This is a genomic window from Chthoniobacterales bacterium (genome assembly GCA_018883245.1).
In the GTDB taxonomy this organism is placed as follows: domain Bacteria; phylum Verrucomicrobiota; class Verrucomicrobiia; order Chthoniobacterales; family JACTMZ01; genus JACTMZ01.
This window is the reverse complement of sequence record VEQL01000018.1, coordinates 1-51,572: the sequence shown is the minus strand read 5'-3', so window position 1 is coordinate 51,572 and position 51,572 is coordinate 1. Positions and strand designations below refer to the sequence as shown.

Annotated in this window: 51 protein-coding genes and 2 tRNA genes; 21 read left to right on the top strand and 32 right to left on the bottom strand. The window is 61.5% G+C overall.

All coding sequences use genetic code 11. The features are described 5' to 3' along the window. Together FGM15_07910 and FGM15_07905 are read right to left on the bottom strand one after the other, a co-directional pair. Positions 1–1,343, bottom strand: a 1,343-nt coding sequence (locus FGM15_07910; GenBank protein MBU3665784.1) for a cellulose biosynthesis cyclic di-GMP-binding regulatory protein BcsB, incomplete at its 3' end; no start/stop codon positions are given. A gap of 93 nt (positions 1,344–1,436) precedes the next feature. Further along, the gene (locus FGM15_07905) at positions 1,437–2,171 is read right to left on the bottom strand and encodes a formylglycine-generating enzyme family protein (GenBank protein MBU3665783.1); all 735 of its coding nucleotides are present in this window, start codon (positions 2,169–2,171) and stop codon (positions 1,437–1,439) included. Positions 2,172–2,317: 146 nt separating this feature from the next. Between FGM15_07905 and FGM15_07900 the strand changes: the two genes are divergently transcribed. After that, positions 2,318–4,084, top strand: a complete 1,767-nt coding sequence (locus tag FGM15_07900) for a hypothetical protein (GenBank protein ID MBU3665782.1) — start codon at positions 2,318–2,320, stop codon at positions 4,082–4,084. Positions 4,085–4,089: 5 nt separating this feature from the next. Here FGM15_07900 and FGM15_07895 read toward each other — a convergent pair whose 3' ends face one another. From FGM15_07895 to FGM15_07880, 4 genes are read right to left on the bottom strand one after another with little or no spacing between them, the layout of a single operon-like run. After that, entirely contained in the window at positions 4,090–5,631 is a 1,542-nt protein-coding gene (locus FGM15_07895; protein MBU3665781.1) for an aldehyde dehydrogenase family protein, read from the bottom strand. Next, on the bottom strand, positions 5,628–6,524 hold the full coding sequence (gene deoC, locus FGM15_07890; GenBank protein MBU3665780.1) for a deoxyribose-phosphate aldolase: 897 nt from the start codon (positions 6,522–6,524) through the stop codon (positions 5,628–5,630). Before deoC ends, FGM15_07895 begins: the two co-directional genes overlap by 4 nt. Positions 6,525–6,538: 14 nt before the next feature. Next, entirely contained in the window at positions 6,539–7,354 is an 816-nt protein-coding gene (locus FGM15_07885) for a hypothetical protein (protein MBU3665779.1), read from the bottom strand. Continuing rightward, positions 7,351–7,596: a glutaredoxin family protein gene (locus FGM15_07880; protein MBU3665778.1), complete on the bottom strand. Its 246-nt coding sequence runs from the start codon at positions 7,594–7,596 to the stop codon at positions 7,351–7,353. Before FGM15_07880 ends, FGM15_07885 begins: the two co-directional genes overlap by 4 nt. Positions 7,597–7,739: 143 nt before the next feature. Between FGM15_07880 and FGM15_07875 the strand changes: the two genes are divergently transcribed. After that, a tRNA-Glu gene (locus tag FGM15_07875) sits at positions 7,740–7,815 on the top strand. 64 nt (positions 7,816–7,879) lie between these two features. On the opposite strand, the gene FGM15_07870 is transcribed toward FGM15_07875, so the two are convergent. Further along, positions 7,880–9,037, bottom strand: coding sequence for a TIR domain-containing protein (locus FGM15_07870; protein ID MBU3665777.1), 1,158 nt, complete (start codon positions 9,035–9,037; stop codon positions 7,880–7,882). A 48-nt stretch (positions 9,038–9,085) separates the two neighbouring features. Continuing rightward, a complete protein-coding gene (locus FGM15_07865; protein ID MBU3665776.1) occupies positions 9,086–9,613 on the bottom strand; it encodes a hypothetical protein in 528 nt (175 codons plus the stop codon). A gap of 268 nt (positions 9,614–9,881) precedes the next feature. Between FGM15_07865 and FGM15_07860 the strand changes: the two genes are divergently transcribed. Together FGM15_07860 and FGM15_07855 are read left to right on the top strand one after the other, a co-directional pair. After that, entirely contained in the window at positions 9,882–10,136 is a 255-nt protein-coding gene (locus tag FGM15_07860; GenBank protein ID MBU3665775.1) for a hypothetical protein, read from the top strand. A 103-nt stretch (positions 10,137–10,239) separates the two neighbouring features. Further along, positions 10,240–10,935, top strand: a complete 696-nt coding sequence (locus tag FGM15_07855; GenBank protein MBU3665774.1) for a hypothetical protein — start codon at positions 10,240–10,242, stop codon at positions 10,933–10,935. A gap of 16 nt (positions 10,936–10,951) precedes the next feature. Here FGM15_07855 and FGM15_07850 read toward each other — a convergent pair whose 3' ends face one another. From FGM15_07850 to FGM15_07840, 3 genes are read right to left on the bottom strand one after another with little or no spacing between them, the layout of a single operon-like run. Then, complete coding sequence (locus FGM15_07850; GenBank protein ID MBU3665773.1) at positions 10,952–11,614, bottom strand: energy transducer TonB; 663 nt, start codon at positions 11,612–11,614, stop codon at positions 10,952–10,954. 2 nt (positions 11,615–11,616) lie between these two features. Continuing rightward, positions 11,617–12,042, bottom strand: a complete 426-nt coding sequence (locus FGM15_07845) for a biopolymer transporter ExbD (protein MBU3665772.1) — start codon at positions 12,040–12,042, stop codon at positions 11,617–11,619. Further along, positions 12,021–12,704, bottom strand: coding sequence for a MotA/TolQ/ExbB proton channel family protein (locus FGM15_07840; GenBank protein ID MBU3665771.1), 684 nt, complete (start codon positions 12,702–12,704; stop codon positions 12,021–12,023). The genes FGM15_07845 and FGM15_07840 overlap by 22 nt, the downstream gene beginning before the upstream one ends. Here FGM15_07840 and FGM15_07835 point away from each other — a divergent pair. After that, positions 12,483–14,984 (top strand): TonB-dependent receptor, encoded by a 2,502-nt coding sequence (locus FGM15_07835; protein ID MBU3665770.1) that lies wholly within the window; start codon positions 12,483–12,485, stop codon positions 14,982–14,984. The genes FGM15_07840 and FGM15_07835 overlap by 222 nt on opposite strands. Before the next feature lie 33 nt (positions 14,985–15,017). Here FGM15_07835 and FGM15_07830 read toward each other — a convergent pair whose 3' ends face one another. From FGM15_07830 to FGM15_07805, 6 genes are read right to left on the bottom strand one after another with little or no spacing between them, the layout of a single operon-like run. Beyond that, a complete protein-coding gene (locus FGM15_07830; protein MBU3665769.1) occupies positions 15,018–15,611 on the bottom strand; it encodes a sigma-70 family RNA polymerase sigma factor in 594 nt (197 codons plus the stop codon). A 20-nt stretch (positions 15,612–15,631) separates the two neighbouring features. Next, positions 15,632–16,204 (bottom strand): tRNA (guanine(46)-N(7))-methyltransferase TrmB, encoded by a 573-nt coding sequence (locus tag FGM15_07825; GenBank protein MBU3665768.1) that lies wholly within the window; start codon positions 16,202–16,204, stop codon positions 15,632–15,634. Positions 16,205–16,208: 4 nt separating this feature from the next. Continuing rightward, positions 16,209–17,462 (bottom strand): ATP-dependent Clp protease ATP-binding subunit ClpX, encoded by a 1,254-nt coding sequence (clpX, locus tag FGM15_07820; protein ID MBU3665767.1) that lies wholly within the window; start codon positions 17,460–17,462, stop codon positions 16,209–16,211. Positions 17,463–17,490: 28 nt separating this feature from the next. Continuing rightward, complete coding sequence (locus FGM15_07815; protein MBU3665766.1) at positions 17,491–18,141, bottom strand: ATP-dependent Clp protease proteolytic subunit; 651 nt, start codon at positions 18,139–18,141, stop codon at positions 17,491–17,493. A gap of 26 nt (positions 18,142–18,167) precedes the next feature. Further along, on the bottom strand, positions 18,168–19,481 hold the full coding sequence (tig, locus tag FGM15_07810; GenBank protein MBU3665765.1) for a trigger factor: 1,314 nt from the start codon (positions 19,479–19,481) through the stop codon (positions 18,168–18,170). Positions 19,482–19,536: 55 nt separating this feature from the next. Beyond that, positions 19,537–20,295, bottom strand: coding sequence for a DUF2817 domain-containing protein (locus tag FGM15_07805; protein MBU3665764.1), 759 nt, complete (start codon positions 20,293–20,295; stop codon positions 19,537–19,539). A 101-nt stretch (positions 20,296–20,396) separates the two neighbouring features. Between FGM15_07805 and FGM15_07800 the strand changes: the two genes are divergently transcribed. Then, positions 20,397–20,900: a peptidylprolyl isomerase gene (locus FGM15_07800; GenBank protein ID MBU3665763.1), complete on the top strand. Its 504-nt coding sequence runs from the start codon at positions 20,397–20,399 to the stop codon at positions 20,898–20,900. Positions 20,901–20,905: 5 nt separating this feature from the next. Here FGM15_07800 and FGM15_07795 read toward each other — a convergent pair whose 3' ends face one another. Further along, a complete protein-coding gene (locus FGM15_07795; protein ID MBU3665762.1) occupies positions 20,906–21,799 on the bottom strand; it encodes an MBL fold metallo-hydrolase in 894 nt (297 codons plus the stop codon). Between FGM15_07795 and FGM15_07790 the strand changes: the two genes are divergently transcribed. Then, positions 21,692–22,417 (top strand): 5-formyltetrahydrofolate cyclo-ligase, encoded by a 726-nt coding sequence (locus tag FGM15_07790; protein MBU3665761.1) that lies wholly within the window; start codon positions 21,692–21,694, stop codon positions 22,415–22,417. The two genes, FGM15_07795 and FGM15_07790, sit on opposite strands and share 108 nt — an antisense overlap. Here the strand turns inward: FGM15_07790 and FGM15_07785 are convergent. Beyond that, on the bottom strand, positions 22,401–22,829 hold the full coding sequence (locus tag FGM15_07785) for a hypothetical protein (protein ID MBU3665760.1): 429 nt from the start codon (positions 22,827–22,829) through the stop codon (positions 22,401–22,403). The two genes, FGM15_07790 and FGM15_07785, sit on opposite strands and share 17 nt — an antisense overlap. A gap of 78 nt (positions 22,830–22,907) precedes the next feature. Between FGM15_07785 and FGM15_07780 the strand changes: the two genes are divergently transcribed. From FGM15_07780 to queG, 10 genes are all read left to right on the top strand, one after another. Next, the gene (locus FGM15_07780) at positions 22,908–24,239 is read left to right on the top strand and encodes a CCA tRNA nucleotidyltransferase (protein ID MBU3665759.1); all 1,332 of its coding nucleotides are present in this window, start codon (positions 22,908–22,910) and stop codon (positions 24,237–24,239) included. Positions 24,240–24,247: 8 nt separating this feature from the next. Further along, positions 24,248–25,036 (top strand): uracil-DNA glycosylase, encoded by a 789-nt coding sequence (locus FGM15_07775; protein MBU3665758.1) that lies wholly within the window; start codon positions 24,248–24,250, stop codon positions 25,034–25,036. A gap of 1 nt (position 25,037) precedes the next feature. After that, the gene (locus FGM15_07770; protein ID MBU3665757.1) at positions 25,038–25,736 is read left to right on the top strand and encodes a 1-acyl-sn-glycerol-3-phosphate acyltransferase; all 699 of its coding nucleotides are present in this window, start codon (positions 25,038–25,040) and stop codon (positions 25,734–25,736) included. A gap of 3 nt (positions 25,737–25,739) precedes the next feature. Continuing rightward, the gene (locus FGM15_07765) at positions 25,740–26,699 is read left to right on the top strand and encodes a hypothetical protein (protein MBU3665756.1); all 960 of its coding nucleotides are present in this window, start codon (positions 25,740–25,742) and stop codon (positions 26,697–26,699) included. A gap of 46 nt (positions 26,700–26,745) precedes the next feature. Beyond that, positions 26,746–27,411, top strand: a complete 666-nt coding sequence (locus FGM15_07760; protein ID MBU3665755.1) for a hypothetical protein — start codon at positions 26,746–26,748, stop codon at positions 27,409–27,411. A 244-nt stretch (positions 27,412–27,655) separates the two neighbouring features. Further along, complete coding sequence (locus FGM15_07755) at positions 27,656–30,814, top strand: vitamin B12-dependent ribonucleotide reductase (protein ID MBU3665754.1); 3,159 nt, start codon at positions 27,656–27,658, stop codon at positions 30,812–30,814. A gap of 153 nt (positions 30,815–30,967) precedes the next feature. Then, positions 30,968–32,026 carry a hypothetical protein gene (locus FGM15_07750; protein MBU3665753.1) on the top strand — a complete coding sequence of 353 codons (1,059 nt, stop codon included), beginning with the start codon at positions 30,968–30,970 and terminating at the stop codon, positions 32,024–32,026. After that, positions 31,987–32,544, top strand: coding sequence for a type II secretion system protein (locus FGM15_07745; protein MBU3665752.1), 558 nt, complete (start codon positions 31,987–31,989; stop codon positions 32,542–32,544). Before FGM15_07750 ends, FGM15_07745 begins: the two co-directional genes overlap by 40 nt. A 98-nt stretch (positions 32,545–32,642) precedes the next feature. Then, a tRNA-Gln gene (locus tag FGM15_07740) sits at positions 32,643–32,716 on the top strand. 13 nt (positions 32,717–32,729) lie between these two features. Next, positions 32,730–33,770 (top strand): tRNA epoxyqueuosine(34) reductase QueG, encoded by a 1,041-nt coding sequence (queG, locus tag FGM15_07735; GenBank protein MBU3665751.1) that lies wholly within the window; start codon positions 32,730–32,732, stop codon positions 33,768–33,770. Here the strand turns inward: queG and FGM15_07730 are convergent. From FGM15_07730 to hisS, 3 genes are read right to left on the bottom strand one after another with little or no spacing between them, the layout of a single operon-like run. After that, on the bottom strand, positions 33,743–35,146 hold the full coding sequence (locus FGM15_07730) for a UTP--glucose-1-phosphate uridylyltransferase (protein MBU3665750.1): 1,404 nt from the start codon (positions 35,144–35,146) through the stop codon (positions 33,743–33,745). The genes queG and FGM15_07730 overlap by 28 nt on opposite strands. 7 nt (positions 35,147–35,153) lie before the next feature. Continuing rightward, complete coding sequence (gene aspS, locus FGM15_07725; GenBank protein ID MBU3665749.1) at positions 35,154–36,923, bottom strand: aspartate--tRNA ligase; 1,770 nt, start codon at positions 36,921–36,923, stop codon at positions 35,154–35,156. Continuing rightward, entirely contained in the window at positions 36,920–38,182 is a 1,263-nt protein-coding gene (gene hisS, locus FGM15_07720) for a histidine--tRNA ligase (GenBank protein ID MBU3665748.1), read from the bottom strand. The genes aspS and hisS overlap by 4 nt, the downstream gene beginning before the upstream one ends. Positions 38,183–38,360: 178 nt before the next feature. Between hisS and recF the strand changes: the two genes are divergently transcribed. Next, entirely contained in the window at positions 38,361–39,416 is a 1,056-nt protein-coding gene (gene recF, locus FGM15_07715; GenBank protein ID MBU3665747.1) for a DNA replication and repair protein RecF, read from the top strand. Between the two features lie 48 nt (positions 39,417–39,464). On the opposite strand, the gene FGM15_07710 is transcribed toward recF, so the two are convergent. After that, the gene (locus tag FGM15_07710) at positions 39,465–40,043 is read right to left on the bottom strand and encodes a hypothetical protein (GenBank protein MBU3665746.1); all 579 of its coding nucleotides are present in this window, start codon (positions 40,041–40,043) and stop codon (positions 39,465–39,467) included. A 326-nt stretch (positions 40,044–40,369) separates the two neighbouring features. Here FGM15_07710 and FGM15_07705 point away from each other — a divergent pair, with 326 nt between their 5' ends. Beyond that, positions 40,370–40,570 carry a hypothetical protein gene (locus tag FGM15_07705; GenBank protein MBU3665745.1) on the top strand — a complete coding sequence of 67 codons (201 nt, stop codon included), beginning with the start codon at positions 40,370–40,372 and terminating at the stop codon, positions 40,568–40,570. A gap of 212 nt (positions 40,571–40,782) precedes the next feature. Here the strand turns inward: FGM15_07705 and aguB are convergent, their stop codons facing one another. From aguB to FGM15_07675, 6 genes are read right to left on the bottom strand one after another with little or no spacing between them, the layout of a single operon-like run. Beyond that, on the bottom strand, positions 40,783–41,661 hold the full coding sequence (gene aguB, locus FGM15_07700) for an N-carbamoylputrescine amidase (GenBank protein MBU3665744.1): 879 nt from the start codon (positions 41,659–41,661) through the stop codon (positions 40,783–40,785). Positions 41,662–41,672: 11 nt separating this feature from the next. Beyond that, complete coding sequence (locus FGM15_07695) at positions 41,673–42,125, bottom strand: single-stranded DNA-binding protein (protein MBU3665743.1); 453 nt, start codon at positions 42,123–42,125, stop codon at positions 41,673–41,675. After that, on the bottom strand, positions 42,122–43,900 hold the full coding sequence (yidC, locus tag FGM15_07690; GenBank protein ID MBU3665742.1) for a membrane protein insertase YidC: 1,779 nt from the start codon (positions 43,898–43,900) through the stop codon (positions 42,122–42,124). Before yidC ends, FGM15_07695 begins: the two co-directional genes overlap by 4 nt. After that, complete coding sequence (gene yidD, locus FGM15_07685) at positions 43,900–44,163, bottom strand: membrane protein insertion efficiency factor YidD (GenBank protein MBU3665741.1); 264 nt, start codon at positions 44,161–44,163, stop codon at positions 43,900–43,902. Before yidD ends, yidC begins: the two co-directional genes overlap by 1 nt. Continuing rightward, positions 44,163–44,516, bottom strand: a complete 354-nt coding sequence (gene rnpA / locus FGM15_07680; protein ID MBU3665740.1) for a ribonuclease P protein component — start codon at positions 44,514–44,516, stop codon at positions 44,163–44,165. Before rnpA ends, yidD begins: the two co-directional genes overlap by 1 nt. Positions 44,517–44,545: 29 nt before the next feature. Continuing rightward, positions 44,546–44,719 carry a 50S ribosomal protein L34 gene (locus tag FGM15_07675; GenBank protein MBU3665739.1) on the bottom strand — a complete coding sequence of 58 codons (174 nt, stop codon included), beginning with the start codon at positions 44,717–44,719 and terminating at the stop codon, positions 44,546–44,548. Between the two features lie 60 nt (positions 44,720–44,779). On the opposite strand from FGM15_07675, the gene FGM15_07670 reads away from it, so the two are divergent. Then, entirely contained in the window at positions 44,780–45,256 is a 477-nt protein-coding gene (locus FGM15_07670; protein MBU3665738.1) for an NYN domain-containing protein, read from the top strand. A 7-nt stretch (positions 45,257–45,263) separates the two neighbouring features. Here FGM15_07670 and FGM15_07665 read toward each other — a convergent pair whose 3' ends face one another. Next, a complete protein-coding gene (locus FGM15_07665; GenBank protein MBU3665737.1) occupies positions 45,264–45,863 on the bottom strand; it encodes a methyltransferase domain-containing protein in 600 nt (199 codons plus the stop codon). Next, a complete protein-coding gene (locus tag FGM15_07660) occupies positions 45,860–46,315 on the bottom strand; it encodes a SufE family protein (protein ID MBU3665736.1) in 456 nt (151 codons plus the stop codon). Before FGM15_07660 ends, FGM15_07665 begins: the two co-directional genes overlap by 4 nt. A 652-nt stretch (positions 46,316–46,967) precedes the next feature. Here FGM15_07660 and FGM15_07655 point away from each other — a divergent pair. After that, entirely contained in the window at positions 46,968–47,336 is a 369-nt protein-coding gene (locus FGM15_07655) for a L,D-transpeptidase (protein MBU3665735.1), read from the top strand. A 4-nt stretch (positions 47,337–47,340) separates the two neighbouring features. Here the strand turns inward: FGM15_07655 and FGM15_07650 are convergent. Next, the coding region (locus FGM15_07650) for a tandem-95 repeat protein (GenBank protein ID MBU3665734.1) at positions 47,341–51,572 on the bottom strand (4,232 nt) is incomplete at its 5' end.

Genomic DNA, 51,572 nt, shown 5'->3' with positions numbered 1-51,572 from the left:
CGGATACCGACCGTGGACGGATCGCGTCCGGGCATTCCTGCGGGAATCGGCAGAACCCGCCGCGTCCTCTGCGCATTAGCCTCGGTCAGGGCGATGCTGCCGACCGAAAGATCGTTCACCACGACTTGGAAGGCGGAGGTTTTGTCCAGATTCTCTGCGTGGCTGAAGTCGAGGGTCAGCTTGCCGCCCTGCGCCGTTTGCCAACCCGGAGGCAACGGCCAAGCCCGCGACGTTTCGTTGCGAAACAAGCCGCGCAGCATGATCCCGCCGCCGGCCAGCGAATCGAAAGTGACCGGACCATCGACCGGACCGGCCAGCCTTTCCGTGACCGGCGAAACCACCGGCGCCTCTTTGACGATCCACGGATTTGCGGCCGCATCGCGCAAAGCAGGACCGCTGCCCAGGGCAAGGATCGCTTTTTCCAGTCCCGTATCATCCGCACCGCTTACCACGATCCATCGGCGCTGACCCCGTGCCGGTTCACCGGTGATGAATTCGCCGAGGAATCCCTCGCCGTTTTTGAGTCCGCGCAACGGAAGCCCGAATTCGACCGGAAGATCCGCGGCAGCCAAATCCTCGCGTTTGGCCACGATGAGACCATTGCTCCGGCCCGATATCGCGCTGAAATCTTTCAGCGAACCGACGCGGACCGATTCATCGTCCAGATAGAGCAACTGGCCCAATCGTGCCGCCGCGACAACCACACCGCGCCATGCGGCGTCGCCGCCTTTGTCCGCCACGAGCAGCGACACAGCGGGTTCGCTCTTTTCCGCGCCGAGCCGCATGAGCGCGGGCTCGCCGATCGCATCGGGAAAACGTTGCAACTCGGGAAAAAGCGCTTGGTTGGCGAAGGCCACGTCGAATCCCGTTCCCCCGGCGAGTTCAACCCACGATGCCGGATTATCGACATCGCGGCAGGGCGTGGCCGTGGTGACAAGAAGGCAGCGGACGGAAAGAGTGTTCCACCCTGGCTGCAGAGCATCGTTGTCGAGATCGATGGCCAGCGTTTGCTTTTCCGGTTGCTTCTCGCGGCCACTCACCGGACGCATGCTCGTCAGTTGCCTGCCGTTCAGGCTCACCGTCATGGTCGAAACGTCGGGCAAGAGCAGCGGCGAGGAACGAAAGACGAGTTTGAATTGCGAACCGGGCAGGTAGCGCACGTGCTCGGGCAGGCGAAAAGAAAACTGCCGCGCGGCGAGCACGCCTTCGAGCCGCGTGGATTGGCCTTCGAACAGCGGGACAAAAAATTTCCCGGGAGCCGGTGTAGTGTTTCCGCCGGTCGCGCCCGCGGTGGTGAGAAGTGCCGCAAAAATCGCGGCGAGGAAGAGGGTCGGAGATTTCACGGCGGCGACTATGGTCGCCGCGGCCGCCGCAGTTTATGGGGTAGATCCCTCGTGGGGGAATTACCCATGCGCACCGTCACGTGACGCGCCCCGTCAGCCGTTGCGCGCGAGACGGAATCCGATGACGCTGTAGCGGCTATCGGGCGGACGGCTCACCCGGTAAGTCACCGTGCCATTGGCCGCCCGGTGCCTCCAACTTCCCCCGCGGATGCGGTTGGCCGAAAGGCCGTCGTCGACATCCCAGCACCACTCCCAGACATTGCCGCTCATGTCGTGGATCCCCAACTCGTTGGCCGCTTTCGTCCCGACCGGCCGCGAACTTCCCTCGGCATTGGCATCATACCAACTCACCTCGTCGGCCGAATTGCTACCGCTGTAGGTGCTGCCGCGGCTGAGCGGACCGCCACGCGCGGCCCATTCCCACTCGGCCTCGGTCGGAAGCCGGTAGCCATCAGCCCCCTCGTTGCACGCCACGAGTTTGGATCCGTCCGGCCCGTATTCGCCTCGACGGAAGATTTTTCCCCCGATCGAGTAAACCGGAACGAGCATCTCGTGCTCGCTCTTGGCGTTGCACCACTTCACCGCGTCATACCAACTGACATGCGTCACCGGGTGCGGAATGCCCGGTGCTTGGCCTTGCGCGAGGGCATATCCCTTGCCGAGAGCCCACACGCGGACCCATTCGTATTCCTCCAGCATGACGGGAAACTTTCCGATTTCGAATCCTTGCACCTTCGTGTCGCGCAACTCCGAGTCCTGCGGCAATTCCCCGCCCGCAACGCTGACCATCACGGTCCCACTCGGCGGCGCATCCTGAGCCCGGCGCATCGCGTGACGACGATCGGACCTCCTTCGGCGATCCGTGCCCGGCTCCACCAACGCGGCGGAATTCCCTTGTTTCACACTTGGACGATAGGCCTCAGGGCCGCCTTGCACAGGTGGGTCATTCCCGTCCTTTGACCGATGCGGTGATTGTGAACACCACCCTGCGGAGCTACCCTCGCCCCGTGCTGCGCAAAATCCTCATCGGCCTGCTCGTTCTGGTCCTGCTCGGCATTGCCGGGGTGTTTGCTGCGCGGCAATTTCTTCCGGGCTTTGTCTCCCAATGGGTGGCTGGACCCGCTTTCAACCGGATGGTTTCCAAGGCCGTGTCGCACGCGCTCAAGGTCGAAGGGCAGTTCGGCCCGATGGCATTGGAACCCGGCCTCAGCGTGACCACGGAAGGATTCACGAGCAAGGGATGGCCCGGTCAGGCCATCGGTTCGCTCAACACGGGAAAGGCCCGCGGATGGTTCGATCCATGGGCCGTCTTCCGCGGCGAATGGCACGTCCCGCGCATCGACATCGAGAAGGCTGATTTCCGCGTGGTCACGCCCGACAACAAACTCAAGGCCCAAGACCCGGTCATTCCGCCCAAGCCCTGGTATGCGTTTTTCCTGCCGTCGCAGTTCACTTGCGGCTGGATCGAGTGCCCGGACATGAGCATCGAGCTGCCTGTGGGCGCACAAACGGTGCGCGGCGCCAATCTGCAGGTCGGCGCCATGATGATCGGCAAGAATTTCAAATACTTCGGTCGCAACGGCCGGTTGCAATATCGCGGCTATCCCGACATGGCCATCGACGCCCTCGAGGTCTACGTGACCCACGATTTCATCGACATCGGCAATATCTACCTGCGCGAACCGCAGAGCGCGCAGAGCAATTTGTTTGTTTCCGCCCGCCTCGGGCAGCATGCGGACAAAAGCATCCGCGCCAAGGCGGAGATCACCACGCTCGACCTGCGCCCGTTCCTTCCGTCCGACATCGCCCGCATCCTCAGCGGCAAGCTTTCCGGTAGCCTCAACTACGAGACGGACACCAGCGGCGGCAACGCCAAGGGCGGCGGATCGTTGCGGGTGGACGATGCCCTCATCGCAAACTGGGATTACCTCGACCGTTTGGCAGAGCACGCGAGGAATCCGTCGCTGCGCCGTTTGGTTTTCCGCCGCGTGGCCCTCGATTACGCGCTGGCCGGCGACGTTTTCAGCGTGAGCAATCTTAATGTGAACGGGCGCGAGCAGATCGATCTGACCGGCGGCGGAACATGGAATATGGCGACAGACACGGCCAGCGTTTCGCTCAATGCTTCGCGCATCCCCATCGACGCGTATCTGCCCGCCAAGATCGCGGAAGGACTGCGCGGCGAGTTGTCCGGTCGCGTGGATTGGTCATGGCGCGGCACCAACTTGCTCGCCGGACGCGGCGGCGGATCCTTGGAACTCACCGGCGCGGCGCTGAAGGATTTCGATTTCCAGAAATTTCTCTCACGATTCCTCAAAGATCCCCGCTACAACAACCTCAAGGTCACGCGCGCGAAGTTGGACTGGAAACAAACGCGGAACGAGGTGCTCATCGACAACATCGACGTGGCGGCGGGTGAGTTCGCCGGATTGCGGGGATCGGTCCGCGTGGATGCCAAGGGCCACCTTTCCGGCACGGTCTATGCCGGGCTTCCAGCCTCTTCCTTGCGCTGGCTGCCGGATGCAACGAAATCCGTTTTCGCCAAACAGGAAAACGGGATGCACTGGTGCACGGTGAAGATCTGGGGAACCGAGAAGAAGCCGGAGACCGATTTTACCGAGCAGGTCGCCAAGCAGTTGGACAAACATCCCTTGGCATGGGCGGCCCTGGCCATTCGCGGGCTCAGCTGGTGGCTCGGCGATGCGTTCCGGACAAAAGCCGCCAAGATGGACGAGGGCTGACCGGATCAGCCGATGTCCAAATAAGACAACAACCCCTGCTTGCCACCTTCGCGGCCGAAGCCACTTTCTTTGTAGCCGCCGAACGGACTGGCCGGATCAAACTTGTTGTAGGTCTCGGCCCAGACGACGCCGGCGCGAAGTTTCGTGGCGAGTTTGAAAACTTTGCTACCTTTGTCCGTCCACACGCCGGCACTCAATCCGTAAGGCGTGTTGTTGGCGCGCTCGAGAGCCTCTTCCGGAGTGCGGAAGGTCATCACGCTGAGCACGGGACCGAAAATTTCTTCCTGCGCGATGCGGTGCGAGTCGGTCACGCCGGTGAAGAAACTCGGCGCGTAGAAAAATCCTTTCGACGGAAGCTTGCAGGGCGGTTGGTAAAGTTCGGCCCCTTCTTTTTTGCCGCTCTCGACCAATTCACGGATCTTGCCGAGTTGCTCGCGGCTGTTGATCGCGCCGATGTCGGTGTTCTTGTCGAGCGGATCCCCCACCCGCAGCGAAGCGAGACGGTTGCGCAAGCGACGGATAACCGGTTCGACGATGCCCTCCTGCACAAAGAGACGCGAACCGGCGCAGCAGACGTGGCCTTGGTTGAAATAGATACCCTGGATGATTCCTTCGATCGCTTGGTCGATCGGAGCATCCTCGCAAATGATGTTGGCCGCCTTGCCGCCGAGTTCGAGGGTCAGCTTCTTGCGCGTGCCAGCGACCGACTTGGCGATGATCTTGCCGACTTCGGTCGAACCGGTGAAAGCCAGCTTGTCGATGTCCGGGTGATTGACGATGGCCGCACCGGCGTCGCCAAAGCCTGTGACGATATTGACCACACCTTCGGGCAGATCAGCCTCCGCGAGGATTTCGGCGAGGTGCATGGCCGTGACCGAGGTCGTCTCGGCCGGCTTGAGCACGCAGGTGTTGCCGCAAGCGAGCGCGGGCGCGAGTTTCCACGCGGCCATGAGCAGCGGGAAATTCCACGGGATGATCTGGCCGGCCACGCCGAGCGGTTGCGGTTTGCGTCCGGGAAAAGCGTAATCGAGCTTATCCGCCCACCCCGCGTGGTAGAAGAAGTGCGCGGCGACCAGCGGCAGATCGATGTTACGGCTTTCACGGATCGTTTTGCCGCCATCGAGCGACTCGATCACGGCGAGGTCGCGGATTTTTTCCTGCAAGAGGCGCGCGATGCGGAAAAGATATTTGCCGCGTTCGCGTCCGGGCATCTTGCCCCACGTTTTTTCGTAGGCGCGGCGGGCAGCCTTGACCGCCTTGTCCACGTCGGCTGCGGTGCCCTGCGCGATTTCGGCGTGCTGCTTTTCGGTGGCGGGATTGACCGACGGGAAATACTTGCCCGACGAGGGCTTCACGAATTTTCCGCCGATGAAAAGTTCGTAGCGCGGCTTGATCGCGATATCGTTGTGGACTTCGGGAGCCGGCGAATAATTCCATCGCCCGTTGAAGCGCAGATGACGGTCGCGCACCGGCACAACGGCAGCGCGGGTCTCCGGCGCGGCCGGTGCGGTGGCACGAGAGGCTAATTTTTTGGATTTCGTGGTCATGGCAGGGAAAAATAATCGCCGCTTTGGTAGCGTCCATCGACGCTCTTGGCGATTTGCAGGAGAATGTCGTTGGCCAGAGTGCTGGCGCCGAGGCGGAAAAGGTCGGGGGTGAGCCAGTCGTCGCCGAGCGTTTCATTGACCATGACAAGATATTGCAGCGCCTGCTTGGCCGTGCGGATACCACCCGCCGGCTTCATGCCGATGCGCACGCCCGTGGCGAAGAAGAACTCGCGGATGGCATCGAGCATCACCAGGGTGACAGGCAACGTGGCGGCAGGGCTCATCTTGCCCGTCGAGGTCTTGATAAAGTCCCCGCCCGCCTGCATGGCAATCATGCTCGCGGCGCGGACGTTGTCATAAGCGACCAACTCCCCCGTCTCGAGGATGACCTTGAGATGCACGCGACCGCAGAGCTGCTTCACCGCGGCGACTTCGTCGTGGACTTTGGCATATTCACCGCGCAGGAACGCCGCGCGATCGATGACCATGTCGATTTCATCGGCTCCCGCGTTGAGCGCAACGCGCGTATCCTCGAGTTTGGTTTTGAGCGAAGATTGGCCGCTCGGGAAATACGTGGCCACGGCGGCGACTTTCACCTTCGAATGGCGCAAGGAGACTTTGGCCGCCCGGACAAGGTTGGGATAGACGCACACCGCGGCAACAGGCCCGACGCCGTAGCGCGCGGGCGCGGGATGCATGGCCTTGTGGCACAGCGTCATCACTTTTCCCGGGGTATCGCGCCCCTCGAGCGTTGTGAGATCGAGCATGGAGAAGGCCATGAGCAGGCCTTGGAGCTTCGACGCGGCCTTGATGCTGCGCTTGGTGAAAGTCGCAGCCCGCTCTTCGACCATGACCTGATCCACGCCGCCGAAAAGGGAATGTCTTGGCGTCATGGGGAACAATGCGCTTAAGAAAAGCGGAACATATCCCTCAAAAACTGAACCCACAAGTAAAGCATGCCGCGCCACGAGTAGCGGCCGTGACCATCGTCCGCCGGCCGGAGAACACCTTCCCGCAGATTGTGCTGCATCTGGGCCTCCATGTCGCCCTCCACCGATGCCCGCACCGTGCCCGGGTCGAGCGGTGCAAGCGCCTCGGCCCGCACCCCCGCGTTTTGCAGGAACTCACCGTGACTCGCGACCATGGCCTCGAACGGCGCCTCCGCGGCCACACGATTGACGCGCACGGAAGGCGGGGTCATTAGGCTGGAAGAAAGCGGGCAATTCCACGTCACAAAAACCGAGCCGTCGGTCCCGCGCGACGTGATGCTGGAAAAATGGAATCCGAGCTGGTGTTGCTCGACCAACACCACCGAAGCCTCTGCACGCCTTTGCGGATCGGCGAACAGGCGCAGAAACTGGCGGTATCCGTCCATCTCCCATCCCAGGTCCGCCACATGCTCGAATCCGCAGCTTTCGATTTCATCTGTCAATTCGCCCAAAAGCGGGAACATTTCGCGGGATGGCGGAGGCACGTTCTGCAACTGCTTGCGCAGCGGCAGGCGCAGTTTCCGCACGCGCAAGAGGATTTCGACCCACGGCAGCAGAAGCCAAAGCAGCACCGCTGTCATACCGATCCACACGTTCCGGGTCGGAAGAAATCCGGCGGCAAAAGCCGTGAGACCGATGCAAAGCACGCCGATACGCCGCAGCACCGGATGCCCGTAGCTCAGAAACGCGGCCGTCAGCACCACCAGCCCGGCAAACAGCAGCAACCCGTTCATGGCTCGATGCCGTTGGCCTCGAGAAACGCCTCGAGTTGCCCGGTGTCGAAATCCGCCAGAACCTTGTCGCCGAATTCCAAAGTGGGCGCCAGCGATTGGCCGGAGATTTCACGCATGCGGGCGAAGCTTTCCGGATCGGCGAGAACATCGCGCACCTCATATTCGAATCCTTGCCGGTCGAGATACTCCAAAGCTTCGACGCACCACGGACAACCACCCTTCACATAAACAATCATGCTCATACGCCGGAGCTTGTATCGGTCAACAGACGCTGCCAAACAAGACCGCAAAAGAAAAACGAGGCACAGACCCCCGCCCGCAGCAGGTCTTTCCCGTTGCGGAACACATCCTGCACATCCATAATACAAGCTTGTCCAAAACCCACGGCGCGCTCGTCTAGAGGCCTAGGACACAGCCCTCTCAAGGCTGTTACACGGGTTCGAATCCCGTGCGCGCTGCCATTTTGCCACACCGAAGCCGATTGCCGGTGCATCGCGGCAAACCTGGAGACGAACCTCGAAAAAGCTAGAACCCCGAGGCGGGGAATTCCGCCGTGGGGACAATCCTTGAATTGTGCACGTAGCCCTGCTTGCCGTCGGAGGTGCGAACCCTCCACCAATTCGAGTCATCCGGGAAATAATCGAAAACCTCACCGATCACGATCCTGCCCACAATCGGCATTTCGGAGCCGTCGGGCTTTTTGGTCCCGGGGCCGCGTCTTATGTTGGTGTAGCCGTCCGGATCGGAAATCGTGCCGCGGAGGGGACGAGCGCCACCGCGGGCCGCATTGTTGTCAGCGGCGGCGGCGGGCGGTGCCGAAGCCGGTGAAACCTTTGCCGCTTGAGCGCTTCTCGCCGCTTCTTCCGCCTGCGACGCCCTTTCCAATGCGACTTGTTTTTCCGCCTCTGCGCGCTGCGCGATCTGGCGTAGTGATTCGGCCTCTTTCTCGGCCGCCTCGCGCTGGGCCTCGGCTTTTTCCTTCTCGGCCTGTTCCGCCTGCCTGCGCAAAGCGTCAAGTTCAGCGGACTTTTGCTCCGCTGCGGGAGCTGCCGTTTCGGCGGGCGTTTTGTTGGCAGCGCTGCGCGAGAAAAACCATGCAGTGCCAACGGCCGCGGCAACAACCGCACCCAGCGTCAACAAAACCGCGGCAAGACGCGACTTGGAACGATCAACCGGCGTGATGGGCTTTTGAACGACAACCGGCGCGGGAATTTCCGCGGGTGCACGACTGCCCATAATACCATGTATGCGGGACGCCAAGCGGTCCACAAAGGGCCCCAAGTCCCCGGGGAAGGCATCCATCCAATGCGTGTTGGCAAGATGGTAATCCCACTCGGTCGTCGGTTGGACATCTTCGATCCGGAACGGGATGACGGTCAGTCCGTTTCGCATGGCCAGGGTGAGTTCTTTGGAAACCTCTTTGGAGGCGAGCGAGTTGCTCGACCAGACGAGAACCATGGTGCGGCAACTCCCGAGCGCCCGGCCGATGGCCGAAGGCCAACTTTCCCCGGGATTGATATCGTCCGGTGCCTTCCAACATTTGAGCCCCGAGGCTTGCAGATGCTGTTTGATCGCCGACGCCGCTTGCCCGTCTTGCGTTGAATGGCTGATGAAAACGTCGAAAGGTTTTTCGGAGAGATCCACGCGGCTTGCCTCGGGTTTCAGTATTCCCAACGATCGCAACCGGTCAACAAAGACCTCCGTGCTTGGCCGGCCTGCCGGCGCCGCGCGCTATTTCTTTTTGGAGTTTTGCGCGTCGCTGCAAGCCGCGGCGGACCCGCGGCCCGACTGGGGAATGACCAAGACGGTCCCTTCTCCGCGGCAGCTTCCGGCGGTTTGCGACGTTGTGAACCCACTGCCGAAACGTGAAGTCGTTGCCGATCCGCCCGAACTGCTGCGACTGATGGTTCCGTTGCCGAAGCGCGACGTCGTTGTCGTGGCGCCGGATGAAGAGCGGCTGATCACCCCGCTTCCAAAGCGCGATGTCGTCACTGTCTCGCCGTTATTACCTCGCGTGATCGCGCCGTCTCCAAACTTGCTCGTGGTGAATGTCTGCCCATCCGATCCGCGCGTGACCCATCCACTGCCGAAGCGGCTCGTGGTGTAAACTTTGCCATCGGAGGATCGCGTGAGGTATCCGTCACCGAACTTGGTCGTGGTCGCGTTGCCCTTCAGCCCGGGGATGACGACAGGCGTGCAGGGCTTTTCTTGTGACCAACCGGTCTGGATCATCAGCAACAGGGCGCAGAGACCAAACATGCAGGCGGATTTCACAACTCTGATTGAGCCGGATTTCCGGGCTCATTTGCAAGACCGCCGGTGCCCTATGACGCACAAAAGCAGCCCGGCAGGGGGCTGTTAGGAGGGGACCGGTTCTTGCGGGCGGGCAGTTTAAGTGTTTGACTCCGTGACGAAAGTGAAAGATTAGCAGAGCAAACTCCGGGGAGAGAGCTTGTCACCTCCCCATCCGTCGGAAACGACGGAGCCTGCGGTGTGAATCGTCTCGCGGGCGGGTTCGACCAACCGTATGAAAACCAAAAACTCGATCGTTCCCCTCTACGCCAACAAGCACTATGGAGCGGACCACCACATGTGGGACAACAACGGGACTTGGTGGGCGCACTTCAGCCTGCAACGCGCGCGCGGCCGGGCCAAACGGGTCCGCATCTCGCTTTGCACGCACAACCGCAAGCTCGCGCGTGAAAGACGCGACCAAGTCTTGAAAGCTTCGCCCGAAAAATTGGCCAAGCTCCGCAAAAGCTGGCGCGCGGAAGCCGGCTGATCCCGCCGCGGGCGCAGCGCGACGCACGGCACAGGCGGGAACTGTGCACCTCCGGCCGGATGCGCTTGCCCTCGCTTGTTTTTCGCGGAAGATCCTTTCTCCCATGCACAGACTCTTTGCACTCGCCCTGCTCGCGGCTGTTATCGCGCCCGTCCATGCGGCCCGGGCGCAAGAATACATCGTGGTGAGCGGCGGCCCCTCGCTTTACCAATGGGAAAAGTTCAAGAGTCCGCCGCACGACCGCTGGTGGGGCAATTTCATCCGTCCGGCCGTCACACGCTTCCAGGAAATCAAAGCGCAGGACCCCGGCGCGCGAATGACATGGTTGGTTCACCGTCCGAGCTACGAGCGGCGCTTGCGGCAAAGCGAAGGACCACTCACGAAATGGATCGCCAACACCGCCTCGAAATACGGGGCAAAGTTGATCTGGTTCAACTCCCCCGAGACTGTCATCAACTACCTCAACGGTGGCCAGCCGCGCGATCGCGTCAAGATTGCCAGCCTCGATTGGTTCCTGCACTCGAACAAGGCATGCTTCATGTTCGACTACAGCAACGAGATCGACAGCGGATCGAAAGCTTGGCTGCACGAGAACGAACTCGGCCGCATCAACCGCGGCATCTTCGCCCGCAAAGCGAAGGTGAAAAGCTGGGGCTGCCACACGGGCGAAAGCATGTCCAAAAAATGGAAACGCGCCACCGGCGTTCCCATGATCGGCGCCATCGGCAAAACTGACTATTCGGTCATGTATCGCAACAACTGGCTGCCGGGCTTGTCCGGCGGCCGCTGGGCGCGGTGAGCGCCGTGTGTCGTCATCAGCGGAGGCTGAAGTTAACAGGAACTTCGACGGTGCATCCGACGGCGTTGCCACGCACCATGCGCGGGGTGAAACTCCAGCGCTTGACGGCAGCAAGAGCAGCTTGGTCGAGAACTCCGTAGCCGGAACTGCGCGCCAACGATACAACGCCGGCACGTCCCTGCGCTGTCACCGCAACGCGCACCATGCACAATCCCTGCCATCCGTTGCGACGCGCCATCTCGGGATAATTAGGCGGACGGTTGCCGCGGGCCGAAGGTCGTGCTTCGACCAACGCGGGAGCGGCAGCTTTCGGAGACGCGGCAGCCGCGCGCTCAACTTTTGGCGAAGCGGGCTTGGGCTGCACCCGGGGTTGAACACTCGGTGGCGGCACAATCTCCGGCTCGGGATTTCGCGTGATGACGGGCTCGGACTCGTCAACCGCGACAGCCGCGGGTGGGGACGCAGGTGCCGCGACGGGCTTCGGCGGAGCAGACGCCACTTCGACCAACTGCACAGCCATCAAGGAGGGTGTCGCCCCGACTTCTGCGGTATGGCGCTCCCAACGGGCATGCACCAAGAAAGCGGCGTGCGCGGCGACAGACACGGCTACAAAGACCCCAAACCAAGCCGCGCGGTCGTTCGGGCTTTCACGGGGAAAGGAAACTGCAAGCGTGGTCATCGCTATTTGCTCTCGTGCACGATGTTGAACCGCGTTGCGCCGGCCTGGCGTGCTTCGTCCATCAGCCCGACGAAAATCTCGTAAGGCATGGCGCGGTCACCGCGGAAGTTCACCGTGCGGTCTTCGCGTCCTGCGAGCAGCGAGCCGAGCGCGGCGGCGAAGTTGTCGCGCGGAACAGCATCCTGATTGATGTAGACCGCGCCGTTGGCATCGACGCTGACGAACACGGGCGCCGGCGGCGGATCTTCGGACGCGGCGGCTTTGGGTAGGGCCAGCGGAATGGTTGGTTGGAGAAAGCTCGAAGTGAGCATGAAAAAGATGAGCAGCAAAAAAACGACGTCGATGAGCGGCGCCATGTCGAGACCGGCGCTCGCGCGTTTGGGACGGACGAAAAAGGCCGGAGGGTTCATGAGCGGACCACATTCCATTCCTCTTCCTCGGCCGACACCTCCGCGCCCAGATCGCCTCCAGTGCGGCCCAGCGCTTCGTCCAGAGAAGTAACGACGAACTGCATGCGGCGCGCGATTTTGTCGGCCATTCCCTCGAAGCCGTGGTAGGCGGCCATGCACGGGATGGCAACAACCAGACCGAACACCGTGGTGAGCAGTGCCTCCCAGATGCCACCCGCCAAATCGGCGGGGCTGGCCGCCTGCTTGAGCCCTTCGATGGTGGCGAAAGCGGCAACCATGCCTGTGACCGTGCCAAGCAAGCCGAGCAAGGGTGCAAGATGACTGATCGCGGCAAGCACCCGCAGACGCTTCTCCACGCGCTCGAGTTGCAGCGATCCCTCGCACCGCATGATCTCGGTGCGGAGGGAGGGAGGGCGCTCCAAATTTTGCAGGTAGGACGCCGCCACGCGGGCCACAGGATGTTCGGACGAACGCGCCACGCGCAAAGCCGACTCCGCATCGCCGCGACGCAGATCATCAACCAGCCGATTTTCGAGCCGTCCAAGATTGGTGGAGCGCAGGCGCAGGAAAAAGACGGCACGATCCAGGATCACCGCCGCTCCGAGCACGGAGCAGAAAAGCAACGGCCACATGACAACTCCGCCGCGCAGAAAGATATCGTGAAAGGGAAGATTCTCCATAGCGAAGCCAGAAAAATGATCAGAGTCGCCCGACTTATCAAGAAATTATTGCAACTGTGTCTCAGTCTCATTAAAGGATGTCCTTTATCGATGAAAATCAGAAGCGCAACCACACTGTCACCCGCAGCCCTAATCCTTATTGCCCTAACCTCGGCCGCTGCCGCGCAAACACTATCCGTTCCCACGCAGGCACCCGGCGTTCAACGGCTCGAAACCGTGAACGTTATCGCTGCCCTGCAACCGCCCGCGACGGGTCCGTTCCTGCCCGATGTCGAGGGCGCCGAGATTTTTGCCGGCAAGAAAACGGACAACATTGATCCCAACCTTCTTCCGCAGATCAACAACAACAACTACCGCCAGGTGCTGGCCACCACCCCCGGCCTGGTGCTCGCCGAAGAATCTACCCCGCTCGTCAGCATCGGCTCCCGCGGCTTCGATCCGCACCGCATGCAATTCATGCAGGTTCTCAAAGACGGCGTTCCGATCCATGCCGACATGATCGGCTACCCCGAGGCCTACTACACCCCGCCGATCGATGCGGTTGACCGCATCGAACTCGTCCGCGGTGGCGCGGCGTTGCTCTACGGACCGCAACCCGGCGGCGCGATCAACTACGTGATGGAGAAACCGCCGACCGACACGCCGTTACGCATCCGCTCGCTCAACACCGTCGGCAGCTTCAACTACTACGCGAACTTCAGCGAAGTCGGTGGCACCGTCGGCAACCTCGGCTATTACGGCTACTACAATCATCGCCAGACGGACGGCTTCCGTGCGGCCAACAGCCAATTCAACCTCAACGCATGGAGCGGCACACTCAGCTGGGGCCAGGAGACGACCGCCCGCACTTACCTGATCGTGGATGCCTACGACGAAACCCACGGCGAACCCGGCGGCGTGACTCTCACCACCGGCAGCAACGCGGTCAATTGGAATAGCGATCCCTACGGCACCACGCGCTTTTATGACAAAATGCGCATCAGCCGCTACGCCGTGCAGCTCATCCACGAGAACGACTTGGGCGACACCACTTTCTTCAGCGCCCGTGCTTGGTGGAATTACTACCTCCGCTACAGCGCGCGCCAGCGCGGCGGGGGATTCGGCACCCTGCCCACTGGCCGGGACGCCAACTCGAACCAGATCGAAAACCAGCAATTCTACACCTTCGGCTTTGAGCCGCGGATCCGCCAAGACTGGGAATGGCTCGGCAACACCCACACCCTCACCGCCGGCATGCTGCTCTTTAACACCTTCTCCCCCCGCACCGACCAGCGCGGCGCCACCCCCGCAGCCACCAGCGGTGTGACCCGCAACCAGAGCAACCGCTACAACTGGTATTACTCCGTCTTCGCCGAAAACAGGTTTGTCGCAGGCAATCTCTCCATCATCCCCGCCGTGCGCCTCGAGAGCATCTGGCAGACGGTCGATGAATCAATCAACGTCGCCAAAACGGCCGCGGGCGAGGCGCTCACCAACCAGACGGATTACTCCTTCGTCCCGCTTTTCGGCCTCGGTGCGCAATACGACTTCACCCCCAAGATCAACGCCTACGCCAACATCTCGCAGGCCTACCGCCCCGCCATCTTCACGCAAGCGGTGCCCACCGCGCCGAATGTCTTCGTGCCGAACAATCTTCAACCCAGCTTCGTCTGGAACTACGAGACCGGCCTCCGCGGCAATCCCCGGCCTTGGCTCACCTGGGACACCAGCTTTTTCCTCATCGATTTCCAGAACCAGATCGGCACCCAAGTCATCGGTCCCGATACCTTCATCGTGAACACCGGCCGCTCCGTTACCTACGGCTGGGATAGCATGGCTCAAATCGACTTTGTCGGGCTGGCCGACGCCTTCCGCGGCACCGCCGACGGGCACGCCAGCTGGGTCGATACCTACGGATCGTTGCTCGCCTACTTCGGCCTCACCGCGCAGCAAGGCCGCTACATCGGCGGCCAGTTCGAAGGCAAAACCCCGCAATACACGCCCGACTACCTCATCCGCACCGGCGTCCTTTACAACTGGCGCGACAAGATCCAACTCGGCCTGACCAGCACTTTCAACGGCGGTGCCTACGCCAACGACAACAACACGCAGCAATACTACATCCCCGAATATAATGTTTGGGACTTCACCTTCGAAGTGGATGTTTACAAGGACAACGTCAGTGTTATCGGTGGCATCAACAACCTCTTCGACAACCGCTACTACGCCCGCATCCGCAGCGACGGCATCGACCCGGCCGCACCGCGCAACTGGTATGTGGGCGTCCAGGTGGAATTCTGAGCCGCTACGAAGTCCGCAGCGGACGACGCATCGTCAGAGCCACGAAGCGAGTTTCACGCGCAGGGTTTCGCGGGCACGGAAGAGCAGGCTTTTGACCGCTGGCACCGTGGTCTCCAGGACCGAGGCAATATCCTCGTAGGGCATTTCGTCGTAGCGACGCAGGATCATCGCCGTTCGTTGTTCCTCGGGAAGCTGCGAAAGCGCGGCATCGATCGCATGCGCCAACTCGGCGGCCCCGGCCTCGGCCGAGGGGGAACTTCCCCCGACCGCTTCGCGCGAGGGCAGATCGGCCGACGGCTCGCTGAATACCGCGCCGCGGCGCGCACGGGCACGCCGCTCGTTGAGCACCAGCCGGCGCGTGATGGAAAACATCCAGGTGCTGAATTTTGCCGTCGGCTCGTAGCGTTTCCGGGCTTGCCAGATGCGTAGATAAACCCGCTGCGCCAGGTCCTCCGCACCCTCGCGCCCCCCGAGCATTTTCACGATCGTTCCAAAGACGCGATCCTCGGTGGCCTCGACCAATTCCCGGAAAGCGGCTTCATCGTCTTCACGCGTGCGCTGCATCAACGCAACCAGCAGCGCGTTGTCATCCTCGCGGGATCCGGCATCGTCCCCGAATCCGTCCATGCGTGTGTTGCCTTCGTTACTCACCGGGTGGCTTGGAACCTCCAGATATTCAACCCCGCGGAAACAAATCGTTGCTCGAATTCGGTCGGCGGAAAGCCCTGAGGCACGGCCCAGGTGCGCGGGCACCAACCGCCCGAGCGGAAAATTTCCTCCGCCCATGCGGCATATTCGCCCGAATCGGAGGCAAAAAAGAAAATGCCGCCGGGCTGCAAGCGCGCCGCCAACAAGGCGGCAAACTCCGGCTGCACAAGTCGCCTCACCGCATGCCGGCGCTTCGGCCACGGGTCGCTGAAAAGCAGGTAGGCGGCAGCGACCGAATCGCCGGGGAGACGTTGCAAGACATCGACGACATCACCCTGCATGACGCAGGCATTCGGCGATCCCCCCGAACGACGCCGCGCCTGATGCACGCGGTATTCCTTTTTTTCGATGCCGAGGACATTCCATCCGGACTGCGAAGCGGCAAGTCCCGACAAAAACACACCGTTGCCGCAGCCGAGATCGAGCGCCAATGGCGCATCGCGAAGGAAAAGATTCCGGGGATTGATCGCGTCCGCCGTCCGCCGAGGGACGTCCATCGTCCCCGAAGCCATCGGGTCAGGCCGCGTCTTTCTCCTGCTTGCGTCGCAGGAGCGGCGGTTTGCGTCCCTCGACCACCGCGCGATTGATCGTCACTTCGGCGATGTCCTCGCGGCCGGGCACGTCATACATCACGTCGAGCATGATTTTTTCCATCATGGAACGCAGGGCGCGCGCGCCGGTTCCCTTGCTCACGGCGCGTTCGGCGAGCGCGCGGAGCCCGTCCTTGGTGATGTTGAGATCCACGCCCTCCATGGCCATGAGCTTGCTGTATTGCTTGACCATGGCGTTTTTCGGTTCGGTAAGGATGGTGACAAGTTCGTCCTCGGTGAGCTGATCGAGCGCGGTCACGACCGGCAAGCGGCCGATGAACTCGGGGATCATCCCGAAGCCCAAGAGGTCCTCGGGTTCGACTTGGTGGACCGTGGCCGACGAAGCGGCCACGGGATCCGTGCCCTTGCGCTCGTCGTGCGCATGGAAGCCGAGCACGCGGTTGCCAAGACGACGCTGAATGATCTTCTCGAGACCGACAAAAGCGCCGCCGCAAATGAAGAGGATCTTGTCGGTGTTGACTTGGATGTATTCCTGCTGCGGATGCTTGCGTCCGCCCTGCGGGGGAACATTGCACGTGGTCCCCTCGAGGATCTTGAGGAGCGCCTGCTGCACTCCTTCGCCGGACACGTCGCGGGTGATGCTGACGTTGTCCGTCTTGCGACCGATCTTGTCGATTTCGTCGATGTAAACGATGCCGATCTCCGCGCGTTTCACGTCGTAATCGGCGGCCTGCAAAAGGCGCAGGACGATGTTTTCCACATCCTCGCCGACATAGCCGGCTTCGGTCAGCGTGGTCGCATCGGCCATGCAAAACGGCACGTCGAGGATCCGCGCCAGCGTGCGGGCCAGCAGCGTTTTTCCGGAGCCGGTCGGACCGACGAGGAGGATGTTGCTTTTGTCGAGTTCGACATCCTCGCTGCCGGGCAAAGCAATCTCGCGTGAGGACGCGTGGTGAACGATGCGCTTGTAGTGGTTGTGCACCGCAACCGACAGCGTCTTCTTCGCAAGCTCCTGTCCTACGACAAAGTGATCGAGTTCCGCTTTGATCTCGGCCGGCTTCGGGACGCGGACCGTGCTGACCCTCTTTTTCGACTCCTCTTTGAGTTCCTTGTCGAGGATACCCTTGCAGAGGCTTACGCAGCTGTCGCAGATATAAACGCCGGGGCCGGCGATGAGTTTGCGGACCTCGCTGTGGCTCTTCCCGCAGAAAGAGCACATGGTGAGGTTGGTGGCCCGGGCCATGGCGTCAGGCGGGCACGGCGCCCGGGATTTCCTTGCGGGATTTCACGACCTCATCGACCAGGCCGTAGTCTTTGGCCTCCTGCGCGGTCATGTAGTAATCGCGGTCGGCGTCTTTGTGGACGTCATCGACCGTCTTGCCCGTGTGGTGGGCGATGATGGACTCGAGGCGCCGCTTGAGCTTGAACATGAACTCGACTTGGCGCTCCACGTCGCTGGCTTGGCCTTGGGCGCCGCCGCTGACCTGGTGAATCATGATGTCCGAATTCGGGAGAGCGAAGCGCTTGCCCTTGGTTCCGGCACATAGCAGCACCGCACCCATGCTTGCGGCCATACCCATGCAGTAGGTGTTCACATCGCAGGTGACGAACTGCATCGTGTCATAAATGGCCAGCCCGGCGGTGACGGATCCTCCGGGGGAGTTGATGTAAATGTGGATGTCCTTTTTCGCATCCTCCATCTGGAGGAAAAGCATCTGGGCGATGACCAGATTGGCGATGTGGTCGTCGATCGGCGTTCCGATGAAAACGATGCGGTCCTTGAGAAGACGCGAGTAGATGTCGTAGCTGCGCTCCCCGCGGCCGGTCTGTTCGACGACCATGGGGACGAGGATGGAATTGCGCGCCGCGGCGCTGCCGGAAAAGTCGGGAGTGTTCATAAGCATCGCGCCGGCGCGGGGGAGCATTACTCCTGAGGCGCGGCTTTTTTGACCTTAACTTTGGAGGCGAGGAAATCAAGGGCCTTGTCCCGCACCACGTCGTTGCCGACCGATCCGAGGGCCTCGCGTTTGACGAGCTGCTTCACCAGCTTGTCCATCGGAATATTCAGCCTTTGGGCGAGCCCAGCGATGTGCGCCGCAAGCTCGTCGCGCGTGGCCTCAATCTTGTGCTCGCGCGCGAGCCGCGTGAGGATGAAGTCCGCCTTGACGCGGAATTGGGCACCCATCTGGGCGTGCTGGAAAATCTCGTCCTTCTTGCTCAGCAAATCCTCGTCGCTGAGGCCGCGCATCTGCTCGGCCTCGACGATTTCTTTCACCACGCGGCGCGCCTCGCCCACGACGAACGAGGCGGGAACCTCGAACTCGCATGTCTTGACGAGGTGCTCGAGCGCCGCGGTGCGCTTTCTGCGCTCCGTCTGTTCGGCGGCCGAGGCATCGAGGCGCTCGCGGATGGTCTTGCGCAATTCATCCGCACTGCGACCTGCGATCTTCTGCGCGACTTCGTCGGTGAGTTCAGGGAGTTTCTTGGCCTTGATACCCTTGAGCTTCACCTTGTGCGCGATTTTCTTGCCACGCAGCGAAGCCACGGCGAAATCCTCCGGGACTGTCACTTCGACCGCGCGCTCCTCTCCCTCCCTGGCGCCCGCTATGCCCGCGCAGAAACCCGGCCACATGCTTTCCTCATCCATGATCACCCAAAGCCCCTCGCCGCCCTTCATCGTCGAAGGAGCCTCGGGGCAGACCTCGCCCAGCGGCTTGCCCTCGACCGTCGCATCGAAGTCGAGCACCGCGTAGTCGCCGATCTGCACGGCGCGATCTTTGACATCGGAGAACTCGGCCATGCGCTCGAGCAGCATGCTGAGATGACCATGCACGTGTTCGTCGGTGACCACATCCTCCATGATCTCGAGGTCGAGTTGCGCGATGTCGGGCAACGTGAAGTCCGGCTCGAGGGTGAGCTGGACGGTGAGATCGAGATCCTTTTCGCCGACTTCGCCGTGCTTGAGATCGAAGGCGTTGAGCACGGTGAGATTGTTCTCCTTGGCGGCACGATCGACGGCGGAACGCAGCAGATCCTTCACCGCCTCCTCTGCGATGGCCTCCTTGTATTTGCGGGCCACGACGGCGACCGGCGCTTTGCCCGGACGAAACCCCGGAAGCTTGGCGGCCTTGCGGTATTCGCCGGCCAATTTCTCGAGGGCACTTTTGACCGTCGATGACGGGACAGTCACGCGGAGGGTTGCCAGGCAATGCGGCTGCTTTTCGACGAAGATTTCCATAATTTGAAAAAAGAGCGGGAAAGATAGCCCTGCGTGCTCCGGGGCACAAATACAATCAGCCCAGCAACTTCAAAACAGCGTCCAAGACAGCCCCTTGGGCGGCGACGCGGGTGGTGATCGAAAATTCCGAGGGTGTTTCGATCGTAAGGCTGCGCGTGGTGTGACCGAAGCGGAGGAAAAACGCTTCCGGATGCTCGGGAAGGGTGCGCGGCGTGACGCGCGTGCGGATGAGGCCGCGACGGCAACGACGTCCTTCCACCCGCGGACGCGGTTCACGAGGCAGATGCCGCGACGCGGCGGCGAGCAGCTTTTCTCCCCAGAACGGACGCGCGCCGGGAATCTCGTAGAGGTAGACGCCGTGTGCGTCGAAGTCCTCGTGCAGCATGACCGCCGCATCGAAGGCGCGGCCGCGCAGGATTTTCTTCTGCGCCTCGATCACCGCGACATCGTTGCGATGGTAGCCGCGGTTGAGGTCGCGCCCGCGCGCATCATGGCGGTCGTTGTGCTGGAGGCCCCACGGATTGAGGCAAGGGAAGATGAGCACTTCGCATTTTTTCAGTGCGGCGGCACGGCGGGCACACCAGTCCACGAGCGCCTCGGTTGCCGCGGGTTCGTCACCGTGAATGCCGGCCGACAAGTAAAGCCGCGGGCCGGGGCTCGGCGGCGACTCGACGACATAAACTGGAAAGCCGTCGGCATGCGCGAATTTCCGCATGCGCCAACCTTCGCGCCGCGCCAACGCCCGCCAGCGTTTGACCAGCCACGCGTAGTCGTGGGCCCGCAGATGCGATGCGTTTTCGGTTTGCTTTGCCACCAAACGTGGATATCGGAAAAGTTGTCATGAGCAAAACATCCATCCTTTTCGCCGCTTTCGCCCTCGCCATCCTCGCGCCTTGCGCGCAGAGTGAAGAGTCCATGAAAGACATCCGCATCATCGTCAAAACCGACAAGGGCGACATCGAAGGCGTCCTTTATCCCTCGAAGGCGCCCGTCACGGTGGCCAACTTCCTCAACCTCGCCAAGCGCGGGTATTACAACGGTCTCAAGTTCCACCGCGTCATTCCCGATTTCATGATCCAGGGCGGCGATCCGACCGGCACCGGCAGCGGCGGCCCCGGCTACCGTTTCGAGGACGAGTGCACGCCCGAGTTGAAGCATGACAAGCCCGGCATTTTCTCGATGGCCAACGCCGGCCCGGGCACCAACGGCAGCCAGTTTTTCATCACGCACGTCCCCACCCCGTGGCTCGACGGCAAGCATACTGTTTTCGGTTCCGTGACGAAGGGACAGGACGTGGTCAACGCCGTCGCACAAGGCGACAAAATCAAATCGATCGAAATCCTCGATCCGACCGACGAGCTTTTCAAAGCCCAGTCCAAGCGTCTCGAGGAATGGAACGCCATCCTCGACAAACGCTGAGCTGATCAGAAAACCCGCGGCTCGCCCTCGCGAAGGAAGCAGACACGGTCGAGCATTCCCTGTGCGCCCGCGCACTCGATGAGGCGGGAGGGCGGTTCCCACGGAGGCTCATAGCTGAGCTGGAACGTGCCGTAGTGCATGGGGACCAGCGTCTGCGCGCCCAACTCGACAAACGCGCGCAGCGCGTCCTCGGGCGTCATGTGGACTTCGCGCCCGCTGGGCGGATCGTAGGCGCCGATCGGCATGAGGGCGATTTCGACGGGGCGCCGTTTGCCGATCTCGGCGAAACCGGGGAAATAGGCGCTGTCGCCGCAATGCAGGATCGATCGCCCTTCGACCTCGATTAGGAATCCGCCGAATCCCCGGTGGGTATCGGCCAGCATGCGCGCGCCCCAATGGTGCGCGGGCGTCATGGTGACGCGGACCGGTCCGAGTTGGACGGTTTGCCACACATCGAGTTCGTGCACGCGGTCGAAACCGAGCCCTTGAACGAGACGTCCGACATTGCGCGGCACGACGATCGGCTGCTCGCTGGCCACGCGGCGCAATGTTTTGCGGTCGAGATGATCGAAATGCGCATGGGTGACGAGGACCGCATCGATGTCCGGCAGCGCATGCAATTCCAGACCGGGTTCACGCAGGCGCTTGATGACCTTCAGCCAGCGCGCCCAGTTCGGATCGATCAGCACATTGATCCCGGGCGCCTGCAGAAGAAACGAAGCATGCCCGATCCAAGTGAGCGCGACTTGGCCCGCATCCAGCCGCGGAAAAACCGGGGCGCGCGACTCGCCATGCCGCTTTTGGAACAAGCTGGGCCACACGACCTCGGAGAAAAAATTTCTCCCGCGCCAACCTTCTCCGGGGCGCAGACCCACGCGATTCTCGGGCCGGTGGCGCAGACGCGGCAAAATGCGGCGTTTCTTCTGCACGGGCTTGTCTGGATTCTCGTCAGCGCTCACTTTGTCTCCATGCCTTCCCCGACAAAAGCGGAGCTGCGCCGCATCATGCGCGAACAACTCGCAGGGATGACTCCCGCCGCATGCGCGGCAGCCTCGGAAAGCATTCGGACGAGTATCGCATCGTTGCCGCGCTGGCAAGCAGCGCGGACAATCGCGGCCTACGCGGCGCTGCCCGGGGAACCCGATTTGCAGCCCCTGCAATGGACCGATTCAAAAAAAGTTCTCTTGCCGCGCATCGAAGACGACCGCCTGGTTTTTCACGCCGTGCAAAACGCGGATCAACTGAAACGCGGCGCTTTCGGCGTGATGGAACCCGATCCGGCACAATGCCCGGCCGTCGATACGCGCGAGATGGAAATAATCTTCGTTCCCGGACTGGCCTTTACTTCCGATGGCGCGCGCCTCGGTCGCGGGCGCGGGTTTTATGACCGCTTGCTGGCAGATCTTCCGAAGACGGTATTGCGCGCCGGCGTCTGTTTCCCGTGCCAAATCTCGCCGGAATTGCCCGCAGAACCGCACGACCAAGAGGTCGATCTGGTGCTCACTTCGTCCAGCTGATCCCGAACGCGGCGAGCGACGCGAACAGTGCGCACCATGGGAGGACGCCGAGCGAGACCGCCGCGAGAATGCGCGGCCACCTTTCACCGACGGCCAGGGCGATGATGGCCGTGGCCTGCGGACCGATTGTCACCGGCGCAAGGATCGCGAGACCGGCCAGACCCCAGCGATCCCAGGCACGCCAGATAAATTTGGACGTGTCGCGCTCGGCCGGTATGCGCAGTTTGCGCACGAGCCACGAACGCAGCGGCGCACCGGCGAGCAGAACGACCGCTCCCCCTGCCGAGTAGCCGAACCACGCCGCGATGGCAGCCGTCCAAGCGCCCGCCCCTGCCGCCATCCCCGCCGGGATCGAAGCGATGAAGTAAACGAATCCCAGCCCGAAGGCGGTGCTGATGCCGGCAATGCTCACGGACCGGAAGCATCGCCGGGACCGCGCCCGACAAAAGGACATTTTGCCGTGCCGCACGGCACCGCATAATCTCCGGCCATGGATCTCAAGTCCGCCGCGACCGACATCGCACGCCGCCTGCAGCAGGCGGGGCACACGGCATATTTCGCCGGCGGATGCGTGCGCGACGAGTTGCTCGGGCATGAACCTCACGACTACGACATCGCCACATCGGCCAAACCCGCTGAAGTGCAACGCGTCTTCACCCACACCCAGGCGGTCGGAGCGCATTTCGGCGTGATCCTGGTGATGGAACACGGCCGCGCCTTTGAAGTCGCCACGTTCCGCTCGGATCACGAATACATCGACGGGCGCCGGCCCGAGATGGTCACGTTTTCCACGCCGGAGGAAGATGCGGCTCGGCGCGATTTCACCATCAACGGAATGTTCCACGACCCGGTGGCAGACCGGTTCATCGATTTCGTGGGCGGACGCGCGGACCTCGACACGCGCACGCTGCGTGCCATCGGGGATCCCGTGGCGCGCTTTCGCGAAGACAAACTCCGCCTGCTCCGCGCCGTGAGATTCGCCGCGCGGTTCGGCTATGACATCGAGCCGCGCACTTGGGACGCGCTCAAATCCCATGCCGCCGACATCCACGCGGTCAGCGCCGAGCGGATCCGCGAGGAACTCGTCAAGATCCTTGCCCACAGCAACCGCGTCCTCGGCTTCGACCTGCTGGACCGAAGCGGGTTGATGCGCGAAATCCTCCCGGAGATCGAGGCGCTGAAGGGCTGCGAGCAGCCGGCGCAATTCCACCCGGAAGGCGATGTCTTCGTCCACACGCGGGCGATGCTGGAACTTCTCCCGCCAGGGGCCCCCGCCTCGCTGTCGTTGTCGGTCCTGTTCCACGACATCGGCAAACCGCCCACCTACCGCTATCACGCCGACGAGGACCGCATCCGTTTCAGCGGACACGACCGTGTCGGCGCGTCCATGACCGAGCGCGTGATGGAAAGACTGCGCTTTTCGCGCGCGGAGATCGACCGGGTGACCGAGGCAGTCCGCCAGCACATGGTGTTCAAGGACGTGCAGAACATGCGCACGGCAAAATTGAAACGTTTCATGGCGCGCGAGGGATTCGAAGAGGAACTCGAACTTCACCGCGTCGATTGCCAAAGCAGCCACGGAGCGTTGGACAATTACGATTTTCTCAAGGCGAAGTCCGTGGAATTCGCCAACGAACCCCTGATCCCTCCGCCGTTGGTCACGGGCCACGACCTCATGGCGCTCGGATGGAAACCGGGCCCGCATTTCGGTCAAGTTCTCGAGGCCGTGCAAACCGCACAACTCGAAGGCACACTGACCGGCAAGGAAGAAGCCCTTGCTTGGATCAAGGCGAATCACCCCGTCCCAATTTTCAAAAAATAGACCCGCAAATGTCCTCCATCGACGAAGCCGCTGCCCTCCTCGAGCTATCCCTGCGCACCCGACGCGATTTGCTCGGGGCTCGGCACACGGGCGTTTCGCGCGAAGCGCTGGACCGCTTGGCAAAAATGCCCGCGCCCCAGACCTCTGGAAGCCAGGATGTGAAATCCGGACCCCCCCGCGTAGCACGCCTCGCCGCGATCAGCGAAGCGGTGAAAGCGTGCCGCATTTGCGCGCACCTCGCGTCTTTCCGCACGCAGACCGTTTTCGGCACCGGGAATCCCGAAGCGGACCTCATGTTCGTGGGCGAGGCCCCGGGCGCCGACGAAGATCGCCTCGGCGAGCCGTTCGTCGGACGCGCCGGCGAACTTCTCACGAGGATCATCGGCGCCATGGGTTTGTCCCGCAACGATGTGTATATCGCCAACGTGCTCAAGTGCCGCCCCGACATTCCAAAAGGTTCGCCGGGGAACCGTCCGCCGACCCCGCAGGAAATGCAGAACTGCCTTCCCTACCTGCGCGAACAGATCGCGGTGATCCAGCCGCGCATTCTGGTAGCCCTCGGCAAGACAGCCATGCAAGGGCTCGTGGGCACGGATGAATCGATGGGCGCCATGCGCGGCCGCTGGTATTCGTTCGGCGACATCCCCCTGCTGCCGACCTACCATCCATCCTACCTCCTCCGCAACGACTCCAATGCGGAGAAGCGCAAAGTCTGGGAAGACATGATGCTTGTCATGGAAAAGCTCGGAATGCCCGTCTCTGAAAAGCAGCGCAACTTTTTCCTCTCCGCGAAATAAAATGCTTTCCTCCTCCGGCTACGGCCTCGGCGCCGCTTTCGTGCGCGTCTTCATGGCGCCCTTCGTGCACCGCCGAGTCCTCGGGCGCTCGAACGTGCCTGCAACCGGACCCTGCATCCTCGCGCCGAACCACATAAGCCATTTCGACCCCCCGCTCATCGGCATCAGCACCGGACGCCCGGTGGACTGGATGGCGATGGAGGAACTTTTCCGCAACCCCGTGCTGGCCGCGCTGCTGCGCTGGGTGGGATCTTTCCCCGTCGGCCGCGGAAAAATGGATTATGCGGCGGTGCGGACTGCCATCGCACGCCTCGAGCGCGGACGGATGGTCGGGGTTTTTCCGGAAGGCGGACTCCGGACCGGCGCGGAGTCGGTCCTCGAGGGGGCACCGCTCAAACCCGGGGTGGCCGCGCTCGCGCAAATGACGCAGGCGCCCGTGCTCCCGTGCGCGGTAATCGGAAGCGATGCACTCTACGCACCGAGCTGCTGGCTTCCGCTGCGGCGCGCCAGTGTGTGGGTGATTTTCGGCGAGCCGTTGCCACCGCCCGCGCGCGAGGGCGACAAGGCCGCGGCACGGACCGCATTCGAAGCCCTCTTGGGCGGAAAAATCCGCGGCCTTTACGAGCGCACTGTCCGGGAAGCCGGCATCCCGCCCGAGTGCCTTCCGCAAACGCCTCAAAGGCGCAAAGGACGGGCTTGAGCAATGGAATTGTTGCGACGCCAATGGGCCCGCGCGGCCGACGCATCAACGTGCGCCCTGCTCAACCTTGCCCAATGGCGCCACCGGCACCACGTCGTCACGCGGGAGGAACTTGAGACCTACATCGAGCGCTGCGCAGCGCTCACGCGCGAACAATTCTACGCCGCACCGGCACTCCATCCGGTGGAGGCTTCGGAAGGCCATGTCGTCTGGCAGAGCCCCCACCCGCTGGGCCTGGACCACAACGATCGCGCTTCCGCATGGATCCAGCTCTGCAAGAACGGTTGGAGCGCACCCACGGTGCTTATTCTGCACGCGCTGATGTCCGTCAACGACACCGGCTACCGGCGCTTGGCAACGCGCTTCAACGAACTCGGCTGGAACGCCGCGTTCATCCACCTGCCGTTCCACTACGGACGCCGCCCGCGCGGCTACCTCAACGGCGAACTGGCAATGACGGCGAACCTCATCCGCAACGGAGAAGGGCTGCGCCAAGGCGTGAGCGAATCGCGACAACTTATGGACTGGATGCGCTCGAAAGGCTGCACGGAGTTCGGCATCTTCGGCACCAGCTACGGCGCGTGGACGGGCGCCCTTTTGTCATCGCTCGAACAGGACATTTCCTTCATCGCGCTGCTCCAGCCGATCGCCGATGTGGAGCATGCCATGTGGGAAAGCCCCGCCGGCGCGACCATCCGGCACTTGCTCAAGCGCAACGGAATCGATGGTGCGATAACGCGGCGCCACGCGCACCTGAGTTCGCCGCTGCACGGCAAACCCCGCACCCCGCCCGATCGCACCATCCTCGGTGTGGGCGCTTACGACCGGATCGCCCCGCCCGATCGCGTGGAGGCACTCGCGGACGCCTGGCGGGGCTCCCGCGTCATTGTGAGTCCGCAGGGACATTTCGGCTACGTGGCCGCCCGCGACGTGTTCGGCGCCGTGCGGGAACTCATCGCATAGGCGAACCGCAGCACTTATCCTCGCGACTTCCATCCCTCGACCCCAAATGCTCGCTGTCATCACCACCGGCCCCGCCTCGGTCCCGATCGACGAGGTTCGCCGCATCACCAATTTCGCCAGCGGCGAAATCGGCGCGATCCTGGCGGCGACGCTCGCACAGCACGGATTCGAAACGCTGCTGTTCCGCGGACGCGGCGCCACGCACACCGAAGTTCCCGCGGGAGCCTTGCTGCACCAATTCACGGCGAACCGCGATCTCGCGCAGCAACTCGCCACGCTCTCGGAGACTCGCGGGAATGACGTGCGCTGCGTCTTTCACGCCGCCGCGCTCTCCGATTACGAAATCGCCGGCGTTCACGGACCGGGAGGCACGCTCGACGGCGCACGGAAAATTCCCGGCAGCCTCGCCCGGATCCAAATTGTGCTGGAGCCCGCCGCCAAAATTCTTCCGCAACTGCGCGGATGGTTCCCGCACGCATGGATCGTCGGATGGAAATACGAACTCGAAGGCACGCGGGAAGACGCGATCGATGCCGCACGGATGCAAATTTCGGGCGGAAGCGCCGATGCGACGGTGCTCAACGGCACCGCCTACGGCCCCGGATTCGGCTTTTTGGCGGAGAAAAGGGCACCTCTGCACTTCGACCGAAAGCGCGAACTTGCTGACTTTCTTGCCGCCCGCGCGGCGCATTCCGCGGGAGGATCGCAATGAGTTGCGGGAGCGGTTTGAACAAGGCAGACTCAGGACCGGCGATGACAAACAAGTGTTTTGATGTAAATGATTCAATACCAGTCTTTTGCGACATAAATAAAATTGTCACAAAATATTGCTTCCCCGACCACATTCCATTGTGTTCTCGTTTAAAAGTCCGTCCACTAATTGTGGTGGGTGGGCAGGCCCGTCTGTTCCCCAGATCACCGGCCGGCGCAAACAAAAAACTGTCGAGATTCAAAATATGATAGCCACCAAATCCACCTTCCGCCCGAAAAAGAGCAAGAAATCGTCCACCCGAACCACCACCTCACGCGTCACGACGCCCGCCGGCCACCGCACCCGTGCGGAGAGCGGCAAAAAAACGGGGAAAGGGCTGAAGTTCGAGTCGCGTTTCCACACGCAGGACGGCACGCCGTTCGACCATGTCGAGTGGGACAAGCGCACCGCCGAGATCAACGACGATTCCGGCAAGGCTATCTTCAAACAGGAGAACGTCGAAGTCCCGCGCAGCTGGAGCGCCCTCGCCACCAAGATTGCCGTCTCGAAATATTTCTACGGCGACCTCGCCAACGGCACCGACCCTCACAAGGGCGGCCGCGAATCTTCCATCCGCCAGCTCATTCACCGCGTCACCCGCACCATCACCGACTTCGGCAAAGCCGACGGCTATTTCGCCGACAACGACAGCGCCGAGGCGTTCTACAACGACCTCACGTGGCTGTGCCTCCACCAGCACGGCGCCTTCAACAGCCCCGTGTGGTTCAATGTCGGCCTCTACCAGCAATACGGCATCGGGAAAAACGCCGGCCTCGGGAACTACTTCTACAACCACCTCACCGGCGAAGCCGAGCGCGCCGCCTCGCAATACGAATACCCGCAGGCCAGCGCCTGCTTCATCCAGTCCGTCGAGGACAACATGGAAAGCATCCTCGATCTGGCCAAGAGCGAGGCCATGCTCTTCAAATACGGCAGCGGCACCGGCAGCGACCTCTCCACCCTGCGCTCGACCCGCGAAAAACTCAGCGGCGGCGGCAAGCCCAGCGGCCCGCTCTCGTTCCTCAAAGTTTATGACCAAGTGGCCAGCGTGGTGAAAAGCGGCGGCAAAACTCGCCGCGCCGCCAAGATGAACACGCTCAAGGACTGGCATCCCGACATCGAGGAATTCATCGAGTCCAAGATGAAGGAAGAAAAGAAAGCCTGGGCCCTCATCGAGCAGGGCTACGACGGCTCGTTCAACGGCGAGGCCTACGGCTCGGTGATGTATCAGAACGAAAACCTGACCGTCCGCGCTTCCGATGAATTCATGGAAGCCGCGATCAACGGCCGCGAATGGACCACCCGGCGCGTCACCGACGGCAAGCCGTGCGAAAAGAAAGACGCCCGCACCCTCCTGCGTAAAATCGCCGAGGGCACGCATGTCTGCGGCGACCCCGGCATGCAGTTCGAGAGCACGATCCACAAATGGCACACCTGCAAAGGCACGGCGCGCCAGAATTCCACCAACCCGTGCTCCGAATACCTCTTCCTCGACAACACCGCCTGCAACCTCGCCTCGCTCAACCTGATGAAGTTCAAGCGCGAGGACGGCACGTTCGACGTCGAGAAGTTCAAAGCCGCCGTGCGCATCTTCATCACCGCGCAGGAGATCGTCGTGGACAACGCCAGCTACCCCACCAAATACATCGCGGAGAACAGCCACATCTTCCGCACGCTCGGCCTGGGTTACGCCAACCTCGGCGCGCTCGTCATGAGCTACGGCTACGGCTACGACAGCCCCGAAGGCCGCGCACTGGCCGGAGCGATCACCGCCATCATGACCGGTCACGCCTACGAGCAAAGCGCCCGCATCGCCGGCATCACCGGCCCGTTCCCCGGCTACCGTGATTCGAGCGCCAGCGGTGTGAAACAGACCGTCGCCCCCGACAACGTCGAACCCATGCTCGAGGTCATGCGATTCCACCGCGACGCGGTGGAAGATATCGAGAAGGCGGACGAATTCGAATACCTGCGCGACGAGGCACGCCACGTCTGGGACGAGGCGCTCCGCCTCGGCAAACAGCAGGGCTACCGCAACGCGCAGGTCACCGTGCTCGCGCCCACTGGAACCATCGGGTTCCTCATGGACTGCGACACGACCGGCATCGAGCCCGACATCGCCCTGGTCAAATACAAACTCCTCGCCGGCGGCGGCATGCTAAAAATCGTCAACCAGACGGTCCGCCCCGCCCTGCAGAAACTCGGCTACAGCGACGCCGACATTGAAGCCATCGTCGCCCATATCGACAAATACGACACCATCGAGGACGTCGAGGAGGACGGCAAAAAGATCCGCAGCGGACTGCGCTCCGAACACACCTCCGTATTCGATTGCGCGTTCAAGCCCATGCGCGGACAACGCAGCCTCAGCTACCATGCGCACATCCGCATGATGGCCGCCGCCCAGCCGTTCCTGTCAGGCGCCATCTCCAAGACGGTCAATCTGCCCGAGCATGCCACCGTCGAGGACATCGTGGACACTTACGTGGAAGGCTGGAAGCTCGGCCTCAAGGCCATCGCCATCTACCGCGACGGCTCCAAGCGTTCCGCCCCCGTCGTCACCGACAAGAAGAAGCACGGCACCGGCAACGCCGAACTCGAGGCCGAGCTTTCGACCAAGTCGGAACTCGAATCGCGCGTCATCGAACTGGAAAACGAAATCGATGCCATGCGCGCCAAGCTCAGCCAGCCGCAGCGCCAGCGCCTGCCCGACACGCGCGTCGCGCTCAACCACAAGTTCGATATCGCGGGCCACGAAGGCTACATCACCGTCGGCCTGTTCGAGAACGGCCAACCCGGGGAAATCTTCATCCAGATGGCCAAGGAGGGGAGCACCATCGGCGGCCTCATGGACACAGTTGCCACGCTCACCTCGATCTCGCTGCAATACGGCGTGCCGCTGGAAAGCCTGGTGAAAAAATTCGCCCACCAACGCTTCGAGCCGAGCGGCTTCACCAAGAACCCCGACATCCGCAACGCCAGCAGTATCACCGATTACGTGTTCCGCTGGCTCGGATGCCAGTTCATCAAGGGCTACAAAGAAGCCACCTCGCCCAACCGCCACCAACCCGAACTTCCCATGCGTGAAATCCCGGAGATGGAGCGCCGCGCGGTCAACCGCCCCGTTTCCGACCTCCCGCGCACCGGCGAGAAGGAAATCATCGATGTCATAACACAGACGCAGAACAGCGAGGGCACCCCGGTCCATATCGCCGGCACCGCCACCCATGCCGAGCGCATCCAAGGCGCGCTGGGAACCATGTTTATGGACACCACCTGCTCCAACTGCGGCAGCAACAAAGTCATCCGGGCCGGCGCCTGCGGCGTCTGCACCGAGTGCGGCACCAGCCAAGGCTGCAGCTGACCATTTGTGGCGCGGTTTCGCGCACCAAACCGGAACCCGGGGAGGCAACTCCCCGGGTTTTCTTTTTGCATGCCATCGCGCGATGGCCCGATCAAACGCACTACCGGGACAATTCATGCAACTTTCGCTCGCTCTCGGGGTTGAATTTTCTACATGACCGATAAACAAAAGCTTCTTCCCGCCATCCTCGTTGCACTCATCGCCGGCTGGGCCGGATGGTATTTCATCAGCGGATGGGGATTGGTGACCCTCGACTGCAACGACACACCGGTGCAAAAAGTCCTTTCCTCGATCGCGAGGCAGGGAGGAATCAAAATCGAAACCAACCTCGATCCGTCCACGCCGGTTACAATCAAGGTCAAACGCGTCCCGCCGCTGGAAGCATTGGACATCGTGGCCGCCCGCACCGAGGCGGCATGGCGCCTCGCCTACCTCGGCTCGCCGGACGTGCAGACGATCGAATCGGCGCTGGCCGCCTTTCGCAGCTCCCAGCAGGCAGAAGGGTGGTCATCGTTCGGCGGAGGCGGATTTTCGCTCATTGAGCCTCGTTCCGGCATACCGCTCGATCTGCGCCGCGTTGTCTGGAATCCCTCTGGCACCGCCAATCTCCACGATACACTCCGGCAGATTGCAGGCGAAACAGGCGCCTTAACCGCTGCACCGAAGGATTGGAACCCGGACACCGTCAATACCAAGGGCGGTGAAGTCCGTCGCGTGGTGCCGGAACTTTTCGCGAAGCTCGGCGGACATTCGCGCGAGGTGTTCCTGCTGCGACGGGCACCTCAAAGGACCGAAAATGCCGACGCGGATGCCGATCAGCCCCGTCGTGGCGGCGGCAACTGGATCGGATCAAACCCCGTGCGCGATGCGGGATCTCGCGGACCATGGGGCGACCCCCAGCAAGCTGCTGCCCGCGCGGAAGCGCAAATCGCGCTTCTGCCAAAAGATGAACAGCCCGAAGCCCGCAAGGACCTCGACACCATGCGGCAGTTCTGGGGCGAATTGCGCAACCTGCCCGAAGACCAGCGCCGGGCCAAAGCGCAGGAATTTTTCAACTCCCCCGCAATGCAGGAACGCATGGAACAACGGCGGATGGCACGGGAAGCCAAAATGACCCCGGAACAACGCAACCAACGCTCGAGGCGTTATTTCGACCGCAAGCGCGCAGCCAAATCGGAAAGCGAACCCCCGACGGGAGGAGCAGCCCGGTGAAGTCCGCCTTCACCCTCATCGAGCTGTTGGTCGTCATTGCTATCAGTGCGATACTTGTCTCCATTGCCTCGCCGACCATCGGCTCGATGATCGAGCGGGGCCGTTCCGCCCGATGCGCCGGCAACCTGCGGCAAATTGGAGCCGCCGTGCAGCAATATGTCGGGGACAACGACTACCGCTTCCCGCCGATCGAAACGGAACCGCCCACTCTCGGCAACGACGGACGCAGCGCATTGGAAACCCTCGGACCCTACGGCGCAACCATGTCCGTCCTCACCTGCCCGAGCGATGCCGCCGGAGCCGACAATGCAGCCAAATACGGTTCCAGCTACCACTTCTCCCCCGTGCTACAGGACGAACTCGCCTCAAACGTGCAGATCTACGGACGACGCGGCATCTTCCAAGTTCCGAGCATCAGCCGCCTTACCGTTTGCTCGGACTATCAACCAGTCCACGCACAAGCCGGACATTTGGGCATCAACGTCTTGAAAGGCGACGGGCGTGTCATCCAGCGCTGACGACCGGCGCCAGCGCCTTCCCGCCGGTCACACTTGCACACAGACCGCGCACGGAGTAGTAAAGGTCCAAGTCAATCGACAAATTGACCCATCAACACTGCCCTGTGGTGTAATGGTAACACAGCGGCCTTTGGAGCCGTTATTCATGGTTCGAGTCCATGCGGGGCAGCCACTCATACGGTGGCATGAACAACGAGCTAATCCGCGCCGCCGCCAGGAATCTCGGCTTCGCTCTTTGCGGATTCGCCCGCGCGGGACGCGCGCCGCATGCAGATCGTCTTTTTCGCTGGCTCGCAGATGGACGCCAAGCCTCCATGCAGTGGATGGAGCGGACAGCGGAAGACAGGGCCGATCCTTCCCGCATTCTTGCCGGGGTCAAAACGGTGATCGTCCTTGCGACCAATTACTTCCGCGAGGGGCATCCGGCCTCCGGAGACGGAGCACACGGTCGTATCGCACGCTACGCTTGGGGCAATGATTACCATGACGTCATCAAGCCCCGGTTGGAGGCACTCGACGCCATGCTGTCGGATGCCGGCGGCGAGCAGCGGTGTTTTGTCGATAGCGGGCCCGTGCTCGAACGCGATTGGGCCGCCGCATGCGGTGTCTCGTGGCATGGCAAGAGCACCATGGGCATTCACCCGCAACTCGGCACCTGGTTTTTCCTCTCGGTAATTCTTACCACGCTGGAGCTCGATCCGGATCCACCTCTGCCCGACCGATGCGGCAGGTGCACACGGTGCATCGCCGCCTGCCCGACCCAGGCCATCACCGCGCCCTACCAACTCGATGCGCGCCGCTGCATTTCCTTCCTCACCATCGAAAACAAAGGGCCGATTCCCGAGGAATTCCGCGAGGCCATGGGCAACCGCATCTTCGGTTGCGACGATTGTTTGGATGCGTGTCCTTGGAACAGATTTGCCCGGCAATCGCGCGATGCCGCACTGCAACCGCGAACGGAAATCCTGGGGATGCGACTACGCGATTACCTCGCCCTTGACGACGCCGCTTTCAAAAAACTTTTCCGCGGCTCGCCGATCCTGCGGGCCAAGCGCCGCGGGTTTCTGCGCAATGTATGCGTGGCGCTGGGCAACACAGGTTCGCAGGACGACTTACCGGCCTTGCAACGCGCGACAAATGACCACGAACCGCTTATCCGTGAACACGCCGCTTGGGCAATCGACAAGATCGGGACCCGCTATGGGTTGACGACGGCATCGCGGTAATTTCCGGCTCGAGCCGTGGCGATTTGCGGCGAAGCATTCACAAAACGCACATCGCCTTGGCAGACGATTGCTTCGCCGAATTTCCACGGACCGGTCACCTCGAAACGACGGCAGCCACGGAGCGAAGGGGCACCGCGGTCGAATGCACGATCGAGACCCGAGAGAACCTTGTAGTGCCCTGCGTCGAGAACGACTTCCGGCGGGACACCGCGGCACTCCGGCGAGAGTTCCAAGCGAAAGTCATCGGTGAGTCGGTAGGCGTCTGATCGCAATGCGAGGAGATCGCCGGTTGTTTTCACGGGAGCAAAACGCGTGCGCGGGACCAGAACGGCACCGGACTTTTCGAAGCACTCGATCGCCGCACCCATGGCGGTCTCCAGTTGCAGGACAGGCGGCGAGGAGGAATCGCGTGGATCCACGGTCTTGGTGTTTTTGATGAGAGGCAATGGCAACGCACCACCGTGTTTTTCCAATGCGGCACAAAGATCACCGACCCGGAACCATAGCGTGTTGGTGTTGAAAAAGCGGTGCTTCGCGATGTCCTGGAACGAGGCCGTGTCCTGGGGAGGGCACTGCGCTACTTCGCGCAAAATCAGGCGTCCGTCGCTCTTGCGACGGGTCAGATGGCCGCCCTTGCGATCGGATGAGGTGCGCGAGGCCACTTCCATCAAAAACGACAGACCGCTGCGCGCGAAATACCCCAGCAGACCGAGATCGACAGTCGCCCCGAGATTGTCGCTGTTGGAAACGAAGAGATATTCTACGCCTTCGCGCTCGAGCCGGTCGAGCCACCCCGATCCGAGCAACGAAGGATAAAGGTCGCCGTGGCCCGGCGGACACCACTCGAGACCGGGATCGGCCGGCCATTCGGCGGGCGCCAATGTATGGGCGCAAAGCTTGGGGATTTTGTTCTGCAAAAAATCGAGCTGCCCATCTGGCGACAGGCTCGGATACCGGGACATATACGCCAGCGTGTCCGCCGACGTGCTGAAGCTGTCCATGAGCAGGAACCGGGGGCCGCTCGTTCCATGGTGGTTCCGCAGCCAGACAATCTGACTGGCGATGAGATCGAGAAACGTCAGGCCGTCTTTCACCGGGATCAAGGACTTGGCCTTTTCCAAACCCATGCTGGTGCCGAGCCCGCCGTTGAGCTTGATCACACACAGTTTTCCGAGGAGCGAGGGATCGGCATCAGCGGCGGCAACCTCGGAAAAATCAGGGACGCCATCCGCCGGAAGAATCTCCGGTTCCGGGATCAACCCGGCCGCGCCGGACGCCGCCTGGCGCCATGCGCGGGAGAAGCTGGCACGCGCGGCATCGGAAAGTCCTGCGGCCTGCATTTTCGACAAGGCCGATTCCAGACCACGTTCGTCCATTGGAGCCTCAGGCCTTTTTGGTCGTAGCGATGTAAAGCTCGCGCAGCTGCTTGAAATCAACCGGCGAGGGCGATCCAGTCATCAGCTCGACGCCGCGGTTGTTCTTGGGGAAAGCAATCACATCACGGATCGATTCGGCACCGGCCAGAAGCATGACCAAGCGGTCGAGACCGAGCGCGATACCACCGTGCGGCGGAGTCCCGAAACGGAAGGCTTTGAGCAGATGACCGAACATCGCGGCCTGCTGCTGCTCATCCACGCCGAGAACGGAGAACATCTTGGATTGCAGGTCGGCCTCATGAATACGCACGCTGCCGCCGCCGATTTCGACACCGTTGAGGACAATGTCATAGGCTTCGGCCCGGACCTCCCCGCATTGGCCCGCGTCGAGCAGCGCAAGATCCTCCGCTTTCGGGCGCGTGAACGGATGGTGGACCGCATTCCACTTTTTCTCCTCCTCGCTCCATGCAAGCAGCGGAAAGTCCACGACCCACAGAAAGTCGAGACGGTTTGGGTCGTGCTCGATACCGAGCAAATCGACAACACGCAGGCGCACCCGGCCGAGCACCTCGCAGACCGTTTCCCACTTGTCGGCACCGAAAAGAACCAGGTCGCCCTCCTCGATATTCAGCCGATCCTTGAGCGCAGTTTTTTCGGCATCTGTGAAAAATTTCACGATCGGCGACTTCCACTCGCCGTTTTCACACTTGATGAAAGCGAGGCCTTTGGCCCCGAACTGCTTGGCCATCCCGGTAAGTTCGTCGATCTGACCGGTTGTGATCTTCGCGAGGCCCTTGGCGTTGATCGCGCGGACAACTCCGCCGCCGTCGAGCGCGCCGCGGAAAACTTTGAATTCGCTCTTTGCGAAAATTTCACCGACATCCACGATCTCCTGAGCGTAGCGCGTGTCGGGCTTGTCGCTGCCGAAGCGATCCATCGCCTCCCGGTATGTCAGGCGGGGAAACGGAGTCTTGATCCCGACCGCGCGCGCCTCGCGGAACACGGCAACGAACATCTTCTCGATCAGCGCGAAGATATCATCCGAAGTAATAAAGCTCATCTCGATGTCCGCCTGCGTGAATTCCGGCTGGCGGTCGGCGCGCAAATCTTCGTCGCGGAAGCAGCGGGCGATCTGGAAATATTTTTCTACACCCGCGGCCATGAGCAGCTGCTTGTATTGCTGGGGCGCCTGCGGAAGCGCATAGAATGTCCCCGGGTTCAGACGGCTCGGAACCAGGAAGTCGCGAGCGCCCTCCGGGGTGCTTTTGCTGAGGATGGGTGTTTCGATCTCCCAGAATCCGTCGGCATCGAGCACATCGCGCACGGTTTTGATCACGCGGTGACGAAGGCGCAGGTTTGACGCCATGCCCGGACGGCGCAAATCAAGATAGCGGTGCGCCAACCTGAGGTCTTCATTTGCGATTTGCTCGTCGAGGGGAAACGGCAGGACGTCGGCTTTGTTGAGAACCGTCAGTTCATCGGCCACCAACTCCACCTCGCCGGTGGCAAGTTTGGCGTTCTCGGTGCCTTCCAGCCTTTTGGCCACGATGCCCGAAACCTGAATCACGTCCTCGTCGCGGAGACCGTGCGCGGCGCCGGCCACCCCGGCATTTTCTTCCGGACGGAAGACCACCTGCGTGAGTCCTTCGCGATCGCGAAGATCGACGAAAATCACACCACCGTGATCGCGACGCGATCCGACCCAGCCGGCGAGGGTGGCGCGTTGCCCGATGTCCTTGGTGCGCAAGGCACCGCAATCACAACCGCGAAAATTCATGGCGCGGGAGTCTGGAGGTTTGCGGCCCAATCGGCAAGCGACTCTTGGGACATCGCCACCTCGGTGCGCTCCTTGAGATCTTTGACTTTGACCGATGGCCACTCGTTTCCGACCACCACCGCGACCGCGGCACCCGAGGCATCCGCATCCTTGAATTGCCTGCCAACCTTGTCGGCGACCAGGGGGTAATCCACCGTGCGTCCTGCCGCACGCAGAGTTTGCACGATGCCGAGCGCTTCTGGGCGGCGCGACTCATCGGCCACGATCACAAATATTTCGCATGCCTGCTGCGCGGCGATGGCGGCTTCCATTCTGGATCGCGTGGCCGGCAAATCCTCCAGCAAATCGCCCAACACAACATCGCCAATCCCGAAGCCGATTGCCGGCAGATCGACTTTCTTGTCGCTCAAGTCCGAGAGCAACCGGTCAAACCTTCCGCCCCCCGCGATGGCACGGCGCTCCTGCCGCCGATCGAACACCTCGAACACGAGCCCCGTGTAATACGCCAACCCGCGCACGATCCGCAGATCCAGCTCGCAGAAATCTTCCAGCCCGCGCGACGCCAGATTCTCCCGTAACTTCTCGTAAAAGCCCGGCTTTCCCATGGCGATAAATTCCTCCACCTCGGCCAGCTTGAGACCGAATGCCCCCAGTTTCGCCTCCAACAATTCGCGCGACGCGCGCTCCATTTTGTCGATGACGGATAACGCCTCCCGCGCCTGCATCTCGTCGGCGAGCCCTTTCCCCGCCAGAAATTCCATCCACGCCCGGCGGTCGCTCACCCGCACGACGATGTCCGCCGCCGTCAACCCGAACGCCCGCATCGTCTCGATGAGCAGCGCCAGCATCTCCGCATCCGCCGCCGGCGAACCGTCGCCGATCAAGTCGCAGTTGAGCTGCAGAAACTCCCGCAATCGTCCGCTCTGCTGCTTCTCGTAACGGAAAAACGGCGCGATGCTGAACCACTTGATCGGCTTGCGGAACTCGCGCCCTTTGGCGATGAGCATGCGCGCCAGCGTGGGCGTCATTTCCGGACGCAACGCCACCTCGCGCTCGCCTTTGTCGGTGAAGGAGAAGAGCTGCCCGAGAATTTCACCGCCGCTGTTCTTTTTGCGGTAAAGATCGAGCGATTCCAGCGTCGGTCCGTCGTATTCCAGAAACCCGAACGAACGCGCGACGCGCCTCCACGTGCCGGTGATGTAATTCCGGCGCGCACAATCCGACGGGAAAAAATCCCGGAACCCTGGCAACGAACGCATACGTCCGGGTATCTAAGCACGGAAGGCGATGCCCGGACGAGTTTTCAGTTTGCAGCCGGAACTGCGGCCTCGCCCGCACAAACTAACGATAATTCGTTGGAATTCATCTTGCCCAATACGTGGACTGATTTCCCCTCGGGCTGAAGACTGAAAACTGCTTCACTGAGAACTTTCCACCATGATCCTCGGTTCGCTCACACTGCACGACTTCCGCTGCTTCCAACGCGCCGGGTTCCATCCTTCGCCAGGCCTCAACCTCATTTCCGCACCCAACGCGAGCGGCAAATCTTCGCTGCTTGAGGCCGTCTGCGTTCTCCTGCGCCTGCAATCGCCCCGCGCCGGTGCGCTGGCAGAAACCATCCGCCGCGGCGCACCCGGATTTTCGCTCGAAGGACAGTGCGGCGACCGCAGCCTCACCTTCCATCTGTCGGCCACCGAGGGTCGCCGGCTGCTGCTCGACGGCGTTCCGCAACGCAAATCGGACGAATACCTGCGCGCCGGACTGGTGGCGTTTTTCTCCAACGAGGACATGGAACTCGTGCGCGGCACATCCTCGAAGCGCCGCCGGTTCCTCGATTTTCTCGGATGCCAATGCGATGCGGGATATCTTAAGCACCTGCGCGCCTACGAACGTGCGCTGCGCTCTCGCAACTTCCTGCTCAAAGAGGGCCCGCACCGGGGCCGCGAACTTGTGGCCTACGACGGTCCGCTCATCGAGTCCGGCACCTATCTCGCCGCTACCCGCGAACGGCTCTGCGCCGGATTGGATCCCTTGGTGGCACGCCACGCGGCGACCATCGGGGCACACGGCGAAAAAGCGACTCTGGCTTACATTCGTTCGGGCGGGGACGATTTCGGGGCGGCGCTGGCCGCAAGCTCGGCCGAGGAAAGGCGCCTCCGACAGACCGTTGTCGGACCGCACAGGGACGATGTCTTGCTCGAACTCAACGGAGCTGCGGCCGTCACCTTCGCCAGCGAGGGACAGCAGCGCACGCTCGCTCTCGCGCTGCGCCTCGCGCAGGCAGATTTGATCCGCGAGCGCCGCGGGTCACCGCCGGTTTATCTCCTCGATGATGTCTTCGGTGAACTCGACACCGACCGCCGATGCCGCCTGCTCGGCGCACTCCCCTCGGACGCCCAACGCATCCTCACAACAACAACTTGGCAATGGCTCGATGAAGCTGGCGGAGCAACTGAATGGACTATCAAAGAAGGCTGCGTCAGCGGCGCTTGAGCGGTGCGACAATTCCGGCACTCAAGACGACCCGAATTTCTCTCTGTCTCAAAACGGCATATTCAAAGGCCAACCGGCCTCGCGCATCCCAGAGCTTTCATCGTTGCCAGTTTTGGCCTTGCTCCGCATTTCTGTTATTTCGTTGGCGATTTCACTGACCTCACTTTGGGAAACACCCAGTTCGAGCAAAGCCGCGATCAAATTTTGCCTGAAAGCCTGTTCGGAATAAATGCCATCGAAGAACAAGCTCCTGCGTATCTCTGCAAGTTCGTCTTCGGGAACGATTCCGGACACCCGGGTTGCCGTAGGCACATTGCCAGAGGAAACGGAAACAAGTTCGCGTGCCTTCCACTCCTCAAAGAGGCTTCTGGCAGACCTCTTAACGGCCAAGCTAACCCGCTTGGATGTTGTAATCGGCCTTGGTAGCGGCGGTTGAACTGGTCTGGGGCGCAAGCTGATAACATCGCCTTCGGGAATGGAACCGCTCATATTTCTTTCGTCCTGAGCTGCAGCGGACTTGCTGCCGAGTGCCGCGGGAAGCAGCTGAACTATCTTGGGAAACACCCACTGCAAATAAGCGAGGTAGCCAAAAAGTCCGACAATCGTAAGGAGAATGATTTTCCTCACCGAAGGAGGATCGTTTGCCGAGGCCCCTATTAAAAGAATTTTCCGTTATCGAGACAGCAAGCGCAGAATTCCTTGGGCTTCAGACTTTTGACTCAACCAACGCAAAATAGAAGGCACCGGCACACAGCAGGCAAGGCTCTCGGCCTCACTGCGGGAACACGTCTGGAATTGGAAGTTGCAGAGAGTGGCTCATTTGTCTCCCGCGAGGCAGCGAAGCAGAGTCACTTCGCCAAATTCCGCGGAATGGCCAAACGCAAAACCTTTCTCGAAAGTAAGGCTGCCATGGATGCGCTGCGGGGCAAAGTAGAGAAGTGCGACATCGACTGATGACGACGGCCGTTGATTCAAACATTCTCATTGATCTCATTGGCCACGCAGCAGGGTTCACAGATACTGCCATCGCGGCTCTCGACGAGGCTCGCACCAAGGGGGCAATGATTATTTGCCTCGTGGTGCCAGCGGAAATCGCCAGCTACTTCGCATCGTCGCAGCAACTGGCAGAGACACTCCAGAAAATGTCGATTTGAGTGACAGACTTCAACTTGCGCGATTTGCATAGTGCCGGATATGCCTATGTCGAATACCGCCGTAGAAGCACCAAAACGAAGCCGCGGATGCTCGCGGATTTTGTGGTTGGATCGCACGCGATGCATCATGCCGATGCGCTGTTGGCCCGCGATAACGGTTACTACCGAACGTATTTCCCCCAAGCTGGATGTGATAGACCTCGGGCGTTGATTCAACTGCGCGCGGCTTCCCCCGCCATTGTCACAAGCGCCTGGTAGTGATCCGGGCGGCGGTCGCGGAAGAATCCCCACTGCGCGCGGAGATTGCGGATGGCGTCGAGGTCGAAAGTGCGCACCAGCACCGCTTCATCGGTGCGGCCCGCCTCGGCGACTTTTTTGCCAGTTTCATCGGTGATGAAAGACGAGCCGAAGAAGGTCATCTCCGAATTCCGACCTTCTTCGGTGCCGATGCGGTTCGAGGCAACGAGCGGGACCATGTTCGCGGCAGCATGCCCTTGCATGACGCGCTGCCAATGCTCGGCGGTATCCCAATCGGGATATTGCGGTTCGCTGCCGATGGCCGTGGGGTAGAGAAGCAACTCGGCACCGCCGAGGACCATGCACCGCGCGGTCTCGGGAAACCATTGGTCCCAGCAGATGCCGACGCCGATCTTTCCGAATTTCGTATCCCAAACACGAAACCCGGTGTCGCCGGGGTTGAAATAATATTTCTCCTGATAGCCCGGACCGTCGGGAATGTGCGTCTTTCGGTAAATGCCGAGAAACTCACCGCCCGCGTCGATCATGGCGACGGAATTGAAATAGGCCTGGTTGGCACGCTCGAAAAAGCTGAAGGGCAGGGCAACGTCCAGCTCGCGTGCGAGGGCTTGAAATCTCGCGATACCTTCGTTGCCAACAGCCGGACGAGCCAACTCGAAATACTCCGGCAGTTGGTCCTGGCAAAAATAGGGGGTCTCGAAAAGTTCCTGCACGAGGATGACATTGGCCCCCTGCCCGGCCGCGCGCCTGACCAACGCTTCCGCACGTTCGAGATTTTGGCCGCGGTCCCGGCCGCAGGCCATCTGCGTGGCCGCCACGGTGACATTGCGCATGGCGTGAAATTTCAGGATTTGTCCTTCTTCCGCAAGCGCAGGGTGATGCGCTTCATGCGGGCGTGGTCATCCGGACTCCAGCTCATGATTTCCCCGTCGTCCTTGAACGCCTGATGCACGAGCCAGCGGTCGTAGGCATTGAGCGGTTCGGTCTGCAGCGGCTTGCCGCGCTCTTTGACCAGCCCGGCGATGGCGCGCATTTTCTCGATGAGGCGGTCGTTGCGCATGGCCCGCCGGTGTTCGATATCCACGGTCACGCGTTCGGCCTTGGGATCCCCGGCCTGGATGAGGCGGTTGAGCAGATACTGGATGTCCTCCAGCGTCTCGTCGTTGCGACCGGTCAGGAGATCGGCATCGCTGGTGTAAATCTGAAGGACGAGTCCATGCTCGCCGGGCTGCTCCTCGATCTGCACGGCGAAACCGAGGTAGCCGAGCATGGTGTCGAGGATCTCTTTCGGTGTCATGCGCCGGATTTTCGGCGTTTCCCTTTGCCCGCCTCAAGCGCTTTCTTTTGCGCGACCGATTTCTTTTCCAGAGTCGGGAGCGGTTTGTTGCGGGTCAGATAGAGCTGGACGATGGAAATGAGGTTCTGCGTGGTCCAGTAAAGGGACAGTGCCGAGGCGAAGTTGTAGGCGAAGAGGATGAAGATCACAGGCATGAACATGAACATGCGCTGCTGGGCCGCGTCGCCGGTTTTCGGGGTGATCTGCATCTGCCAGAGCATGGTCGCAGCCATGAGCAGCGGCAGGATGTTTACCGGGAATCCGAGCAGGTGGCCCACGGTATCGGGCTGCGAAAGATCGTGCACCCAGAGGAAGGAACTGTTGCGCAGTTCGATGGCCGTCCCGAGCATCGAATAAAATCCGAAAAAGATCGGGATCTGGATGAGCATGGGCAGGCAACCGCCGAACGGATTGACGCCGTAATCTTTGTAGAGCTTCATCAGCTCCTGGTTCATCTTGGTCGGGTCGTCTTTGTATTTCTCGCGCAGATCGGTCATTTTCGGCGAGAGAGCGGCCATGCGGCGCATCGAGTCGGTCGCTTTGTTCTGCAGCGGCCAAAGAATCGCTTTGATGATGATCGTCAAAACAATGATCGCCGCGGCAAAGTTTCCCAAGACGCCGTGGAGCGCGTTCATGGAATAGAGCAGGATCTCGCTCACCCACTTGAAAATGCCGAAATTCATCACGGCCTGCTCGCCGTGGCCGAGCTTGGCCAAGCGCCCGAGATCCTTCGGCCCGGCGTAAATTTGGAACGTCCAGGATTTGCTCGCACCCGGCGCCAGCTCGAAGCCGGGCAGACCGAGGACACCCTCGATGCCGAACACTTTGTGCTCGGGGTTGCCCGCGTGAAGAAGATCCAAGCGTCGCGCCCAGACCGAGGCACCGGGTTCGCCATCAACGATAGATACGATGGTCGTGAAATACTGGTTCTTCACTGCCGCCCACGCGATTTTGTCGGACTTCTGTTCGTAAAGGCTTTGCGCCGCGCGCAACTGGATGCCGACGAGCGGAATCGCGCTGGCATTGAACCAATTCACGTCGGTGAAAGTCGCCTTGCCCTCGCGATACCAATCGAACCCCGTGTAAAGGGTCATGTCGCGGTAATGCACTGGCACGGCACCACCCGTGGCGATATGCAATCCTCCGCTGCTCACCGGACTATCCCCGGGATTGGCGATCTCCAATTCGAGATTCACGACATAGTTGCCTTGACCACCGTCGGATTGGTCCACGGTGAAAACTTTGCGAACGCGCAAGCCATCGGGGGATGTTCGCGAAAAGACCGCCTGTCCCGGCGCAGATGAGGGCTCGCGCACGAAGCCCCCGAGCACCGATCCGGGAGTCTCGGCCAAGGCGCCGACGGGCATGGCTTGGGGAATGTTGAGATTCACATTGGCGCCGTTTTCTCCGAGATGGCCGAGCAGATTGACCTGCGAAATGCCACCCGCATCGCTCACGAAGACGAAATCGGCAAGCCCGGTGGATATTTTGAATTCCTCGCGCGGGACGGTCGAAGCAGCCGCGCCCTCCGCGGGGGCGGCCGGCTGCGCGGGCTGCGCCAGCACAGGCGTGGCGGACGGAGCGGGTGTGGCCGGTGCGGTTTTCTCCGCTTGCGCCTTCGCTTTGGCTACGGCGACCTGCTCGGGAGTCGGAGAGTAATATTTGACGTAAGCCCATTGCCACAGCCCGAGGGCCGCGACACAGGCGATGACGGCAATCCAGGCCTTGCGGTCCATCACCGTGCACCCTCCCAATCGACGCGGCTCACGGCCGGCGGCACGGGATCACAACCGCAACCGCCCCACGGGTGACAACGCGCGACGCGTTTGACACCGAACCAAGTTCCGCGGACCGCCCCGTGCGTCTCCACGGCCTCGAGAAAATAGCGCGAACAACTAGGCTCGAACCGGCATCCCGAACCGGGCCCGCCCAGCCACACGAGGAAAGGCGACAACGTCCACTGGTAAATGCGGACAACGATGCGAATCACGGTCTTCATCATTTGAAAGCCCGCGCGCGGCCGGCCAGGGCCAGCCACTCGTCGCGCAGAGCTTGGAAAGGCGCGACAACCGCCGCGCGCCGGGGCACGGCGACCATCATCAGTCCGTCCGCCAAACTCGGCCGGTGAACGCGGAAAATTTCCCGCAAACGCCGCCGCAACTTGGTGCGCTCCACCGCACCGCCCGTCCGGCGCGATGTCACCACGCCGAATCGCGCGGGCGATTTCGTCCCGCTCGCGAGGCAGCCGAGAACCATGAGACGGCCATGCCAAGAGCGCCCTTTCTCGCGCACGTCGGCAAACTCGGATCGGCGCGACAGCCGGGCGGATTTCGGCAGGCTGAGCGAACTCATCGAGCCGGAGAAATGGAAGATTGCTCCGGTCAAGCGCCGGTGTGCCGCGCGTAGTGCACTTCGACACCCTTGGGCAGGAGGCGTTTGCGGCCGCGCTGACGGCGTCGGGAAAGGGTGGCTCGGCCGCCCTTGGTCTTCATGCGAGAACGGAAGCCGTGCTGGCGTTTGCGCGTGCGCTTGGAAGGTTGGTAAGTTCTTTTCATGGGACAAAATTGACTGCCGGCGGCGCGACAGACCGTGCAGCATGGCCGGATACCCGTATAATGTCAAACAAACCCCTCCGTTCACCCGCCATGACCCGCCGATTCCTTCTGTTGGACGCCCATAACATGATCTTCGCCGACGCGGAGTTGTCCGCCCTCCACCGGCGCCATCCCGCTGCCGCGCGCGAACGCTTGATCCGCATCTTCCAGCGGCATCAGGACGCGTCCGGCACGCGGGTGGTGATCGTTTTCGATGGAAGCCGCGCCTCGCGCCCGTCGGAGATCGGCACCGACACCGCCGGGGTCCAAGTGATCTATGCTCCGTCGGGACAAAGCGCCGACACCGTGATCGAACGCCTGGCCTTGAAATATGCATCCACGCACGCGCTCACCGTGGCAACGAACGACCATCTCGTTCGCACCGCAGCGGCGGCGGCAGGCGCGGAATCGATCGACCTCGAGACCCTGCGCGGCGAAATCGAGCAATCCGCAAAAGAACTTGATCAGACATTGGACCGTCTGAAACGGTCCAAATGAAAAGCGCTCACGGCGTCGTGGTAAAAATATCCCACGTTCCGCCACTGCCCTGCTCCCAAGGCACGATCCATTTGTAGATCGTGTGCGAGGCGAAACCGTCGAATTTGCCGCGCTCCACCAGCACCGGCTTTGCGTCGCCCATGGCAAAATCGAACGCGATGATCCGTGCGCCGCGCTTGAGCTTGCTCAGTTGCGGCATGAGACGTTCGTTCAGCGCGGGCAAAAGATAAAGAAACACCACGTCCGCATCGGAGAAGTCGGATTTGAAAATGTCCTCCTGGCGGATCTCCACCAGTTTTTCCACCCCCGCCGTCCGCGCATTCTCGCGCGAAGCGCGCACGCAACCAGGGTCGATCTCGATGCCCGTTGCGCGGACTCCGTGCCGACGGGCCGCCGCAATGACAATTCGTCCGTCGCCGCAGCCCAAGTCGTAAACCTTGTCGCCAGGCTTGATGTCCGCCAGCTCGACCATTCTCTCGACGGCCGCCTGCGGTGTGGGAACAAAACCGATGTCGGGCCTGCGCCCAGTTGCGCCGTCCTCCTCGGCCGCCAACCCGGCGCACAAAACAGCAGACAGCAGAACTGCGACCAGCCAGTGCTTTTTCATGCTCCGGCCGCACGCTCGCGGTTGAGCCATACCTTGCAGGCACCTTTCATCCGGGTGAGGATGTAATAGACCGTCTGGCTCCGCTGGCGCACCAGCTGCGCACCGACAATCTTCGGCACGAAATCCGCCGGCACTTCCATGACCTCATCGATCGACGCGCCCTCGAAACCCTTGCACAGGATCGCCGTCATCGCGCGCGTGAGCGTCTGCACCTGCGGGCCGAGCGTGATGCGAAAACGCACGCGACGATGTTCGTCCACCGCGAGAAAAACACCCACCGTGTCGGTGCACTCCTCGTCCTTGCGAACATCCTCGAGGCCGAACTTCTCGCCCTCGCGCGGAGCCTGGGCCGCGGCTTGCTCGGCATAGGCAATGAGCGTCTCGCGCTTTTCTTCGTCGGGCAGCACTTCGAAAAGGCCTATGATCTCGCGCAGCTTGGCGGGGTATGACATCTGCACATTCAACGTCCATGCACGCCGCCATGGCGAGACCGGAGATCGCGTCCGCTTGAGAAAACACACGCCGTTGGCCTAAAAGGAATTCATGCGCACGCTGGCGAAAATGACCATGGCCGCCTGCGTTCTCCCCGCTGCTTGGGCGGGTGGACAGGAGCCTTTTGCTCCCAGACCTTTTCACCTCGCACCCGAGGCGGGCCCCGAGACCCCGCTCGCTGAACGCCACCTTGGCGAGCCCCTTCCCCCGGATCCGGCGCGCGAAGCATGGGAAGCGGAACTGGCTCTCGTGGACAAGCCGCAGGATGACGAGAGCGCTCGAACGGCGATCATCCGCGAACTGTTCGAAGCAGTGGCCGACCGAAACGACGTCAAAGTGAAGCAACTTCTTGCCGCCGGTGCGCCAGTCGATGCCGAACTCCCGCTGCCTGCACCGAAAGAATTCGTCACCCGTTTCAGGAGCAACCACCTCTACTACTTTGTCACCGTCGAACGCGGACTTACCCCGCTGATGCTCGCCGCTGGCATGGGCCGGAAAGAAACGGTTGCGCTCCTGCTCGAAAATGGCGCCTCGCCGAACGCCCGAACCAAAAAACACAGAACCTTCCCGCTTTGGCTAGCCGCCAAAGGCAAACATACCGCTGCCGTGCAAATGCTGCTTGGGGTCAAGCCCGACTCCGAAGCCGCAAGATCTCTGCTCGAAGTCGACCTCGCCGCGCAAACCGCCCGCCTCTCGGTGGATGGCACGCCCGCGGCACCCGTCCCGATTTCTTCCGGCAGGCCGTCATTCCCGACACCTCGCGGAGAGTTTGTCATAACCGACAAGCACCGGAAGTGGCGCTCGACAATTTATCCGGCCGACATGCCGTTTTTCATGCGCCTGTCATGCGGCGACTTCGGGTTGCACGCGGGCTATCTCCCGGGATACCCCGCATCCCATGGCTGCATCCGGCTCAATCAAGAGGACGCGGAAAACTTTTTCAAAACCGTCCCGATCGGCACCCGCGTGCTGATCAAATAGCCACTTACGGTCGCATGACCTTTAGACGCAGGTAGCGCTGGCCAGCAGGCGCCTGATCCATGGGCTGGGGATCGGTGACGATCACTGTCTCGAAGTCGTTCGTTCCGCCGGTATAAGCATTTGTTGTGCTGGTCCAAATGTTTGTCCAGCTGCTAGTCATCGTGTTCGCCGCTTCGACGTTGAATTTGACATCGGTGGCAAACCGCGAGCGACGGAAGGTGATGGACATATTGTTCGAACCTTTGCTTGCCGAGGGCAGATCAGCCGGAGCAGCCGTCAACGGGTTGAGACCCATTGCGTAGGCCGCGAGGTTTGCAACAGCCAGTGGCCCGTTGCGGTCGGTCGGACCGCGGCGGTCGGCTGGTAGCGATTGCAACACACTCCACGTATCGAATCCACCCGCGGCGCGCACTGTCAGCTTGAAACTCGTGCTGGCCGATGCAGCGCCATCGCTCACGGTCAGGGTGATGTTCGCATCTCCGCTTTGCACGTAGGCGGGGGTGACGGTCACGGTGCGGCTAGCTCCACTACCGCCAAGTTCGATATTCTCATTCGGCACTAGAATCTGGTTATCGCTCGCGGCTGTGACCACAAGTTGATCGGCTGCGGTTTCGGCATCACCCACCGTGAACTCAATCGCAGATGACGCCACGCTCTCGTCGGTTATCTGGTCGGCGATGAATCCGATTATCGGCAAACCGTTCACGGGGGAGACTGTGACCGTGAACGCGTCGGTGACCGTGCGGTCGCCGTCGCTAACGGTCACGGTGATCGTCGCTGTGCCGTTTTGGTTGGCTGCCGGAGTGACGGCGATGGTGTGGTCCGAGCCGCTTCCGAGGAGAGTTATGTTCCCGTCGGGAATGAGCATCTTGTCACTGCTGACGGCCGTGACAACGAGCGCCCCCGGTGTTTCCACATCGCCCACGATAAACGCAATCGGGCCGGTGCCGGTGTTTTCGCTTACTGTTTGGTCAGGAATATTGCTGATCGCCGGCGCATCATTGAGTCCGGTGCCGGCAAAATTCACGGTGAAGGGGTTTTCGTCCGGATCGTTGCTCGCAAGGCTCGCGGAAGCGCTGCGCGCTCCCTGTCCCGCGGGATTGAGAGTCACCTGGAACGTTGTCTTCTCGCCCGTCGCGAGAGTCGTCGCACCGAGAGAGCCGAGGTCGAAATCCGCACCGTTCGATCCGGACTTGGCCAACGCCAAGCCGCTTAGCGGGCCCGCGCCGTCGTTGCGCACCACGTAAGTCAGCGTGCTGCCGGGCGCAGCCACGCGCACCGTTCCGAAATCAAAGACGGGTGTCCCAGCGGCCAATGCCGGAACAAACCGCTCGAGGTTGGCGAAACGGAAGTTTTGGCCGGGGCCCTGCGCGGTCGAGTAAAAGTCCACGCGATCGATAGACATCGTGCCGGATGTAGACGTCCAATTCGTTCCGCTGAGAACCTGCGCCCCGCTGGTCAATTTTATGTTATAACCGTTGCCCGAATTGCGCGTGAACACGACATAAAGCGGCGTTCCCGAAGCTTGCGAGATGCTGTTCCCGAAAAAAGATCCTCCGTCGTTCAGCTGCCAAGATGTGGACGTGCTCGGAGCAAGCCGCAGGGTCAGCCTCAGTGCGCCACCGGAATACAATTTTATGCCCACCTCGCCGCCGCTGTTCACGGTGGTATAGCCGAGTTGAACTGAAAACGTCTCACCGACAGCCATGGGCGTGCTGAATGAGCGCGAGGCCGTATAGCCGTTGCCACTGCCTCCACCCGAATAAATCGCAAAAGACTTGAGTCCGTTTGTAGCCGTATCGAGGTAGTTCCAACCGGATCCCGTCGCAATCCCGCTCCAGCTTCCATAGCCATATCCGCCGTTGAGACCTATAAAACCGTTTGTGTAAACGGAATTTATAGCGGAGTCCGATCCCCTCGATTGCTCGATGGTGATGTCCGGCGGCTGGTTAACCGTGATCACGAATGTATCGCTGGTTGTCAGCGTTCCATCGCTTACCGTGACGGTGATCGTGGCGCTGCCTGTCTGATTGGCGGCCGGCGTGACAGTGACAGTCCTGCTCGCATCGCTTCCGACGAAGACGATGTTGGCTTTCGGAACAAGCGTGTGGTTGTCGCTACTGCCTGTGAGTGTCAGGGAGGATGCCTCTGTGTCGGCATCGCTCACTGTGAAGCCGATCGCACCCGTGTTTGAGTTCACGAATACGGTGCGGTCGGCGATGTCGCTGATCGTCGGGACTTGGTTGCCCTGCGTGACCGTGAGAATAAAACTGGTGCTCGTCGTTGCTGATCCGTCACTCACATTCACCGCGACTTTGGCTGTCCCGGTTTGACCGGTGGCGGGGGTCACGGTGACGGTCCTGTTCGCACCGCTGCCTTCGAAGACGAGATTCGCGTCCGGAACAAGCGTGTGGTTGTCGCTGCTGCCTGTGACCGTGAGTGAAGCTGCTGCCGTTTCGACATCGCTGATGGTGAATGCAATCGCGGCGGTGGAAGTGTTCATGGCAATGCCCTGATTACCGATGGCGCTGATGGTCGGGGGATCATTGACCGCGTTGACCGTCAGATTAAAGCTGCTGACCGCCGCCGCTTGCCCGTCGCTCACAGTCACGGTGATCATGGCTGTGCCGTTCGCGTTTGCCGCGGGTGTGACGGTCACGGTGCGGTCGGATCCGCCCCCGCCTATTGCGATGTTGGCATCGGGCACCACCGCCGCGTTGCTGCTTGTTGCGCTGACAGTCAACCCGGTCACCGCCGTTTCCGTATCGCCCACCATGAACGCAATCGCCCCGATCGCTGTGTCTTCATCGGTGGTTTGGTCGGCAATGGCGCTGATGGTCGGGGGTGCATTGACTGTGAGAACAAAGTTGGAGGATGTGCTCAATTCACCGTCGCTCACTGTGAGTGTAATCGTCGTTGTGCCGTTTTGGCCCGCCAAAGGCGTGATGGTCACACTGCTGTAGGCACCGCTGCCGCTTATCGAAATATTGGCATCGGGCACCAGCGCTTGATTGCTGCTGGAGGCGGTGACGACGAGCGATGCAACGGGCGTATCCACATCATCCACAGAGAACTTAATGGCGGGAGTCGCCGTGCCGGCCGTGATCGTCTGGTTTGCAATGTTGCTGATCGTCGGCGGGTCATTGACCGCATTGACCGTCAGCAAAAATCTGGTGCTCGTCATCGCATTTCCATCGCTGACGTTGATCGTGATTGTGGCTGTTCCATTGGCGTTCCCAGCAGGCGTAACGGTGACAGTGCGGTTGGTCCCACTTCCGCCGATGACGATATTGGCATCCGGCACAAGCATCTGGTTGCTGCTTGTTGCGGTGACTGCGAGCGATCCCGTTGCCGTTTCCGCATCGCCCACGGTGAAAGCGAGTGCTCCGGTTCCCGCATTCTCATTGATCGTTAGAGCAGAGATGCCAGTGACGGTCGGCGGAGCGTTCACCGTAAGAACGAAAGTGTCGGAAGCGGTAAGCGTGCCGTCGCCGACGAACACGGTGATGATAGCCGTGCCGGTCTTGCCAGTGGCGGGCGTGATGGTGACGGTGCGGTTGGCCTCGCTGCCGCCGAAGGAAATATTCGTGTTGGGAACAAGGGATGTGTTGCTGCTGCTGCCCGTCACAGTGAGCGATCCGGCCGCGGTTTCGATGTCGCCCACCGTGAAAGCAATCGCCCCTGTCGCCGTGTCCTGGTTGATACTCTGGTCGGGAATGTTGCCGATTGTCGGCGCAGCATTGGCACCCGTGTAAAACACGGCATCCGCTCCCGCGGTTTGGCCGATGCTGTTCTGCGCCATCGCACGGTAGTGATAAGTCGTGTTGGCAACCAATCCACCGAGGCTTCCAGTCACTGCGGCCGGCGAAGTCCCACCTCCTGCGGAAGCAGCCGATACGATCTGCAGACCGTCGAGGATCATGTGGTGGTTCCCGGTCCCCGGGTTGTTGCCGTTGATATATCCGAGGGCGGTCATGCTCACGCTCGCGCCGGACAGTTTGAGCGTTCCCAACGTGGTTTTGTATGTGGCATCCGCACGGAATTTGGCAGCACAGATGTAGGTTCCCGCCTTGGTGTCGAAGTCGATGCGGACATCAATGATCGCACCACGAATTTCGGCCCCGAGATCGAGATTCTTCTGACCCGACGCATCAGTCACCAATAATGCGGTGTTCCCGCCCACACCTCCGCTAGCCGGAGCCATTCCCACCGACAGCAGTTCATTGGCACCGAAGG

Bases quoted from the DNA above. Each gene is read 5' to 3' on its own strand.
- FGM15_07905 (MBU3665783.1), bottom strand. From the start codon at position 2,171: ATGCGCCGGGCTCAGGATGCGCCGCCGAGTGGGACCGTGATGGTCAGC.
- FGM15_07895 (MBU3665781.1), bottom strand. From the start codon at position 5,631: ATGACCACGAAATCCAAAAAATTAGCCTCTCGTGCCACCGCACCGGCC.
- deoC (MBU3665780.1), bottom strand. From the start codon at position 6,524: ATGACGCCAAGACATTCCCTTTTCGGCGGCGTGGATCAGGTCATGGTC.
- FGM15_07885 (MBU3665779.1), bottom strand. From the start codon at position 7,354: ATGAACGGGTTGCTGCTGTTTGCCGGGCTGGTGGTGCTGACGGCCGCG.
- FGM15_07880 (MBU3665778.1), bottom strand. From the start codon at position 7,596: ATGAGCATGATTGTTTATGTGAAGGGTGGTTGTCCGTGGTGCGTCGAA.
- FGM15_07865 (MBU3665776.1), bottom strand. From the start codon at position 9,613: ATGTTTGGTCTCTGCGCCCTGTTGCTGATGATCCAGACCGGTTGGTCA.
- FGM15_07860 (MBU3665775.1), top strand. From the start codon at position 9,882: ATGAAAACCAAAAACTCGATCGTTCCCCTCTACGCCAACAAGCACTAT.
- FGM15_07855 (MBU3665774.1), top strand. From the start codon at position 10,240: ATGCACAGACTCTTTGCACTCGCCCTGCTCGCGGCTGTTATCGCGCCC.
- FGM15_07850 (MBU3665773.1), bottom strand. From the start codon at position 11,614: ATGACCACGCTTGCAGTTTCCTTTCCCCGTGAAAGCCCGAACGACCGC.
- FGM15_07845 (MBU3665772.1), bottom strand. From the start codon at position 12,042: ATGGAATGTGGTCCGCTCATGAACCCTCCGGCCTTTTTCGTCCGTCCC.
- FGM15_07835 (MBU3665770.1), top strand. From the start codon at position 12,483: ATGTTCGGACGAACGCGCCACGCGCAAAGCCGACTCCGCATCGCCGCG.
- FGM15_07840 (MBU3665771.1), bottom strand. From the start codon at position 12,704: ATGGAGAATCTTCCCTTTCACGATATCTTTCTGCGCGGCGGAGTTGTC.
- FGM15_07830 (MBU3665769.1), bottom strand. From the start codon at position 15,611: ATGGACGGATTCGGGGACGATGCCGGATCCCGCGAGGATGACAACGCG.
- FGM15_07825 (MBU3665768.1), bottom strand. From the start codon at position 16,204: ATGGCTTCGGGGACGATGGACGTCCCTCGGCGGACGGCGGACGCGATC.
- clpX (MBU3665767.1), bottom strand. From the start codon at position 17,462: ATGTGCTCTTTCTGCGGGAAGAGCCACAGCGAGGTCCGCAAACTCATC.
- FGM15_07815 (MBU3665766.1), bottom strand. From the start codon at position 18,141: ATGAACACTCCCGACTTTTCCGGCAGCGCCGCGGCGCGCAATTCCATC.
- tig (MBU3665765.1), bottom strand. From the start codon at position 19,481: ATGGAAATCTTCGTCGAAAAGCAGCCGCATTGCCTGGCAACCCTCCGC.
- FGM15_07800 (MBU3665763.1), top strand. From the start codon at position 20,397: ATGAAAGACATCCGCATCATCGTCAAAACCGACAAGGGCGACATCGAA.
- FGM15_07790 (MBU3665761.1), top strand. From the start codon at position 21,692: ATGCCGCTTTTGGAACAAGCTGGGCCACACGACCTCGGAGAAAAAATT.
- FGM15_07780 (MBU3665759.1), top strand. From the start codon at position 22,908: ATGGATCTCAAGTCCGCCGCGACCGACATCGCACGCCGCCTGCAGCAG.
- FGM15_07775 (MBU3665758.1), top strand. From the start codon at position 24,248: ATGTCCTCCATCGACGAAGCCGCTGCCCTCCTCGAGCTATCCCTGCGC.
- FGM15_07770 (MBU3665757.1), top strand. From the start codon at position 25,038: ATGCTTTCCTCCTCCGGCTACGGCCTCGGCGCCGCTTTCGTGCGCGTC.
- FGM15_07765 (MBU3665756.1), top strand. From the start codon at position 25,740: ATGGAATTGTTGCGACGCCAATGGGCCCGCGCGGCCGACGCATCAACG.
- FGM15_07760 (MBU3665755.1), top strand. From the start codon at position 26,746: ATGCTCGCTGTCATCACCACCGGCCCCGCCTCGGTCCCGATCGACGAG.
- FGM15_07755 (MBU3665754.1), top strand. From the start codon at position 27,656: ATGATAGCCACCAAATCCACCTTCCGCCCGAAAAAGAGCAAGAAATCG.
- FGM15_07750 (MBU3665753.1), top strand. From the start codon at position 30,968: ATGACCGATAAACAAAAGCTTCTTCCCGCCATCCTCGTTGCACTCATC.
- queG (MBU3665751.1), top strand. From the start codon at position 32,730: ATGAACAACGAGCTAATCCGCGCCGCCGCCAGGAATCTCGGCTTCGCT.
- FGM15_07730 (MBU3665750.1), bottom strand. From the start codon at position 35,146: ATGGACGAACGTGGTCTGGAATCGGCCTTGTCGAAAATGCAGGCCGCA.
- aspS (MBU3665749.1), bottom strand. From the start codon at position 36,923: ATGAATTTTCGCGGTTGTGATTGCGGTGCCTTGCGCACCAAGGACATC.
- hisS (MBU3665748.1), bottom strand. From the start codon at position 38,182: ATGCGTTCGTTGCCAGGGTTCCGGGATTTTTTCCCGTCGGATTGTGCG.
- recF (MBU3665747.1), top strand. From the start codon at position 38,361: ATGATCCTCGGTTCGCTCACACTGCACGACTTCCGCTGCTTCCAACGC.
- FGM15_07705 (MBU3665745.1), top strand. From the start codon at position 40,370: ATGACGACGGCCGTTGATTCAAACATTCTCATTGATCTCATTGGCCAC.
- aguB (MBU3665744.1), bottom strand. From the start codon at position 41,661: ATGCGCAATGTCACCGTGGCGGCCACGCAGATGGCCTGCGGCCGGGAC.
- FGM15_07695 (MBU3665743.1), bottom strand. From the start codon at position 42,125: ATGACACCGAAAGAGATCCTCGACACCATGCTCGGCTACCTCGGTTTC.
- yidC (MBU3665742.1), bottom strand. From the start codon at position 43,900: ATGGACCGCAAGGCCTGGATTGCCGTCATCGCCTGTGTCGCGGCCCTC.
- yidD (MBU3665741.1), bottom strand. From the start codon at position 44,163: ATGAAGACCGTGATTCGCATCGTTGTCCGCATTTACCAGTGGACGTTG.
- rnpA (MBU3665740.1), bottom strand. From the start codon at position 44,516: ATGAGTTCGCTCAGCCTGCCGAAATCCGCCCGGCTGTCGCGCCGATCC.
- FGM15_07675 (MBU3665739.1), bottom strand. From the start codon at position 44,719: ATGAAAAGAACTTACCAACCTTCCAAGCGCACGCGCAAACGCCAGCAC.
- FGM15_07670 (MBU3665738.1), top strand. From the start codon at position 44,780: ATGTCAAACAAACCCCTCCGTTCACCCGCCATGACCCGCCGATTCCTT.
- FGM15_07665 (MBU3665737.1), bottom strand. From the start codon at position 45,863: ATGAAAAAGCACTGGCTGGTCGCAGTTCTGCTGTCTGCTGTTTTGTGC.
- FGM15_07660 (MBU3665736.1), bottom strand. From the start codon at position 46,315: ATGTCATACCCCGCCAAGCTGCGCGAGATCATAGGCCTTTTCGAAGTG.
- FGM15_07655 (MBU3665735.1), top strand. From the start codon at position 46,968: ATGCTGCTTGGGGTCAAGCCCGACTCCGAAGCCGCAAGATCTCTGCTC.